We start from the raw sequence: 57,007 nt of genomic DNA on the forward strand, positions 1-57,007 counted from the left end.
CGCTCCCACGGCCCCGACTCCCGCATCGTCGTCTCGACCCGAGCCCCCCACGCCGCCGCCACCGCCTGCGCCCCCTCAGCCGCGTTGACCAGCCCCTGCAGCTCACCCGCGACCTCGAAGCACTCCTCCGCCGACAGCCCCCGACCCCCGTCGGCCAGCCCCCGACCCACCGCCGCGCACTCCACCCGCAGTGCCGCGATGCGGCTGCTCAGCTGCCCCCTGTCCATGCCTCATCCTACTCGAACACCCGTACGACGACAAGCACTTGTCCACAGGGATTCGGGTGCGGCAGAGCCGACTACGCCGGGATGCTCAGTCCTGGGCGGGGGGCTGCCAGAGCTGCCGACCGGCGACCGCGGCGAGAACCCCGCCACCGAGGCACATGATGATGCCGGGGCCCGGCATCCACCCCTCGAAGCCCACGAGCCCCGCGAGGTGCACGAGCTGCCAGATGGGGAGCGCGAGAGCGACGGCAGCGAGGACGGCTGCCTGGACGGCGGACACCCGGCGCATCGGCATGAGCGCACCCGCCACCCCGAAGACGGCGGCGTAGGCGACCCAGAGGCCGGCGCCGCGAGCGCCGTTGATGTTGCCCACTCCCGTGTAGAGCCACGGCAGGAAGGCCCCGACCAGTGCCATGAGCGCGGCGAGGAGCAGACGCTTGCGCGCGGGCTCCATCCGGCGGCGGACCCGCACGGGGGCGGCGGCTGACGTGCTCTGGCTCATGCCGGGGATCGTAGGTGCCCGCGGAACCGGCTGTCCGCATCCTGCCGTGGGGTGGGGGTCGAACGGCGGGGCAGGGCCGACGAGCGGTCGGATCGGACCGCCCACCCCCGGTGGTCGACCGCTCGTCGCCGCCCGCGCGCTGTCGGCCGCCCCGCCCCGACCGTTCACCGCACGATCGAGCCCCGGACCCCCCTGGGTGTTGAGAGAGCACCGAGGCCCCCTGTTTCATTGCCGACCAACCGGGCCGGTCGGGGACTCGGAGGATTCGCAAGGAGGCGAAGTCCGATGGACGACAACGCGCGCCGGGACTACTGGCGCAGAAACCTCAGACTCATGGCAGTGCTCCTCACGATCTGGGCCCTGGTGTCCTACGGAGCGGGGATCGTGTTCGTCGATGCGTTGAACTCCCTGACGTTCATCGGCTTCCCGCTCGGGTTCTGGTTCGCCCAGCAGGGCTCGATCATCGTGTTCGTCGTCCTCATCGCGGTCTACGTGTGGCGGATGGACAAGCTCGACGACGAGTTCGGGGTCGGCGAGACCGAGAGCGAGGTGCACCACCCGTGACCGACATCCAGCTCTGGACCCTCGTCTTCGCGGTCATCACGTTCAGCATCTACATCGGGATCGCCTACCGGAGCCGCGTCTCCGACACCGCCGGCTTCTACGTCGCCGGCGGCGGCATCCCCGCCTACGCCAACGGCGCCGCCATCGCCGCCGACTGGATGAGCGCCGCGTCGTTCATCTCGCTCGCCGGCATCGTCGCCTTCGCGGGCAACGGCTACGCCGGCTCGGTGTACCTCATGGGCTGGACCGGTGGGTACGTGCTCCTGGCCCTCCTGCTCGCCCCCTACCTGCGCAAGTTCGGCAAGTACACGATCCCGGACTTCGTCGGCGACCGGTACAACGAGACCGCCCGCCTCGTCGCGGTCGTCGCGGCGATCGTCGTCTCGTTCGTCTACGTCGCGGGGCAGATGGCCGGCGTGGGTCTCGTCTTCACCCGGTTCCTCAACGTCAACACGACGACCGGCGTCGTCATCGGCATGGCGATCGTCTTCTTCTACGCCGTCCTCGGCGGCATGAAGGGCATCACCTGGACCCAGGTGGCGCAGTACACCGTCCTCATCATCGCCTACCTGATCCCGGCGGTCGCGGTGTCGGCCAAGGTCACGGGGGTCCCGCTCCCGCAGATCGGGTTCGGGCGCATCCTCGACGAGCTCAACGGGCTCCAGCAGGACCTGGGCTTCGCGCAGTACACCGAGGCGTTCACCCAGACCTCCCGGATGAACATGGTGCTCATCACCGCGGCGCTGATGTTCGGCACCGCCGGCCTGCCCCACGTCATCGTCCGCTTCTACACGGCCAAGTCGGTGCGCGCGGCGCGGTTCTCGGCCCTCTGGGCGTTGTTCTTCATCTCGCTGCTCTACACGACGGCGCCGTCGGTGGCCGCGTTCTCGAAGCTGCAGATCATCAACGACGTCAGCGGCAAGTCCCTCGCGGACATGCCCGGGTGGTTCAACACCTGGGCCCAGGTGGGTCTCATCAGCGGGCCGAAGGCGGCCGACGGCAGCCTCCCGCCGGTGACCGACCTCAACGGTGACGGCGTCATCAACTTCACCGGCGCCACGTCGCAGACGGCCAACGAACTGTTCATCAACAACGACATCATCGTCCTCGCGAGCCCGGAGATCGGCGGCCTCCCGGCGCCCATCGTCGGACTCGTCGCGGCCGGTGCGCTCGCGGCGGCCCTCTCGACGGCCTCCGGGCTGCTGCTCGTCATCTCGTCCTCGGTGGCGAACGACGTGTACTACAAGAAGATCAACCCGGCGGCCAGCGAGAAGCAGCAGCTGCTCGTCGGCCGGATCGCGATGGGCGCGGCGATCGTCGTCGCCGGCTACCTCGGCATCAACCCTCCCGGGTTCGTCGCCCAGGTGGTGGCCCTGGCGTTCGGCCTGGCGGCCGCGAGCTTCTTCCCGGTCCTCGTGCTCGGCATCTTCTGGAAGAACTGCACGGCCAAGGGCGCGATGTGGGGCATGATCACCGGCCTCGTCGTGACGATGGCCTACATGGTCTGGACGATCGACATCTACGGGAACTCCGACGGCATCTGGGGCATCCCCGAGACCGGGTTCGGGACCGTCGGCATGATCATCAACTTCGTCGTGACGATCGCGGTGTCGCAGTTCACCGAGAAGCCGTCGCCGATCATGCAGGAGCTCGTCGAGGAGATCCGCTACCCCGGCCGCACCAAGCTGGTGGCGGCCCACCTCAAGGGCGAGGAGCTGCACTGATCCACCCCGCCCCGCACGGCGACGGGCCGGTGACCATCACGGTCACCGGCCCGTCGCCGTGTCGGCCCGCGGTCAGCCGTCGGCGGCCGGGACCTCGCCCGGTGCCAGCTCGGCCTCGAGGGCGGCGATGATGCGCGGCCGGATCTCCGCCGGGGCGATGACGGCGTCGACCGAGCCGACCTGGACCGCCCGGTGGATGTCGTGGACCCGGTCGAACTCGGACGCGACCTTGCCGAGCATCTCGGCCCGCACGGCCTGGCGCACCGCCGCCAGCTCGGTGGCGAGCAGGGCCCGCTGGGACGGGTCGGCCTCGCGCAGCGCGACCTCGAGGTCGGCGACCCGGGGGTCCGCCGCGGTGCGGGCGTCGACGTCGCGGGCGAAGACGACCGCGGCCGCCGGGGCCCCGCCGATGACCGACGCGTAGGACCCCTCGACCGCCAGCACCGTCATCCGCTCGTTCAGGGCCTTGGAGAAGACGACGAACGCGCCACCGTGGTACCGGGAGACGACGACGAAGACGATCGGGCCCTCGAAGTTGACGATGGCCCGGCCGATCTCGGCGCCGTACTCCAGCTGGAGGCTGCGCATCGAGTCCGGGGACCCGTCGAAGCCGGACAGGTTGGCGAGGACGACGAGCGGGCGGTTGCCGCTCGCGGCGTTGATGAACCGCGCAGCCTTCTTCGAGGACCGCGGGAAGAGCGTCCCCGCGGTGTAGACGTCCGGGCCGTCGGTGGGCGGGAACCCGCGCCGCGGGATGGACGTGGACTCGATGCCGAGCAGCGCAACGGGGATGCCGCCGATCCGCGCGTCGAGGACGACCGCCGTCTCGGCGTCGGCCATGCCGGCCCAGCGCTCGAGGGTGGCGTGGTCCTGGTCGGCGACGGCGCGCATCACCGTGCGGATGTCGAAGGCCTTCTTGCGGTCGGGGTTGGTGGCGACCGAGAAGATGTCGCCGACGGTCGTGAAGTCGCTGCCGTCGAGCCGGTGCGGGTAGGTCGTGACGTCGCGGTCGGCGGGGTCGGCCGTCGGCGCCCGCCGCGGTCCGGCCTCGCCGGGGGCCACCCAGGTCGACTCGTAGTGCGCCAGGAGGACGCCGTACGCGTCGACGAGGTCCTTGGCCCAGTACTGGGCCTGGCCGTTGGGCCCCATCACCCGGTCGTAGCCGCCGATGCCGAAGTTGTCCTCGGCCGAGACGCCGCCGGAGAAGTCCAGGGACTGCTTGCCGGTGAGGACCATCGCGGAGTCCGGGGTCATGACGAGGATGCCCTTGGTGTGCATGAGCATCGTCGCCTCGGCGTTCCAGTACGGCTGGGCGCCGACGTTGATCCCGGCGACGACGACGTTGATCTCGCCGCCGTCCTGGGTGAACTCGATGATCCGCTTCAGGGCCTTGGCGACCCAGTCCATGTTCTCGGTGCCCGAGTCCATCGAGATCCGGGCGCCGGCCGACAGCGCGAACCACTCGACGGGCAGCCCCAGCTCCTCCGCGAGGTCGAGAGCGGCGATGACCCGCCGGCACTCGGGCTCGGCGACCGCGCCCAGCGCGCGCAGCGGGTCCCCGCAGAGCAGCACGCGGGTGACGCCCTCGGGGTGCAGGGGCGTGGGGGTCGTGACGACACCGCAGATCATCCCCGCGGTGTTCTCGCCGTACGGCCGGTCGACGGGAGCCAGCCGACCAGACTCGTCGAGGTCGTACTCGACGGCCTTGCCGCCACCGCCGGAGATCATCGAGACCAGCTCGTAGGGGTAGACGAGGCCGCGGCGCCGGGCGCGGACGACCTTCTCGGCGTAGGCGTCCAGGGGACGCAGCCGCTCGGTCGGCGGCTGCTCCACGGTGAAGGTGACCCCGGAGCCGGGCTGGTAGGTGAAGCGGGCACAGATCGGGACGGTGTGGTCGTGGTCGCCGGCGATCGACCCTTCGATCCGCACCTCCTCGATCCCGGCTCCGGCCGTGATCGGCGCGACCTTGCCCTGGAGCGCGGTCAGCTGGTCGAGGTCGGCCTCGATCGGCGGCCAGATGTGCAGCCACACGTGGTTCATGTCGAGGCGGGCGCCCCCGCCGATCGCCGCCCGTGCCCGGCGGACGGCCTCGAGGCAGTTCGCCAGGGCCCGCTCGACGTGCGGCAGGGCGGTGACCCGCCCCTCGTCGTCGCGGACCACGACGAGCTGGCGCACCTGGGCGAGCGCGACGAGCCGCTGGTCCTGGGGGTTGCCCTTGGCGACCGCGTGGAGGATGAGCACGTCGTCGGGCGCGTCGAGCCGGGTCAGCTCGAAGTCGCGCAGACGCCACAGGTTCAGCCTCCGCCCGACCATCGGGTGCACGCCCCGCACCGGGGTGTCCTCGGCGAGCGTGCCGTCGCCCTGGGCGCGGAAGGTGAAGTACCCGACCTCCCGGCCGTCGTCGGGCACGACCCCGACGGCCACCCGGCGGCACTCGTGGGTGAACGCCATCGCCGTGAGCAGGTCCTGCAGCTGCGCCGACGCCACGTCCGGGTCGGTGGGCAGGTCGGGGTGGTGCACGTACAGGTCGACGACGGCGTCGTGGCCGTCGGGCCGGGCCGCGACGGCGTCTGCGAGCAGCCCCGCGAGCGGGCCGTCCGGCGTCAGCTCGTCGACCGTGCCGATCGTGCTGACGAGCCGGGTGGCGCGCGCGTCGAGGCGGTAGTCGGCCGTGGTCAACGACCGCCCGCCGACCGTCGCCTCGCGGAGGCCGTCGAGGTGGTACCCGCGGTAGTGCCGCTTGACGAGGACCTCGAGCATCGGCTCCCGCTCGGCGACGCCGCGGCGGAGCCGGTCGCCGAGGAAGCGGACGATGCGCTCCGGGATGGCGGCGAGGGCGTCGACCCGGGCCGTGCGGTCGGCACCGGGCGGCAGCGCGTCGATCTCGTCGAGCTCGGTGCCGACCGAGCCGAGCACCGCCGCCCGGTCGGCGTCGACGAGCGGCTGGTCGAACCACCGGAAGCGGACGCTGCGCGCGAGGTCGCCGACGATCGGGAAGCGCAGCTGGGTCGCGACGACGAGGCGGTCGAGGAGGTCACGGGCCTCGGCGTCGGCCGGCGGCCGGGGTGCCGGCTCGGCGAGCCAGCGCTGGAGGATCGAGGTGGCCATCGCGACCTCGGGGGTGGAGCGCTGCTGGGACAGGAACACCCGGAACACCGCGCCCTCGAGGGCGGGGGTGCGCTCGAACCCGGTGACCCCGTGGTGCACGAGCACCCGCTCGAGCCGGGCGACGAAGTCGGCCGGCAGGCCACCGCGCTCGGTGTCGAGGGTCTGGAGGTAGGTGCGGAAGTGCTCGCGGGGGCTGTGCACCCGGAGCTCGACGTGCGCCTCCTCCTCGACCGGCCGGTTGCGCGCGAGCTCGGCGAGGTCGGCGAAGACCGTGAGCAGTCCGATCTCGTCATGGACGGCGTCGAGCCCGCTGTCCACCAGGGCGTCCCGCGCCTCGAGGTAGTCCGCGAGCGCCCTGCCCTCGTCGGCAGGGTCGAGGTCGTAGCCGAGGATCATCGCCGACAGCTCGGCCCGCCCGCGGGCCGCCCGCTGCGCCGGGTCGCCGTCGACGGCGACGTCCGGCAGGTCGAGGTCGACCCCGTCGCCGGCGTCCTCGGCCACCTCGGTCGCGTCGCCGGTGGGCTCGAGGCGGACGAGGGCGGCGCCGGTCTCGACCTGGCTACCCGTCGCGACGAGCAGCTCCTTGACCCGGCCGGAGAACGGGGCGGGCAGCACCGTCTCCATCTTCATCGACTCCAGGACGAGGACGGGGGCACCGGCCGCGACCTCCTGGCCCACGGGGACCGGCGTCGCGACGACGAGCGCGGGGGCGGGTGACCGGAGCACGCCGCCTTCGTCGCGGCTGACCCGGTGGGTGACACCGTCGACCTCGACCAGCTGGGTGGGGCCGTGGGCGGCGGTGATCAGGCGGTGGTTGCGCTCCCCCACGCGCAGCCGGCTGGCGTACCCGGCCATCCGCTCGAGGTCGGCCTCGACGGTGTGTGCGGTGCCGCTCGGGTCGGCGACCGAGACCCGGAAGCGCGCCGGACCGGTGCGCAGGACGGTGACCTTGTAGGCCGTCCCGCGCAGCTTGAGGTCGACCGCCCGGCCGACGACGTGCTGGGCCTGGGGCCGGCCTCCGCGGGCCGTCTCGAGCAGGCGGGTCCGCTCGATGGCCTCGGCGTCGAGGTAGGACTCGATGCCGGCCGCGACGAGGGCGACCCCGGAGTGCTCGGTGGCGACGAGACGGCCCTCGCCGCGGACCCGGTCGATCCAGCCGGTGTCGGCCGAGCCGTCGATGACCTCGGGCTGGTCGAGAAGCTCGAGGATGAAGGACTTGTTCGTCGCCCCGCCCTCGATGACCACCGTCGTCTCGCGCATCGCCCGGCGCAGGCGGGCCAGCGCCTCCTCGCGGTCGCGGCCGGAGGCGATGATCTTGGCGATCATCGAGTCGAAGTCGGCGGGGATGGTGTCGCCCTCGGCCACCCCGGTGTCGACCCGGATGCCGGGTCCTGCGGGCAGCTCGAGGTGGGCGATGCGGCCCGGCGCCGGGGCGAAGTCCCGGTCCGGGTCCTCAGCGTTGAGCCGCGCCTCGACGGCGTGGCCGAGCTCCTCGGGACGCTCGCCCTCGAGGCGGCCGCCGGCGGCCACGTGGATCTGGAGCCGGACGAGGTCGGTGCGGGTCACGACCTCGGTGATGGGGTGCTCCACCTGGAGGCGGGTGTTGACCTCGAGGAACGCGAAGAGCCGGTCACCCGGGTGGTACAGGAACTCGACGGTGCCCGCGCCCGCGTAGCCGACGGCCACGGCGAGGCGCTCGGCGGAGGCCTTGACCTCGGCCGCCTGGGCGGCGTCGAGCACCGGCGAGGCGGACTCCTCGATGACCTTCTGGTTGCGGCGCTGCACCGAGCAGTCGCGCACCCCGATCGCCCACGCCGTGCCCTGGCCGTCGGCGATGACCTGCACCTCGACGTGACGCGCGCCGGTGACGAGCTTCTCGAGGAAGACGACGCCGGACCCGAAGGCCCGCTCGGCCTCCTCGCGGGTGCGCTGGTAGGCGTCGTCGAGGTCGGCGTCCGAGGTGACCTTGCGGATCCCGCGCCCGCCGCCACCGGCGGTGGCCTTGAGCATCAGCGGGTACCCGATGCGCGCGGCGGCGGCCTTGGCGTCCTCGAGGGTGTCCACCCCGCCCCGGCTCCACGGCGCGACGGGGACCCCGACCTCCTCGGCGATGAGCTTGGAGCCGATCTTGTCGCCGAGCTTGCGCATCGCCTCGGGGCTCGGGCCGATGAAGGTGACCCCGATGTCGCGGCACAGCTGCGCGAAGGCCGGGTCCTCGGCGACGAAGCCCCAGCCGACCCAGACCGCGTCGGCACCGGTCTCGCGCAGCGCCCGCTCCAGCTTCGCGTGGTCGAGGTACGGGCGCTCGGAGGCCGGCCCCAGGTCGTACGCGAGGTCGGACTCGCGCACGAACATGGCGTTGCGTTCGGCCTCGGTGTGCAGGGCGACGACCTCGGTGCGCGCCTCCCCCGGTGCGCGTTGGGCGTTGAGGTCGCGCACGGCGTGCACGAGCCGCATCGCGGCCTCTCCCCGGTTGACGACGGCGATCCGCGAGAACATGGCCCGAGCCTGCCACCGAACTCAGGTGACGCGCGAGTAATGCGACGCCGGTGGCGGGTCCGGGCCCGTCGTCAGGGCGCCTCGGCGCCCTCCGCGTGGTCGGTGTCGTCGACGTCGGGCTCCCCGTCGATGCGGGGGGCCACGAGCGCGGCGACCCGGGCCTCGGTCTCGGCGGTCACGTCGTGGCGCCGCTGGTAGATCTCGAACATCGCCATCGTCGACGCCGCGAACGGCACGCCCATGAGCGCGCCCGGGAGCCCGAACAGCTGCGCCCCGAGCAGCGCGGAGCCGAACGAGAAGGCCGGGTGCACGTCGACGGCGCGCGCCGAGATGCGCGGCTCGATGGTGATGTTCTCTACCTGCTGGTAGGCGATACCCCAGGCGAGCACCCACACCCCGAGCAGCGGGTCGCCCGAGGTGAGCCCGACGAGCACCGGCAGGGCGATCGAGATGTACGTGCCGACGTTGGGGATGAACTGGGCGACGAGCCCGGTCCACAGGGCCAGCGGCAGCCAGTAGGGGAGGTCGAGGAGGAAGAAGGCGACGCCGCTCGCGACCCCGTTGATCGTCGCGAGGACCACCCGGGCCGCGATGTAGCCGCCGACCTTGACCTTCGTGAGGTCCCACGCGGCGAGGAAGGGCACCTGGACGCGCGGGTGCATCCGCGAGGCCAGCCAGCCGCGCAGCGTGGGCATCCCCACGGACACGTAGAAGACGAAGAAGGCGACGACGAACAGGCCGAACGCGGCACCCAGGACCGCCGTGACCAGGCCCAGCACCCCGAACGCGACGTTCTGGGCGTACCCGGTGAGGTCCGCCGGCGACAGCCCGGCCTGGTCGAGCAGGTTGTCGACCGTGTACGACGAGCCGGTCGTGCTGTTGACCCGGTCGAGGACGTCCGCGGCGATGTCCGGGGCCGCGGTCACCAGCGCCGCCAGCTGGTCGACGAGGAGGCTGCCGAAGGCCCAGAGGAAGGCGGTGACGGCGAGGAGCAGCGAGACCATGACCGTCGCCGTCGCCGCGACCCGCGGCATCCACCGCGCCAGCCGGCCCACGGCCGGCTCCATCGCGAGCGCCACGAACCAGCTCAGGACGAGGTAGAGGACGAACGTGCTGCCCCGCCACAGGACGAACCCGAGGAGGGCGACGCCGAGCAGCACGCCGACGACCGCGATGGTGCGCCTGCGGTCGAGGCGCTGACCGGGGTCGAGCACCGCGGCGGGGGTCGGTGCAGGCGTCGTCGTCTCGCTCATGGGCCCTGATGCTAGGGGCGCGCCTCGGGGACGGCGCCCCGGCGCGCGCGGGGACGGCAGAGCCCCCCGGCCGACGTTTCCGCCGGCCCGGGGGGCTCTCGTGCATCGGTGGCAGGTGAAGGATTCGAACCTTCGAAGCTTTCGCGACGGATTTACAGTCCGCTCCCATTGGCCGCTCGGGCAACCTGCCTGGTGCGCATGGAAGGATAGCAAGCCGCATCCGACCCGCCGAATCGAGGAGGACCCGTGGCCGACAGCAGCTTCGACATCGCGAGCACGTACGACAAGCAGGAGGTCGCCAACGCCGTCAACACCGCGGCGAAGGAGATCGCCAACCGCTACGACTTCAAGGGCGTCGGCGCCCGCGTCGAGCTCGCCGGCGAGCTCATCAAGATGGAGGCCAGCACCGAGGAGCGCTGCAAGGCCGTCCTCGACGTCGTCCAGACCTGGCTCGTCAAGCGTGGGGTGTCGCTCAAGCACCTCGACGTCCCCGAGGCCGGCCCGCGCCTGTCCGGCAAGGAATACAAGCTCGACGTCCCCCTCAAGGAGGGCATCTCCTCCGAGAACGCGAAGAAGATCACGAAGATCATCCGGGACGAGGGACCCAAGAACGTCAAGACCCAGATCCAGGGTGACGAGGTGCGGGTGACGAGCAAGTCCCGCGACGACCTGCAGGCGGTGCAGCGGCTCCTCAAGGAGCAGGACCTCGACGTCGCGCTCACCTACACGAACTACCGCTGACCCCACCCTCGACGGACCCTCCCCACGCCGAGGTTCCTGACGTAGCGTGAACAGATGAGCGACCTCACGGTCCCCGCGGGCAGCACCGCGCGCACCGCACCCCCGGCCATCGCGACCGCCGGCGAGCTCCGCGCGGCCGGCTACCCGGCGCGGTCGGTCCGCGCCGAGATCCGCGCCAACCTGCTCGCGGCCCTGCGGGACGGGCGCGACCCCTGGCCGGGGCTGCACGGTTTCGGCCAGAGCGTCCTCCCCCAGCTCGAGCGGGCCCTGCTCGCCGGCCACGACATCGTCCTGCTCGGCGAGCGCGGGCAGGGCAAGACCCGGCTGCTGCGCAGCCTCGTCGGCCTGCTCGACGAGTGGACGCCGGTCATCGCGGGGTCCGAGCTCGGTGAGCACCCGGACGAGCCGATCACCACCGAGTCCCGGCGCCGCGCCGCGGAGCTCGGCGACGCCCTGCCCGTCGCGTGGCGGCACCGCGACGAGCGGTACAGCGAGAAGCTCGCGACCCCCGACACCAGCGTCGCCGACCTCATCGGCGACGTCGACCCGATGCGGGTCGCCGAGGGCCGCCGCCTCGGCGACCCCGAGACCATCCACTTCGGTCTCATCCCCCGCAGCCACCGCGGGGTCGTCGCGATCAACGAGCTGCCCGACCTCGCCGAGCGGATTCAGGTCGCGATGCTCAACGTCATGGAGGAGCGCGACATCCAGATCCGCGGGTACGTCCTGCGCCTGCCCCTCGACGTACTCGTCGTGGCCTCCGCGAACCCCGAGGACTACACGAACCGGGGCCGGATCATCACCCCGCTCAAGGACCGCTTCGGCGCCGAGATCCGCACGCACTACCCCCGCGAGCTCGACGACGAGGTCGCCGTCATCCGCCAGGAGGCCCACCTCGTCGCCACCGTGCCGGACGCCCTCGTCGAGATCGTCGCGCGGTTCACCCGCGGCCTGCGCGGGTCGAGCTCGGTCGACCAGCGCTCCGGGGTCTCGGCCCGGTTCGCCATCGCGGCCGCCGAGACGGTGGCCGCCGCCGCGCTGCACCGGGCGACCACCCAGGGCGAGGACGTCGCGGTGGCCCGGGTCGTCGACCTCGAGGCGGCCCTCGACGTGCTGCGCGGCAAGGTCGAGCTCGAGACGGGCGAGGAGGGCCGCGAGCGGGAGATCCTCGGGCACCTGCTGCGCACCGCCACGGCCGAGACGTGCCGGCGGCACCTCGGCGGCCTCGACCTCGCGCTGCTCGTCGAGGCGATCGAGGACGGCGCCCTCGTGACGACGGGCGAGCAGGTCGGGGCCCGCGCGTTCCTGGACTCGCTCCCGGTGCTCGGTGAGTCCGCCCTCTACGACGAGGTCGCCGCCCGGCTCGGCGCCTCGAACGAGGGCGAGCGGGCGGGCGCGGTCGAGCTGGCATTGGAGGGGCTCTACCTCGCCCGCCGGATCAGCAAGGACAGCGCCGACGGCCAGACGGTGTACGGGTGAGCGAGGCCCCGCGCCACCCCCGGCGGTCCCGCCGGTCGTCCTACGCGCGCTACACGGGCGGCCCCGACCCGCTGGCCCCGCCCGTCGACCTGCGCGAGGCGCTCGACGCCATCGGCGAGGACGTCATGGCGGGGTACTCCCCCGACCGGGCGATGCGCGAGCTGCTCCGCCAGGGCACCGCGGACCGCACGGGCCTCGACGAGCTCGCCCGCCGGGTGGCGGAGCGGCGCCGCGAGCTCCTCCGGGAGCACTCGCTCGACGGCACGCTCGAGGAGGTGCGGCGCCTGCTCGACGACGCCGTCCTCGCCGAGCGCAAGCAGCTGGCCCGCGACCTGGACGACGACGCCCGCTTCGCCGAGGTGCGCATCGAGAACCTCCCGCCCACCCCGGCGGCCGCGGTCACCGAGCTGGCCGACTACTCGTGGCGCAGCAGCGAGGGCCGCGAGAAGTACGAGCAGATCAAGGACCTCCTCGGGCGGGAGCTGCTCGACCAGCGCTTCGCCGGGATGAAGCAGGCGCTCGAGAGCGCCACCGAGGAGGACCGGGCCGCCGTCGAGGAGATGCTCCGCGACCTCGGGGACCTGCTCGCCGCCCACGCCCGGGGCGAGGACACCGCCGAGCAGTTCGCGCGGTTCATGGACCGGCACGGCGGCTTCTTCCCCGAGCGGCCGGAGACGGTCGAGGAGCTCATCGACGCCCTCGCCTCCCGCGCGGCGGCCGCCCAGCGGATGCTCCGCTCGATGACGCCCGAGCAGCGCCAGGAGCTGATGCAGCTCTCGCAGCAGGCCTTCGGGTCACCGAGCCTCATGGAGCAGCTCTCCCGCATCGACGACCTGCTGCAGGGGCTGCGCCCGGGCGAGGACTGGGACGGCTCGGAGGGGTTCGAGGGCGACCAGGGCCTCGGCCTCGGCGACGGGACCGGGGTGCTCCAGGACCTCGCCGACCTCGATGCGCTCGCCGACCAGCTCGCCCAGTCCCACCCCGGTGCACGGATGGACGACGTCGACCTCGACGCCCTCGCCCGCCAGCTCGGCGGTGAGGCGGCGGTCGACGCCCGGGCGCTCGCCGACCTCGAGAAGGCGCTGCGCGACAGCGGGATGCTGACCCGGGCGGCCGACGGCACGCTCCGGCTGTCCCCGAAGGCGATGCGCGAGCTCGGCAAGTCGCTGCTGCGCGACGTCGCCGGCCGCCTGTCGACCCGAGGCGGCCAGCGCGACGTCCGCCAGGCCGGAACCGCCGGCGAGCAGAGCGGCGCCACCCGGGCCTGGGAGTTCGGCGACACCGAGCCGTGGGACACGACGCGGACGATGACGAACGCCATCACCCGCACGGCCGCGGACGGCACGGACCCCCGCCTCGGGGTGCGGCTCGACATCCGCGACATCGAGGTCACCGAGACCGAGGCGCGCACCCAGGCGGCCGTGGCGCTGCTCGTCGACACCTCGTTCTCGATGGCGATGGACGGGCGCTGGGTGCCGATGAAGCGCACCGCGCTCGCCCTGCACCAGCTGATCTCGACCCGTTTCCGGGGCGACCACCTCGAGCTCGTCGCGTTCGCCCGGTACGCCCACCGGATGGACATCGAGACCCTCACCGCCCTCGACGCCGAGTGGGACAAGGGCACCAACCTCCACCACGCCCTGCTCCTCGCCAACCGGCACTTCCGCAAGCACCCGAACGCCCAGCCGGTGCTGCTCGTCGTCACCGACGGTGAGCCGACCTCGCACCTGGAGCCCGGGGGCAGCGTCTTCTTCGACTACCCGCCGCACCCCCGCACCCTGGCCCTGGCGGTCCGCGAGCTCGACGCGTCGGCCCGGCTCGGGGCGCAGGTCACGTTCTTCCGGCTCGGCGAGGACCCCGGGCTCGCCCGGTTCGTCGACTCGATGGCCCGGCGGGCCGGCGGCCGGGTCGTGGCGCCCGAGCTCGGCGACCTCGGGGCGGCCGTCGTCGGCTCCTACCTCGGCGACCGCACCGGCCCGGCGGGCCTCGGGTCCTACCGGGACCTCTTCGGCGACCGGGGCTTCTGGGCCGGCTGACCGAGCATCAGCCGAAGTGGGCGCGGCTGCGCAGGGCCTCCCGCAGGACGTGGTCCTCGTCGAGCAGGGCCCGGTGGACCCCCGGCGACAGGTCGTCGCGGGCGAGCATCGCCGTCGACGCCTCCAGGGTCGCCTCCTCGACGAGACTCTTCGGGTGCAGCCCGGCCGCGACCCGCGAGAGGGCGTCCTCGCCCATCCGGGACCCGAGGCGGGCCAGGAGCGCACCGACCTCGCCGACGTAGGGCCGCAGGACCGCGGGGTCGGCCGCGGCCCAGAAGGCCCGTGCCAGCTCGAGCGCCCCGTAGTTCGACAGGTCCGCGTCGTCGCGCAGCCGCTCCCAGGCCCACGCCTTGGCCTCGGCGCTCGGGCGGCCCGCCCGCACCCCCATCGCCGCCAGCCGGCCGGCGAGCGACGGGTCCGCGGCCTCGGCGTCCGCGAGCCCGGCGTCGGTCAGCGCGTCGAGCGCGGCGAGGCGACGCAGCACCAGCCAGCGGAAGTCGTCGTCGCCGGTGAGTGCCGCCGGCAGCCCGGTCCCCGCCACCCACGCGTCGAGGCGGTCGACGTCGGACCCCGACCGCGCCCACACCCGGGCGGCGGCGACGGCGAGCGCGTCCCCGGCCGGTCCCGGCACGGACTCCGCGCGTCGCCCGAGGGTGTCGGCGGCCGACGCCAGCCGCCGGAGCGCGTCGTCGTGGTCCTCCGGCGGCAGGAACAGCGGGACGAGCGAGGACGTGACGACGACGGCGACCCGCGACAGCAGCCGGGGGTCGTCCTCGTGCGGCCAGGCGCCGTCGACGACGTCGAGGACGAGGCGGGGGTCGACGTCGCCCCGGTGCATCCCGCCGAGCAGGGCGGTCCAGATGACCGAGCGTGCGACGGGGTCGGGCACCGCAGCGAGATGGGCGGGCAGCAGTGAGCGGGTCCGCTCGTCGAGGACCACCTCGGCCCAGGTGAGGTCGCCGGCGTTGGGCACCAGAAGGGTCTCGCCACCCAGGGCGGCCGCCTCGGGCACCTCGCCGCTGCCCGCCTCCAGCACGACGGGGCGGCGCAGCACCTCGCCGGTGGCGTCGAAGGCGGCCACGTCGAGGGTGTGCGGGCGGTCCGCCGGGTGCTCGGGCGGCGCCGTGCGGGTCAGGACGCCGTCGCGGCCGAGGGCGAGCCGGTCCGCGCCCGCGGTCCGCAGCCACGCCTCCGCCCAGCCCTCGAGGGGCCGGCCCGCCGCGCGGGACATCGCGTCGAGGAACTCCGCGAGGTCGCCGTTGCCGAAGGCATGCGCGCGCAGGTGGTCGCCGACGCCCGCGACGAACGCCTCGTCCCCGATGTGGGCGATGAGCTGGCGCAGCACCGCCGCACCCTTGGCGTACGAGATGCCGTCGAAGTTCTGCAGGGCCGACAGCGCGTCCGGGGCGGGCGACCCGGCGACCGGGTGGGTGCTCGGCGAGCGCTCGGCCGCGTACCCCCACATCTTGCGGACGATGCCGAAGTCGACCCATGTCTCGGGCGCCCCGAGGGCCTCGGCGCAGGCCCGGTACGCCATGTACTCGGCGAAGGACTCGTTGAGCCACAGGTCGTCCCACCACCGCATCGTCACGAGGTCGCCGAACCACATGTGCGCCATCTCGTGGGCGATCGTGTTGTCCCGCTCGAGGAGCTGGTCGGGGGTCGCCGCCCCACGGAAGACGTACTGGTCGCGCAGCGTCACACAGCCGGGGTTCTCCATCGCCCCCGCGTTGAACTCCGGGACGAACACCTGGTGGTACTCCCCGAAGGGGTAGCGGATGCCGAAGAGCCGGTGGTAGTGGTCGAAGCAGGTGCGGGTCGTCGTGAACATCCGCTCGGCCTGTTCGCGCAGCGGGCCCTCGAGCGAGCGCCGGGCGTGCAGCCCCAGCGGGATGCCGTCGTGCTCGGCGGTGACGGTGGCCCAGGGCCCGGCGCAGACGGTGACGAAGTACGTCGCGAGCGGCTGGGTCTGCGCGAGATCCCACCGGCCCGGCTCCACCTCGCGGGCGGCGCCGTTGCCGATGACGCTCCAGTGCCGCGGAGCGCGGACCCGCACCGTGTAGGGCGCCTTGAGGTCGGGCTGGTCGAAGCACGCGAAGACCTGCGGCGCGGCGTCGAGGAAGAGGTGCCCGTAGACGTAGTCCTCGTCGTCGGCGGGGTCGGTGGCCCGGTGCAGCCCCTGGCCGTCGTGCCCGTAGGCCATCGTCGCGTCCACCTCGAGGACGTTGTGCGCCTCGAGGCCGGGCAGCGGCAGTCGGCCGTCGGCGAGCGTCGCCGGGTCCAGGGGGCGGCCGTTGAGGACCGCGGAGTGCAGGGTCCTGGGCGCGACGTCGGCGAAACCGGCGAGCCCCGGTGTGCGGCACGAGAAGCGCACCACCGTGCGCGAGCCGAACGTCTCGTCCCCCTGGTCGAGGTCGAGGTCGACCTCCATGGCGTCGACGGTGAGCAGGGCGGCGCGGGCGACGGCCTCGTCGCGGGTCAGGGACGGCATGGCCACAGCCAACCAGACCGCCACCACCGATCGAGGATCCGGTGCTCGATCCCTACAGTGGGGGCCGTGACCGCGATGCCCGTGCCGCCCTCGCTCCCCCCGGTGTCCTGATGCAGGTCATCGTCGCCCCCTCGCCCGAGGCGTCGGCCGCCGACGCGGCGGACGCCGTGCTCGCCGGCCTGGCCCGCGCCGCGGGCCGCGACCCCGTGCTGGGCCTCGCCACCGGGTCCTCACCCCTCGGGCTCTACCGCGAGCTCGGGCGGGCCGTCGACGCGGGCCGGGCGGACTTCTCGCGGACCCACGGGGTCGCGCTCGACGAGTACGTCGGCCTGCCGGCGGGACACCCCGAGGGCTACCGCCAGGTGCTGCTGCGGGAGGTCTGCGACGTCATCGGGCTGGCCCCGGACCGGCTCGCCGTGCCAGACGGGTCGGCCACCGACGAGGAGTCCCTCGAGGCCGCCGCCGCCGCGTACGAGGCCCGGATCGCCGGCCTCGGCGGGGTCGACGTGCAGATCCTCGGGATCGGCGCCAATGGCCACCTCGGCTTCAACGAGCCGGGCTCGGCGCTCACGTCGCGGACCCGGGTCAAACGGCTCTCGGAGCGGACCCGGCGCGACAACGCCCGGTTCTTCACCGACGCCGACGACGTCCCCACGCACTGCCTCACCCAGGGGCTGGGCACGATCCTCCAGGCCCGCCGGCTCGTCCTCGTCGCGACCGGTGACGGGAAGGCCGACGCCGTCGCCGCGGCCCTCGAGGGGCCGCTCAGCGCCTCGGTGCCCGCCTCCGTGCTGCAGTGGCACGCCGACACCGTCGTGTGCCTCGACGAGGCGGCCGCCGCGGGGCTGCGCAACCGGCAGTACTACGACGACTCCGCGGCCGGGCTCCCCGCGCCCTGAGGTCTCACCCGACCTCCACGACCACCTTGCCGAGGGCGCGGCCGGCGCCGACGTGGGCCAGCGCCTCGGGCACCTCCTCCAGACCGACCGTCCGGTCGACGTGGATCGACACCTCGCCGGCCAGGCAGTGCGCGGCCATCGGGGTGAAGTGCGCGGGTCCTTCGCGGACGGCGAGCACCCCGAGGTGGCGGCCCGTGAGGCGGCCGAGCACGAACCCGGCGGTCGCGACCCGCACCAGCGTCCGGGTCGTGCCGCCGACGCACCGGTAGGTCCCGCCCGGGGCGAGAGCGCGCCGGTAGGAGGTCACCGGCCGGTCCGCCACGAGGTCCAGGACCAGGTCGTAGGGCCCGCTGCGGGTGAAGTCCGCGCGCGCGTGGTCCAGCACCTCGTCGGCCCCGAGCGCTCGCATGAAGTCGAGCTTGCCGGCGTTGTCGACCGCCGTGACGTGGGCCCCCGCCCGTGCGGCCAGCTGGATGGCGAACGCACCGGAGCCGCCACCGGCACCGTTGAGGCACACCCGCATCCCGGGCCGGACCCCCGCCGTGCCCTGGAGCGCGATGACGCCGGACTGGGGGATCGTGGACGCCTCGACGAAGGACAGGCCCTCCGGCTTGGGCGCCAGGGCCGACTCCGGCGCGACGCAGTACTCGGCGAAGCCGCCCTTGAGCGCCAGGTTGTCGCCGTACACCTCGTCCCCGGGGCGGAACGCGGTGACCTCGGCGCCGACCGCCACGACCCGCCCGGCGATGTCGGACCCGAGCACCCGCCGCGCGGGGCGGCGCAGCCCGCCCAGCCGCGCGTACGCCGGGCTGCCTGTGAGGCACTCCCAGTCCGAGAGGTTGACCGACGTCGCGGCGACCGCGACCAGCACCTCGCGGCCCCCGGGGACGGGGACCGGGACGTCGAGGACGCGGAGCACCTCCGGGCCTCCGTAGCGGTCGTACCCGACGGCTCTCACGCGTCGAGGCTAGCCCTCCCCCGGCCGCGGCACCGCGCGTGCCGGGCCCGCTCAGGGGTTGATGCGGTGCCCGTAGCCCATCTGCTCGAGACGGGCGATCCGCTCGGCCATCGGCGGGTGGGTGGACATGAGCCGCGAGATGTCCTGGGCCCGGAACGGGTTGGCGATCATCATGTGGCTCGCGTTGACGACCTGGCGCGTGGGGGCGAGCGGTGCCCGAGCCACCCCCAGCTCGAGCTTGCGCAGCGCGCTGGCGAGGGCGAGCGGGTCGCCGGTCAGCCGCGCCCCGTCCTCGTCGGCGTCGTACTCGCGGGTGCGCGAGATCGCCATCTGGACGAACATCGCCGCGATCGGGGCGAGGAGCGCGAGCGCGAGGCCGGCCATCGGGTTGCGGTCGTCGTCACGGCCGCCGCCGAAGAACATCCCGAACGACAGGAACTGCCCGACGGTGGAGATGACACCGGCGATCGCGGCCGCGACCGACCCGGTGAGGATGTCGCGGTTGTAGACGTGCATGAGCTCGTGCCCGAGCACCCCGCGCAGCTCGCGCTCGTCGAGGAGGGCGAGGATGCCCTCGGTGCAGCACACCGCCGCGTTCTCGGGGTTGCGGCCGGTCGCGAACGCGTTCGGGGCCTGGGTCGGCGACATGTACAGGCGCGGCATCGGCTTGCCGGCCCGGGTCGAGAGCTCACGCACGATCCGGTACATCGCCGGGGCCTGTGCCTCGGTGACCGGGTAGGCGTGCATCGCCTTGATGGCGAGCTTGTCGGAGTTCCAGTACCCGTAGGCGCTCGTGCCGAGCGCGATGAGGGCGAAGACGAGGATGAAGACGCTGTTGCCCGTGTACCCGGCGAGGAACCAGCCGAGGAGGAGCAGGAGAGCCCAGAGACCGCCGAACAGGGCGGCGGTCTTCACGCCGTTGAAATGGTTGTGCATGCCTCGTCCAACGCCGTCGGGCCGTCCCGCGTTCCGGCCGTCACGGCCCGTCAGGTGGGGGCCGCGGCACGCAGCGCGGCGGCCCGGGTCGGAGCGAAGCCGCTGGTCCCCAGCCAGGCCCAGACGCTGCGCACGTCACCGGGCGCCCCGTCGAGCCGGACCTCCCGCGTCAGCAGCACCTGCTCGGGGGTCCGGTCACCCGTCCACACCTCCGTGAGGGCGCGCAGGCTCGAGTGGACGACGACGTCGAGGTCGTGCCCGGGGTCGTCGCGGCAGAGGTCGGCCACCCCGTCCTCGACGACGAGCCACCACTCCCGCTCCCGGTCGGCGGCGTCCGGCAGCCGGAAGTGCACGACGACCCTGCGGTCGCGCGGGAACTCGGCGACCCGCGCGAAGCGGCGGATGTCCCACATGAGGAAGCCCGCGTCGAGGTGGTTCGGGCTCAGCCGGCTGCCGATCCAGCGCGCACCCCAGTGGCCGAGGGCGAGCACGACCGGCCGCAGCTCCTCCCCGGCCGCGGTCAGCTCGTACGAGGTGGCACGCCCCCGTTCGGTACGGCGCACGACGCCGAACTCCTCGAGGGTGCGCAGCCGTTTGGCGAGCAGGCTCGGCGACATCCGCGGCACGCCTCGCCGGATCTCGTTGAAATGCGTGCTCCCGCACAACAGCTCACGCAGGACCAGTGGTGTCCACCGGTCGCACAGCACCTCGGCACCCCGTGCCACCGTGCAGAACTGGCCGTAGTCGATCACGGTCCCCACGGTAGGGACCCGAACCCCCGGCGACTAGTACACAACGAGGACTAGTCGGGGGGTTCGCCCCGCTCCAGCATCGTCCTCAGCAGGCCATCCCGGCCGGCACGACGAGGAGGACACCATGACGACGACGACCTTCGACCCCGCGGCCTTCAAGACCACGACCCGCGAGCAGTGGCAGGACGCCGCCGACGCGTGGCACCGGTGGGGCGGCTTCGTGGGCGACTGGCTGCACGAGGCGACCGAGACGATGTTCGACCTCGCAGGGCTGGCGCCCGGCGGCCAGGTCCTCGACATCGCCGCCGGCGCCGGCGAGCAGAGCCTCCGGGCGGCTCGACGGGTCGGCCCCTCGGGGCGGGTCCTGGCCACCGACATCGCCCCCGAGCTGCTGCGGCGCTGTGCGCAGGACGCGGCCCGGGAGGGACTGGGGCAGGTGGAGGTCCTGGAGCTCGACGGGGAGGCGACCGACACCCTGCCGGCCGGCACCTTCGACGCGGCCCTCTCGCGGGTCGGGCTCATCTACTTCCCGGACCGCGCGGCGGCGCTGCGCGGGGCGCACCACGCGCTGCGTGACGGCGGGCGCTTCGCCGCGGTCGTGTACTCCACCCCGGAGGCGAACGAGTTCTTCTCGGTCCCGGTGCGCATCATCCGCGCCCGCGCCGGCCTGCCGGCACCCGGCCCCGGGCTGCCCGGCCCGTTCTCGCTCGGCGGCCCGGGGGTTCTCGCGGACGCGCTGGCGTCGGCCGGCTTCGAGGACGTCGAGGTCCGCACCGTGCCCTCGCCGGTGCGGCTCGCCTCGGCGCAGGAGTGCGTCCGGTTCCAGCAGGAGTCCTTCGGGGCGCTGCACCAGATGATGCGCGGGCTGGACGCCACCGAGCGCGACGACGTCTGGGGCGAGGTCACCCGGGCGCTGACGGCCTTCGAGGGGCCGGGCGGCTTCACCGGTCCGTGCGAGATGCTCGTCGGTGCCGGGACGGCGCGGCACTGACCACCCCGGCGGGTCGTCCTCAGGACAGCAGGTCGAGCAGGAGCGTCGGTAGGGCGCTCGCCAGGACCAGACCGGCGCTGCCCACCACGAGGACGACCCGCGTGGCGCGCTGCGAGACCACCGGACCGGCCGGGGAGGCTGCCGGCCGGTCGCCGGACCCGCTGAGCAGCACCGTGAACCAGCGCAGGTAGACCGCGATGCCGACGACGACCGCCACGACCCCCGCGGCGACGACGGGCCACACCCCCGCGTTCACCGGCGGGGCCAGGGCGAGCACCTTGACGACGAGGCCCACGACCCCGGGCGGCAGCCCTGCCAGGACGAGCAGCGCCAGCCCCAGCGCGCCCCCGGCGAGCGGGTCGCGGCGGAGCAGGCCGCGGTGGTCCTCGAGGGTGCGCGCGCCGGTGCGGGCGACCGCGGCGAAGGCGACGGTCGTCGCAGCCGCGTAGACGAGCGCGTAGGCGGCGGCGGCCCGCAGCGCCGGGGCGTCCAGGGCGGTCAGCGGCACGACGATCCAGCCGGCCTGGGCGATCGTCGACCACGCGAGCAGCCGGACCGGGTCGGTCTGCCGCAGCGCCACGACAGTGCCGAGGCCCAGCGAGGCGACCGCGGGCACCCCGAGCAGGACGACGAGGGCGGGAGCGTCGAGCCCGGCCCCGACGATCGCCGCGACCGGGACGAGCAGGGCCGCGACCGCGGCGAGCTTGGACGCCGCGGCGAGGAACACCGCCGTCCCGAGGTCGGTGGTCGCGTACGCCTGCGGGGTCCACGCGTGGAACGGCACGAGCGAGAGCTTGAACCCCAGGCCCGCGACGAGCAGCGTCACGGCGAGGACCAGCACGGCCCGCCGCTGCGGGTCCGCCCAGGCGAGGGCCACCGTGTCGGCCGAGAACGTCGCGTCGCCGGTGGCCGTGAGCCACAGCGCGGCGCCGAGGACGAGCAGGGCGAAGGAGACGAGGGAGGTGACGAGCAGGGTCAGCGCGCCGTGGGCCGCGGCCCTGCTGCCTCGCAGTGCGACGAGCGCGACGGCGGGGACGGTCGCCAGCTCCAGCGCCACGAGCCACGAGCCGAGGTCGGACGCGGCGGCGACGGCCACCCCTCCGGTCGTCGCCGCGAGGAGCAACGTCGCCGAGACGGCCCTGTCGCGAGGCCGGGGCCGACCGTCGTGGAGGAGCGCGAGAGCGGCCGCGGCGGCGAGCAGGATGCCGGCCTGGAGCGTCGAGGTGCGCGGCCCGGCGGTCCACAGACAGGCCCCGTCCGGTGCGGGAAGGCACAGCGTGCGCAGGGTTTGGGCACCGGCACCCACTGCGGCCGCGGCCGCGGCCAGCGCCCCCAGGAGCAGGACGACGGCGGCAACCGGCAGCGCCCACCGGCCACCGCCGCGGCGCGGCAGGGCGGCGTCGCCGACGAGGACGACGACGACCCCCGCGGCCGGGGCCAGGGCCGGGGCGAGGACCGGCCAGTCGATGGTCACGAGGTCGCTCACGGGCCACCCCCGATCCTGGCGACGGCGTCGGCCGTGGTCCCGAGCAGCACCATCGGGGCGACGCCGAGGCCGACGACCGCCACGGCGAGGACTCCGAGGACCACGCGCTCGACGCCCGAGGTGTCCGGGGTCGTCGCCACCTCGGGGTCGGGGCGGTCCCCGGCCCAGACGATCCCGGCCACCCGGAGGGCGTAGGCCGCCGCGAGGGCGGCGCCGACTGCGGCCGCGACCGCGCACGCGACGAACAGGGCCCGCGACCGCTCGGGCGCGGGGTCCCACGCCGCGTAGACGGCGAGGAACTCCCCCCAGAACCCGGCGAGCCCGGGCAGCCCGAGGCTCGCGGCGAGGCCGAGCAGGAGGACGAAGCCGAGCCGGGGCGAGGTCTCGCGCAGCGCGGGTCGCGGAACGGTGAGGTCGACGCTCCCCCACCGCTGCTTCAGCCCGCCGACGACGACGAAGAGCAGCGCCGAGACGGCTCCGTGGGCGACGTTGGCGTACAGCGCGGCCTGCAGCCCGGTCTCGGACCCGCTGGCGAGGGCGAGGACGACGAACCCCATGTGGGCCACCGACGAGTACGCGATGAGCCGCTTGAGGTCCCGCTCGACGAGACACACCAGAGCGCCCCAGACGATGCCGACCGTGCCGGCGACCGCGAGCACGGGAGCGAGCCGAGTGAACCCGTCCGGCACGGTCGCGACGGGCAGCCGGACGAGGCCGTAGGTCCCCATCTTGAGCAGCACCGCGGCGAGCAGCACCGACCCGGCGGTCGGCGCCGTCGTGTGGGCCGGCGGGAGCCAGGTGTGGAACGGGAAGACCGGCACCTTGACGGCGAGCCCCAGCACGAGCAGCGCCGCGACGGCCAGCTGGGTCCCGCCGCCCAGCGCCCCGCCCGCGCCGTCCGCGAGCGCGCGCAGGTCCGAGGTGCCGGCCCGGGCGAGGAGCAGGAGGATGCCGAGCAGCATCGTCGTGGAACCGACGGCGGTGTACAGGACGAAGCGATGCGCGGCGTCGGCGCGGGCCCGCGGGTCGTGGTCGTCCCCGTACCGGCCGACGAGCAGCCACATCGGGACGAGGACCACCTCGAAGGCGACGAAGAACAGCACCGCGTCCCGGGCCGCGAACGTCGCGAGCGCGCCGGCCTCGACGAGGAGCAGGCAGCCGAGGAAGGTCGCCGGCGACCCGCCGGTGGGCATCTCGGCCCATGCGTGGGCCGCCACGAGGAGCCCGATGGTGGCGGTGAGCAGGACGAGGGGCACCGAGATGCCGTCGAGGCCGAAGGACCACCGCATCCCCAGCTCGGGCAGCCATGGCCGGTCCACCGAGGATCCCAGGGCGACGACGACGACCGCCAGCACCAGCGTCGCCGCGGCGGTGGCGGCGGCCACCCAGCGGGCCGGGCGGACGGGCAGGCCGCGCCCGCCGGTGACGAGCCACAGCCCGACCGCCCCCGGCAGCGCGAGGAGCAGGCTCATGACCATGCGAGCACCCCCAGCGCGCCGAGGAGGACGACCCCGGTGAGGACGAGGCCGACGGCGGCGCTCGGACGCTCCGCCCGGTGCAGGCGGGCCCCGGCCCAGCCCGCGGCGCGGGTGGCGACCGCGCTCCCTCGGACGTAGGCGTCGACCACCTCGGTGTCGACGAACGCGACGAGCCGGGCGAGCCGCAGGACCGGGGTCGCGACGACGCGCCGGTACAGGAGGTCGACGCCGAGCCCGGCGTCGGCGACCGGGACGAACCGGCGGGCGAGCACCTGGGCCGGGTCGCGGTCGAACCCTCCGCGCAGCGCCACGGCGACACCGACGCCGATGACGAGCACGGACAGGAGCATCCACAGGGCGGACACCTGGTGGACGGCGAAGCTGCCGGTGAGCACGACGAGGCTGCCGAAGACGGTGAGCAGGACGAGCACCCAGAGCACGCCGTGCACGACCGCCGGGACCCCCGTCGCGGTGGGCTGCTGCCGCACGTGTGCCGTGAGCACGAGGTAGCCGCGGGTGCTGTACGCGGCGGTCACGGCGGCGGTGAGGACGAGGGCGACGAGGACGAGCACGCCGGGCCCGTCGGCCTGCACCGCTCCGTCCCAGGCCGTCACGAGGACGTGCTCCTTGGACAGGCCGCCGACGACGACGAGCGGCACCCCGGCCAGCGAGAGGAACCCGACGAGGAAGCCGGTGCGCAGCACCGGTGCGGCCGCGGCGGATCCGCGCAGCGCCATGGCCGCCGTGCCGCCCGCGGCGAGCGCCGCCCACCCGATCGCGAGGAAGAGCAGCGACTTGAAGAGCGCGTGCGACCACAGGTGGAGCAGGCCGGCGTCGGCGCCGTCCGCGGGTGGGGCCGCGGCGACGGCCGAGAGCATGACGGCGACCTGGCTGACCGTGGACCAGGCGAGCATCCGCTTGAGGTCGGTCTGCGCGAACGCCAGCAGCGCCGCGAGCAGCATCGTCACCGCGACGGCCACCCCGAGGAACCACCGCGCCGCCGGGCTGTCGGCGAACACCGGGAACAGCGCGGCGAGCACGACCGTGCCCGCCGCCACCATCGTCGCCGCGTGGATCAGCGCGCTGGCCGGGGTCGGGCCCTCCATCGCGTCGGCGAGCCAGTCCTGGAACGGGACCTGCGCGGACTTGCCGAGGATCCCGACGACGACGAGCACGAGGAGGGTGGCCCGCAGCGCCCCGTCGGGGGCCCCGCACGCGGTCAGCGCCTCACCGGCGAGGGCGCCGTCGGCGAGGGCGGCGTCGATGCACGCGGTCGGCCGGCGCCAGGGCGCCAGCACCGCCGACAGGGACGTCGAGCCGGCGCCGGCGGCGAGGCCGATGATGCCCAGCACGAACCCGATGTCCGCGACGCGGGTGACGAGGAAGGCCTTGAGCGCGGCCCGCCGCGCGGCGGCGCGGCGGGACCAGTGCCCGATGAGGAGGTAGGAGCACCAGCCCATGACCTCCCAGCCGACGACGGTGAGGAGGAGGTCTGCCGAGACGACGACGAGGAGCATCGCGCCGGTGAACAGCGAGACGGTCGCGGCGAACTGGCCGTAGCGGTCGTCGGTCTCGAGGTACCACGTCGAGTACACCTGGACGGCGAGCGCCACGAGCGCGACGACGGCCGCGAGCGCCCCGCGGGTCGGGTCGAGGACGAGGTCGAGCGGGACGGCGAGCTCCCCGGCACGCAGCCCCGGTCCGGCGCTGACGGCGGACCCGTCGGCCAGTGCCCAGGCGAGGACCGCGACGAGCAGCGTGGCGGCTCCCAGGCCCACGGCGACCGCCCGGGCGAGCAGGTCGTTGCGCCGCAGGGCCACCCCGAGGACCGCCGCGGCGACCGGCAGGCCGACGAGGAGCCAGGGCGTCACGACACGTCCTCGCGGGCGCTGGGGGCGTCGAGGTCGATGGTGCCGCGGAGCCGGAAGACGAGGAGGACGACGGCGAGGGCGACGACCACCTCGGCGGCGGCGATGGTGATGACGAAGAGCGGCAGCACGCTGCCGGCCGCCCACCGGTCGGCTCCGGCGGCCTGCGTGGCGACGAGGAGGACGAGCGACCCGCTGAGCACGAGCTCGATCCCGACGAGGAGGAGCACCGCGTTGCGGCGGGCCGCGATCCCGGCCACGCCCAGCCCGACGAGCGCGGACGCCAGGAGGTACGGCCCGAGGAGGTGGATCACGACGCGGTCCCGCCGGGGTCGGGGCGACGGGCCACGGTGAGCGCCCCGACGAGGGCGGCGAGGAGCAGCAGCGACAGCAGCTCGAAGGGCCAGACCCAGGTGCCGAACAGCTGCTCGGCGACCTGGTCGGTCGAGATCTCCGCCCTGCTCACCGACCCGTCGGCGAGCGGGACGAGGACGCTCGCGAGCAGCCCCGCGGTGGCGAGGCCGAGCAGCCCGGCGCCGACCGCGCGCCACGGGCCCACCGCGTGCGCGAGGTCGGGCCCGATCGGCGCACGGGTGAGCATGAGCGCGAACAGCACGAGGACGACGACCGCGCCGACGTACACGAGGACCAGGACGAGCGCGACGAGCTCGGCACCGAGCACGAGCAGCGACCCCGCGACCCCGAGGAGCGCGACGACGAGCCAGAGCGCGGCATGGACGACGTGGCGGGTCGTGACCGCGAGCAGCCCCCCGACGACCGCGAGCACCCCGGACGCGGCGAAGGCGGTGTCGAGGGCGGTCATGTGCCCTCCTCGCCCCGCACGACCCGGGGCCGGACGGTGCGCGGCGGCCGCGCGGCGGCCCCCGCGGCCCGGGCGCCGGCGCCTCGGGCGGGCCTGTTCACCGCGGCCACCTCGCCGGGCTCGGCCGCCTTCTCGTCCAGGGCCGGCGGCGGCGGCACGCTCGCCATCCACCCGCCGAGCCGGTCCTTCTCGTGGAGCAGGTCGCGGATGTCGGTCTCGGCGTACTCGAACTGGGGGCTCCAGAACAGGGCGTCGAAGGGGCACACCTCGATGCAGATGCCGCAGTACATGCACAGCGAGAAGTCGATGGCGAAGCGGTCGAGGACGTTGCGCTGCCGGTCGCGGCCACCCTCGGTGGTGGCCGGCACCGTCTCCTTGTGCGAGTCGATGTAGATGCACCAGTCGGGGCACTCGCGGGCGCAGAGCATGCACGAGGTGCAGTTCTCCTCGAGCAGCGCGATGACGCCACGGCTGCGCGGCGGCAGGGTCGGGGCGACGTCGGGGTACTCGGCGGTGTGGCTGGGCCGCAGCGCGGTCCGCGCGGTCGTGGCCAGGCCCTTGAGCACGCCGGGCACACCGCCGCGGCCGCGGGGGTCGTCGGGCGCCTCGTTCTCGCTCACCAGCCCATCACCACCCCGGCACCGGTGAGCACGAGCTGGAGCAGCGCGAGCGGCACGAGCCACAGCCACGCGAGCCGCTGCAGCTGGTCCTCGCGCAGCCTCGGCCACGCGACCCGCACCCAGATGACGACGAGGGCGACCCCGAAGCCCTTGACGGCGGTCCACAGCCAGCCGAGGGCGTCCTCGAACGGGCCGTGCCAGCCGCCGAGCCACAGGACGGCGAACAGCAGCGACATGACGACGATGCCCGCGTACTCGGCGAGGAGGAAGAAGGCGAAGCGCAGGCCGGTGTACTCGGTCCAGGCGCCCATGACGAGCTCGGCGTCGGCGATCGGCATGTCGAACGGGGGCCGCTGGAGCTCGGCGACGGCGGCGACGAGGAAGACCAGCCCGCCGGGCAGCTGCCAGAGCAGCCACCACGGCGACCAGGCGTCGGCCAGCCCGAGGAGCGAGAGCGACCCTCCGGCGAGCGCGACGGACGCGACGGCCAGGACGATCGGCAGCTCGTAGGACACGAGCTGGGCGGCCGCCCGGAGGCCGCCGATGAGCGAGTACTTGTTCGCGCTGGACCAGCCCGCCATCAGGGTGCCGAGGGCGCCGACCGAGGTGGCCGCGAGGACGAGCACGACCGACCCGGGCACGTCGACGGCCGCCAGGCCCGGGTGTACCGGGACGAGCGCGAGGGCGACGAGGTAGGGCACGAGCGCGACCGCGGGGGCGAGCCGGAAGACCCACCGGTCTGCGGCACGAGGGGTGATGTCCTCCTTCTGGAGGAACTTCACCCCGTCGGCGACGAGCTGGGCCCAGCCGTGGAAGCCCCCCGCGTACATCGGCCCGAGACGCCCCTGCATGTGCGCCATCACCTTGTGCTCGGCCTGGCCCACGAGCAGGGGCAGGACGAGGAAGGCGGCGAGCGCGGCGACGGCTCGCAGCGACGCCTCGAGGAGGGTCATCGGGGCCCCCACTCCGGAGGCGGCACCCCGGCCGCCTGGACCCGGCGCCGGCTGGGCGAACGGGCCGACTCGTGCCCCTCGCCCGGCTCCTTGCCCCCGGGCCAGGGCTTGGTGGCCCGGGCGGCGAGCTGGAAGGACTTGCGCAGCGGCGTCCCCTCGAACCCGTCGGGCAGGAGCAGGGGGCGCACGCCGAGACCGGTGCCGTCGTCGAACCCGGCGAACTCGACCCCGAACATCTCGTGCGTCTCGCGCTCGTGCCAGGCGGCCCCGGCGAACACGTCGGTGACCGAGGCCACCGGCTCCCCGTCGGCCACCCGTGTGGTGAGGAGCAGCCCGCGCAGCGCCCCCGGGGTGGCGATGTCGTAGAGGTGGCAGACGAGGTCGACACCCGGCGCGGCGGCGTCGTCCGCGCGGTCGACGGCGCTCAGCCAGTCGAAGAACGCGAAGCCCTCGTCACGGCCCGCGGCGACGGCATCGTGCCAGCCACCGGCCTGGACCGTCCGCGTCTCGTCCGCCACGCCCGGCAGCCTAGCGAGACGCTGCCGAGGATGCGGGTGGGCGAGGGTCAGGAGGCGGCATCGTCGGCGGGCGCGGGCCGGTGCAGCACGGTCTGGGCGGCGACGACGGCGAGCCCGGCGACCCCGACGACCCACGCCCACACGGTGTCGGTGCGGAGCAGCGCGAAGGCCACGGCGTAGACGAGCACGACGGCGGCGAGCGTGCGGGGGCCCTGGGCGAGCCGGAGCCGGGCCTTGGGGGCCATGAACAGCCCCCAGAGCAGCAGCGCGAGGAGGGTGGCCGTGACCGCGGCCCCCCAGCCCCGGGCGCCACCGCCCGCGACGTCGTGGGCCACGACCCCGACCCCGCCGAACAGCGCGATCTCGGTGAGGAACGCGACGAGCGCGAGCAGCGCCAGCGCCGGCGTCGACAGCGCCGCCGAGCTGTGCGCCGGGTCGCGGGGGCGCCGGCTCACGGCTTCGCCACGAGGCCGCGGCTGACGTCGGTGGCCGTCGCGGCCCGGTGCCCCGCGAACCGGCCGGCCCGCCGCGCGGCGATCGCGGCGCCCGAGACCCGCTCGGCGGCGATCTTCTCCTGGAGGGTGATGATCCCCTGGAGCAGCGCCTCGGGCCGCGGCGGGCAGCCCGGCACGTAGACGTCGACGGGGATGACCTGGTCGACGCCCTTGGTGACGGAGTAGCTGTCCCAGTAGGGGCCGCCGGAGTTGCTGCACGCGCCGAAGGAGATGACGTACTTCGGCTCGGGCATCTGGTCGTACAGGCGCCGGATGGCCGGTGCCATCTTGTCGGTGACCGTGCCCGAGACGACCATGAGGTCGGCCTGGCGCGGGCCCGGCGCGAACGGGATCACCCCGAGCCGGATGAAGTCGTGCCGGCCCATCGAGGTGGCGATGAACTCGATCGCGCAGCACGCGAGGCCGAAGTTGAACACCCAGAGCGAGTAGCGGCGGCCCCAGTTGAGGACCACCCGGATCGGCTTGGGCGCGTGCTCGGCGAGCGGGCCCACCCGCGGCGTCGGCAGGTCGACGGTCATCCGAGGTCCCACCGGAGCAGCCCGCGGCGGGCGGCGTGCACGAGGCCGAGCAGGACGATGCCGACGAACACGAGCACCTCGACGAGCGAGGCCACCCCGAGGTCGGCGTCGCGCAGCACCAGGGCCCACGGGAAGAGGTAGACGGCGTCGACGGCGAAGACGACGTAGAGGAACGCGAAGGACAGGTAGCGGACCTGCGACTGGGCCCACCCGGCCCCGACCGGGTCGACGCCCGACTCGTAGGTGGCCAGGCCGGTGGCGGTCGCCGCGCGCGGCGCGACGAGCCGGCGCGCGAGCATGGCCGCCGTGACGAGCAGCACCCCGGCCAGCACGACGGCCGCGACGGCGAGGTAGCCCTCCATGACCGTGAGCCTAGCCGCGGGCGACCCCGCGGGTCAGCCGCCGTCCTCGACGAGGAAGCAGGCGCCGTACAGCGTGAGGATCGTGTTGACGTTCGTCCCGAGCACGACCCGCGCCCCGGTCGCGGGGTCCCCGACCGAGATCTCGTGGGAGCCGGGCTCGTCCTGCAGCACCGTGACCTCGCCGAACCCCCGGTCGCGCAGCACGTCGGTGACCGACGCGACGACCTCCGGCCAGCGCTCGTCCGGGATGGCGCCGACGGCGTCCCCGGAGGTGTAGATGCCGGTCTTCGCGCCCTCGACCCGGTCGAAGGGCGCCCCGCAGACGCCCCGGTCACTGCGGCTCGCGGTGTCGTCCCGCCACTGCAGGCCCGGGCTGGCGGCGTCGACCGTCGCCCGGACGTCGCCGAGGAGGGCGAGATAGTCCCGCTCGGCCGCCTCGAAGCTCGGCCGCGTGCTCAGCTGGTCCCGCGCGTCCACCGTGTCTCCTGTCGTCGTACATCCCCCGAGGGCCAGCGCCGCCAGCGCCAGCGCGACCGTGCGGCGCCACCCGGCGCCCGCTCGTCTGCCACCCATGGGCGCAGCGTACGACCTCGCCGCGGCGCCGGGCGGCCGGTCACCCACCGAGCCACGACGGCCACCAGCTCCAGGCCCGGGGGTCGTCGGTCAGGCCGACGGTGTTGCCCTCGACGGCGTTCTCGGGGTGCCCGGCGACGACGGTCGCCATGTTGTACTGGCTCGTCGACTCCGCCTCCAGGTAGCTCGAGTGCCCCGACACCCCGGCGTAGTCCCGCCCGTCGACGGAGGCGTCCCCGGTCTGCAGGTGGCCGATCCCGTCGAGGGCCGAGGGGTCCCGGCCGAACCGGCCGAGGTCGCCGACCCCGTCCCATTTCGCCTCGGCGTACCAGGCGCGTTCGCTCGGGAGCCGCAGGTCGTCGACGTCGCTCGTGCCGAGGCCGGGCGACCCGAAGAACACCGCCCGGTCCACCCCGGTCCCCTCGTGCTGGAGGCCGTACCCCGTCGTCGTGGACCCGTAGGAGTGCCCGAGCGCGGTGAGGTCGGGGTCGGTCTCCCGGGAGGCGTTCAGGCCCCGGTAGAAGTCGGCGAGCGCCGCGCCCCCGTCGCGGGCCGACCCGGCGAGCGCGACGGAGTCCCCGGAGAACGTCGAGCTCCACTGGGGCGCCTGGTAGTCGAGCCAGACGACTGTGGCGACGGACCCGGTGTCACCGGTGCGGAAGAGCTCGTCCTCGGCGGCGGCGCGCAGCCGCGCCATGTCGGCGACGTACCCGCCCATCCCCTCGACGGTGCTCGTGAGGCCGGGGGTGAAGACCGCGACGTGGTCGGCGCTCGAGACGTCGCCGACCGCCACGACGGCCTGGGGCCGCTGGCCGGCGGTGAGGTCCAGGACGAGGAGGTGCCGGTCGTCGTCCTCGAGGATCGTCGAGAGGGCGTCGACCGCCGCCAGCTGCTGCTGGACGGTGCCGAGCTCTGCGGTGAGCGCGAGGTAGCGCCCGTCGTACGGCCCGCCCGGGGTGGCGGCCAGCGCGTCGAGGATCTCGTCCAGCCGGTCGCGCAGGCCGTCCCCGGCCTCCTCGAGCCGCGTGCGGTTCGCCACGTCGCGCACGTCCATCGGGATCCCGTCGAGGCCGCCCACCCAGTCCGGGTGTTCCTCGAGGATCCGCTCGCGGTCGGCGGGCGAGAGCGAGGCCCACCACCCGGCGTTGTCGGCGGGCCTGCCACCGGTCGGGGGCGGCAGCAGGGACAGGTGCCCGGCCGCGTCCCCGGTCCGTGCCGCGTCCGCGAGGGAGTCGTCGGACCCGTCGGCGACGCGGTGGTCGCGCACCGCGGTGAGCACGGCGACGAGGTCGGCGTCGACGTCGGCGGCCGTGCGCAGCGCCTGCTCCACCCTTGCCACACACTCGTCGACGAGGACCTGACGCCCCTCCCGGGCGACCTCCTCGTCGTGCGGGTCGGCGAAGCACATGCCGAGCCCGGCCTCGTCGGTGACCCGCCCGTCCCCGGCGATGACAAGACCGTGCATCGCGGCGAACTCGCGGGCCGCGTCGACCGCGTGCTCGACCCCGGCCACCGCGTCGCCGGCCTCGATGACCGCTCGCCGGGCCGCGCTGACCTCGGCGATGACGACCTCGAGGTCGTCGGTGACCCGGCGCAGGCGCCGCCCCGCCGTCACGGAGGCCGGGCCGGCCCACCGGGCGGGCCCCGCCATCGTGCGCAGCTCGTCGGCGCACCCGAGGAGCTCGGTGCGCGAGGCCGTCAGGGCGTCCTCGGCGGCGCGCAGCGGCGCGCCCGACCAGCGCGCGACCTGCCCCCAGGTGACGCTCATCGGGGACGGTGCGGGCCGCCCGGCCCCCCGGTGAACGCCTGGCGGGCGGCGGCGTCGTCGGCCTCGTACCGGTCGGCAGCGGTGTCGAGCCCACGGGCGTAGCGCCGCGCGGACCGGACCCACTCCTGGACGGCGTCCTCCCAGGAGTCGGCGACCGCCTCGACGAGCGGCACCGCGTCGGCCCCGGGCATCCCGGCCCGGGCCCCGCGCAGGGCCTCGGGCGCATCGGTGCCCCGCACGACCGCCGCCGCCTCCCGCGCCGCGTCCGCGGAGTCCCGCAGGTCCTGCACCTGCACCTCGAAGCCCACGTCGCCTCCCCCGTCGCCTGGCCCCACACTCTGGTCCACGCGCGCCGGGAGGGCAACGGGGAGCACTCCCCGGGGCAGGACGTTTCCGCGGGACGCGAGTGAGGCGACCCTCACTCGGGTCGTACGATGGGTGGTGGTGCGCCCACCAACGGGCGGGCCGTCCATCCCGCTCCCGAGCGCACAGGGAAAGCCCGTGACCAGCAGGACCGTCCAGACCCTCGATCGCGTCGTCATCCGCTTCGCCGGCGACTCCGGTGACGGGATGCAGCTGACGGGCGACCGGTTCACCTCCGAGACGGCCGCGATGGGCAACGACCTGTCGACCCTGCCCAACTTCCCGGCCGAGATCCGGGCCCCCCAGGGCACCCTCCCCGGCGTCTCGAGCTTCCAGCTCCACTTCGCCGACCACGACGTCCTCACCCCCGGTGACGCGCCCGACGTCCTCGTCGCGATGAACCCCGCCGCCCTCAAGGCGAACCTGCCCGACCTGCCGCGGGGCGCGACCCTCATCGCGAACACCGACGAGTTCAGCGCCCGCAACCTCGCGAAGGTCGGCTACCCGGCCAACCCGCTCGAGGACGGCAGCCTGGAGTCCTGGCACGTCCACCCCGTGGCCCTCACCTCGATCACGGTCGAGGCGCTCGCCGAGTTCGGCGGCCTCACCCGCAAGGAGAAGGAGCGGGCGAAGAACATGTTCGCCCTCGGCCTCCTGTCGTGGATGTACACCCGGCCGACGACCGGCACCGAGGCGTTCCTCGAGAAGAAGTTCGGCGGGCAGCCCGAGATCCTCGCCGCCAACCTCGCCGCCCTGCGGGCCGGGTGGAACTACGGCGAGACGACCGAGGACTTCGCCTCGACGTTCGTCGTGAACCCGGCTCCGATGCCGCCGGGTACGTACCGCAACGTGACCGGTAACACCGCCCTCGCCCTCGGGCTCGTCGCCGCCTCGCACCGCACCGGGCGCCCCCTGGTCCTCGGGTCGTACCCGATCACCCCCGCCTCCGACATCCTCCACGCCCTGTCCGGGATGAAGCGGCACGGCGTCACCACCATCCAGGCCGAGGACGAGATCGCCGGGATCGGGATCGCCCTCGGCGCCGCCTACGGCGGGTCCATCGGGGTGACGACCACGTCGGGGCCGGGCATCGCGCTGAAGTCCGAGACGATCGGGCTCGCCGTCTCGCTCGAGCTGCCGCTCGTCGTCGTCGACATCCAGCGCGGCGGCCCGTCCACCGGGCTGCCCACCAAGACCGAGCAGGCCGATCTGCTCCAGGTCATGTTCGGCCGCAACGGCGAGTCGCCGGTGCCGGTGCTCGCCGCCCAGACGCCGGCCGACTGTTTCGACATGGCGCTCGAGGCGGTGCGGGTCGCCACCGCCTACCGCACCCCGGTGGTCCTGCTGTCCGACGGGTACCTCGCGAACGGCTCCGAGCCGTGGGCGGTCCCCGAGACCGCCGACCTGCCCGCCATGGCGGTCGACCTCGCGGCCGAGCCGAACGCCACCGACGACGCCGGCGAGCCGGTCTTCCGCCCCTACCTGCGCGACCCCGCCACCCTCGCCCGCCCGTGGGCCGTCCCGGGCACCCCGGGCCTGGAGCACCGGATCGGCGGCATCGAGAAGGCCGACGTCACCGGCGACATCAGCTACGACCCCGACAACCACGACCGGATGGTCCGCCTGCGGCAGGCCAAGGTCGACGGCGTCGTCGTCCCCGACCTCGAGGTCGACGACCCGACCGGCGAGGCGAAGGTCCTGGTCCTCGGCTGGGGCTCCACGTACGGGCCGATCGCCGCCGCGGCCCGGGTCGTGCGCAACGCCGGCCACGCCGTGGCCCGGGCCCACCTGCGCCACCTCAACCCCTTCCCGGCGAACCTCGGTGCGGTCCTGGCCCGGTACGACCGGGTCGTCGTCCCCGAGATGAACACCGGCCAGCTCGCGATGCTCCTGCGCGCCCGGTACCTCGTCGACGTCCGCTCGTACACGTCGGTGCGCGGTCTGCCGTTCACGACCGTCGAGCTCGCCGACGCCGTCTCGACCACCCTCGAGGAGGTCTCGTGACCACCGCCGACCTCGGCATGCCAGTGAGCGGGCTCCAGAACGTGCCCCCGCTGCCCGACGACGCCCCGCGCCAGGCCAAGCGCGACTTCACCTCGGACCAGGAGGTGCGGTGGTGCCCCGGCTGCGGCGACTACGTCATCCTCGCCGCGGTCCAGTCCTTCCTCCCCGAGCTGGGGCTGCGCCGCGAGAACATCGTCTTCGTCTCCGGGATCGGCTGCTCGTCGCGCTTCCCGTACTACCTCGACACCTACGGGATGCACTCGATCCACGGCCGGGCGCCGGCCATCGCGACGGGGCTCGCGACGTCGCGCCCGGACCTGTCGGTGTGGGTCGTCACCGGTGACGGCGACGCGCTCTCGATCGGCGGCAACCACCTCATCCACGCCCTCCGCCGCAACGTCAACATGACGATCCTGCTGTTCAACAACCAGATCTACGGCCTCACCAAGGGCCAGTACTCCCCCACGTCGCGGCCCGGCACGGTGACGAAGTCGAGCCCGCTCGGGTCGGTCGACAGCCCGTTCAACCCGGTGTCGCTCGCCCTCGGGGCCGAGGCCACGTTCGTCGCGCGCGCGATGGAGTCCGACCGCGCGGAGCTCAAGGAGATCCTCAAGGCGGCGGCCGAGCACCGCGGTACGGCCCTGGTCGAGATCTACCAGAACTGCCCGATCTTCAACGACGGCGCGTTCGAGGTGCTCAAGGACCGCTCGCAGCAGGAGGCCCGGATCGTCCGGCTGCGCTCCGGCGAGGCGATCACGGTCGGAGCCGAGGACGACCGCAAGGTGCTCGTGCGCCAGGGCTCCGGGGTCATGAAGTTCATCGCCGAGGAGCAGGCCGAGACCGGCGAGAAGGGCGCGGTCGTCGTGCACGACCCCACCCTCGACGACCCCTCGCAGGCCTTCCAGCTCTCGCGGCTCGACACCCCGGACATGACGCACGTCCCGATGGGGATCTTCCGCCAGGTGGCGCGGCCGACGTACGACGACCTCGTCCGCTCGCAGGTCGACGGCGCCGTCACCGCCGCGGGCGGACCCGCCACCGACGAGGACCTCACCGCCCTGCTGCGCGGACGCGACACCTGGACCGTGGGGTGAACCCCGGCGCCGACGACGACGTCCGGCGCGGTACGGGGTACGGCTTTCTCGCCTACGGCATCTGGGGCCTGTTCCCGCTGTACTTCGCCTCGCTCGAGCCCTCGGGACCGTTCGAGATCCTCGCGCACCGCATCCTGTGGACGCTCGCCGTCTGTGCGCTCATCCTGCTGGTCCGCCGGGACCTCGGCTGGATCCGGGGCGTCCTCGGCCGGCCGCGGCTCCTCGCCGGCATCACCGTGGCAGGTCTGCTCATCGCCGCCAACTGGACCATCTACGTTCTCGCCGTCCTCACCGGCCGGACGTACGAGGCGGCCCTCGGCTACTTCCTCAACCCCATCGTCACGGTGGCCCTCGGAGTGCTCGTCCTGCGCGAGCGGCTACGGCCGCTGCAGTGGGTGGCCGTCGGCATCGGCGCGGTCGCGTCGGTGTGGCTGGCCGTCGCCGGAGGCGTCATCCCGTGGATCCCGCTGACCCTCGCGTTCTCCTTCGGGCTCTACGGGCTGACGAAGAAGAAGCTCGGGGCGAGCCTGACCGCGATGCGCTCGCTGGCGGCCGAGACGACGGTGCTCTCCCCGGTCGCCCTCGTCGTGCTGCTCGTGCTCTCGGCGCAGGGCGCGACGACGTTCACCACCGACGGGCCGGGGCACACCGCGCTGCTCGTGCTCGCCGGCGTCGTCACCGCGGGGCCGTTGCTGCTCTTCGCCGCAGCGGCGCGCCGGATCCCGCTCGTCACCGTCGGGCTCATCCAGTTCATCACCCCGGTGCTCCAGCTGCTCGTCGGCGTCACGCTGCTCGGGGAGCACGTGTCGGGCCGGTTGTGGATCGGGTTCGGCATCGTCTGGGTGGCCCTCGTCGTCCTCACGTACGACTCGCTGGCGACCGCGCACGCCTCGCGCCGGGCCCTGCGCGCGAGCCGCGTCGAGTGCCCCGAGCCCCCCGTCTGAGCGCCGCGGCCGTCATCACGTGCCAGACCGCTCCCCGATCCTGGTGATTTGCGGTACTCCTGGCGCCACCGCACCCGGAGTGGCGCATTTCGCCAGGAGTAGGGGAGGGCGGTCAGCCGACGCGCGTGACGACGCCCGTCGCGAGCGCGTGCAGGGCGTCCTTGGCCTCGCTCGGCGGCAGCGGCTCCAGGACCGCCTGGGCGCGGGAGGCGACGGCGAAGGTCTGGGCGCGGGCCCGCTCCATCGCGGGGTGCGCGCGCAGCAGGGTCAGCGCCTCCTCGAGGCGGGCGTCGTCGGTGAGGTCGCCACGCAGCAGCCCCTGGAGCCGGGCGTCCTGGGGGTCGGTCGAGGCCAGCACGTGGAGCACCGGCAGGGTGCGCTTGCCCTCGCGCAGGTCGGTGCCGGGCGTCTTGCCCGACTCGTCGGCGTCGGAGGCGATGTCGATGAGGTCGTCGGCGAGCTGGAACGCCATGCCCAGGCGCTCGCCGTACTCGCGCATCGTCTCGACCGTGGCGGGGTCGCCCCCGCCGAACATCGCTCCGTAGCGCGCGGCGGTCGCGATGAGCACGCCGGTCTTGTCCTCGAGCACGCGCAGGTAGTACTCGACCGGGTCCTGGCCGTCCGGGCAGGGCCGGTCGTCGCGGATCTGGCCGGAGCAGAGCCGTACGAAGGTCCGGGCCTGGATCTTCACGGCCTCCGGGCCGAGGTCGGCGACGATCTCGGAGGCCGTCCCGAAGAGCAGGTCGCCCACGAGGATCGCCGTCGAGTTGTCGTAGAGCGCGTTCGCGCTGGGGGCGCCGCGCCGCACCTCCGCGACGTCCATGACGTCGTCGTGGTAGAGCGAGGCGAGGTGGGTGAGCTCGACGCCGGCGGCCGCGGCCACCACGCGGTCGTCGATGCCGGTGCCCAGCTCGGCCGCGAGGAGGGTCAGGAGCGGACGAAACCGCTTGCCCCCGGCGAGGGTCAGGTGCGAGCTCGCCTCGGCGATGAACGGGTCGTCGTGGTCGACGCGCTCGGCGATGAGCGCCTCGACCGCCGCCAGTCCGGCGGCGAGCCGCTCGCGCAGCCCGTCGCTGGCACCCGGCAGGGACAGCACGGACGGCGTCCCCCGCTGCGCGGACGACACCGGCCCGGCCGCACTCACAGCAGGAACTGCGAGGCGTTGCCCGCGAGCTGGAGCACCCACGTCGGAGCCACCCCGGCGATGAGCGTGACCGCGAGACCGACCGTGATGGCGACCGTCGACGGGATCGACGGGGTGAGTGCGACGACGCCCTCGACGGGCTCGGTGAAGTACATGAGCACGATGAGCCGGACGTAGACGAAGGCGGTGACCGCCGAGGCGAGCACGCCGACGACGACCATGACGACCCCGGTGGTGCCGGACTCGACCGCCGGCGCGAAGGCGGCGAACTTGGCCGTGAAGCCCGACGTGAGCGGGATGCCGGCGAACGCGAGCAGCAGGAACGCGAACGAGCCGGCGACCACCGGGTGCCGGCGCCCCAGACCCGCCCACTGGGACAGGTGCGAGGCCTCGGACCCGTCCTGGCGGACCATCGTGACGATCGCGAAGGCGGCGATGGTCATCGCGCCGTACGCGAGGAGGTAGAACATCACGCCCCCGATGGCCGCCTGCGAGAAGGCGAGCACCCCGACGAGGATGAACCCGGCATGGGCGACGGAGGAGTAGGCGAGCAGCCGCTTGACGTCGGTCTGGGTCACCGACAGGACCGCCCCGACGACCATGGTGAGGATGGCGACGGCGACGACGCCGAGCTGCCAGTCCCAGCGGTTGGCGCCCACGCCCACGTACGTGAGCCGCAGGATCGCCCCGAACGCCGCGAGCTTCGTGCACGCCGCCATGAACCCGGTGACCGGGGTGGGGGCGCCCTGGTAGGCGTCCGGCGTCCACGAGTGGAACGGCACCGCGCCGACCTTGAAGAGCAGGCCGACGAGGACGAGGACGACCCCCGGCAGCAGCAGCGCGTCGAGGTCCCCCGTGCTCGTCGTGATCGCCCGGGACAGCTCCTTGAGGTCGGTGGACCCGGAGTAGCCGTAGAGGAGGGCGGCGCCGAAGAGGAAGAACGCGCTGGAGAACGCGCCGAGGAGGAAGTACTTCAGCGCCGCCTCCTGCGACAGCAGGCGCCGGCGCCGGGCGAGCCCGGTCATGATGTACAGCGGCAGCGAGAGGACCTCGAGCCCGACGAACATCGTGATGAGGTCGTTCGCGGAGACGAAGATCATCATGCCGACGACGGCGAAGAGCGTGAGCGGGAACACCTCGGACGTCGCGTAGCCCGCCCGGGTGGCGACGCTCTCCTGGGTGGACCCCGGGGTCGAGGCACCCATCGGCGTGAACGCGTCGGACCCGACCCCGCCGAAGCGCTCGGCCATGACGAGGACCCCGAGCACCGAGAGGGCGAGCAGGGTCCCCTGGAGGAACAGGGCGACCCCGTCGACGGCGATCGAGCCACCGAGGGTGACGGCCATGTGGTCACGGCTCCACACCGCGAGGACGGCGAGCGCGACGAGCAGGGTGGTCGTCGTCAGCCACACCTGCACGGTGTGCCGGCGCTCGCGCGGCGCGAACGCCTCGACGATCACGCCGATGAGGGCGCCCCCGACGACGATGAGCATCGGCGCGATCGCCAGGTAGTCGACCGTCACCGCCTGGAACTCGCTGGGCATGGCGGCGGGGATCACTTCGCACTCCCGGAGGCGGTGGCGGCCGGGTCGGAGACGCCGACGATCTGCATCGTCTTGTCCACGGCCGGGTTGATGACGTCGAGGACCGGCTTGGGGTAGAAGCCGAGCACGACGAAGGACAGGATGATCGGCGCGACGACCCAGCGCTCACGCAGCGACAGGTCGGCCGGGGCCGCGCCGTCGGCGAACACGGGCTTGGGGCCCGTCATCACCTTCTGGTACATGAGCAGGATGTAGAGCGCCGCGAGGACGATGCCGAACGCTGCGATGACCGCGGCCACCTTGTAGCGCATGAACGTCCCCTGGAGCACGAGGAACTCCGACACGAACGAGGACAGCCCCGGCAGCGCCAGCGAGGACAGCCCGGCGACGAGGAACGTGCCCGCGAGCACCGGGGTGACCCGCTGCCAGCCGCCGTAGTCGGGGATCCGCTTGCTGCCGTGCCGGGTCACGAGGAAGCCGGCGATGAGGAACAGCCCGGCGGTCGAGAAGCCATGGTTGACCATGTACAGAGTCGAGCCCGCCCCGCCGACGCTCGTCAGCGCGAAGATGCCGAGGACGATGAAGCCGAAGTGGCTGATCGAGGTGAACGCGATGAGCCGCATCATGTCGGTCTGCCCGATGGCGAGCAGCGCCCCGTAGACCACCGAGATGACCGCGAGCGTCAGGACGACCGGCGTCGCCCACTGCGAGGCCTCCGGGAACAGCTGGAGGCAGAACCGGATCATCCCGTAGGTGCCGACCTTGTCGAGCACTCCGACGAGCAGGACGGCCGTCGCCGGCCGGGCCTCGGTGGCGGCGTCCGGCAGCCAGGTGTGGACCGGCCACATCGGCGCCTTGACCGCGAAGGCGATGAAGAAGCCGACGAACATCCAGCGCAGCGCGCCCGTGGAGCCCTCGACGTTGCCGATGAGGTTCTCGACGAGGAACCCGTTCTCGCCGCCCGGGCCCGCGAAGTACACGGCGATGACCGAGACGAGCATGATGAGCCCGCCCGCGAGCGAGAACAGCAGGAACTTCATCGCGGCGTACTGCCGGCGCGGCCCGCCGTACATCCCGATGAGGAAGTACACCGGGATGAGCATGGCCTCGAAGAACACGTAGAACAGGAAGACGTCGGTGGCGGCGAAGACGCCGACCATGAACGCCTCGAGCACGAGCATGAGCGCGAAGTAGCGCTTGAGCCGGCCGCTCTCGGCCTCGGGGACGTCGTTCCACGCGGCGAGCAGGCACACCGGCGTGAGGATCGCGGCCATGACGATGAGCGCCAGCGCGATGCCGTCGACGCCCAGCGCGTACGAGACCCCGAACTGCGGGATCCACGCGTACGTCTCGGTGAGCTGGAAGAGCTCGGTGGAGCCGGAGTCGAAGCCGACCCACGCCAGGACCGCCAGCGCGAGGGTGACGAGCGAGACCCCGAGCGCGACGGGGCGCGCGAGCCGCGCGGACGCCGCGGGCAGGGCAGCGACGACGACGGCACCGACGACCGGCACCACGATCATCAGCGTGAGCAGGGGCAGGGAGGTCACTGGATCACCCACAGAACACCGAGGATGGCGACGACACCGGTGAGCATCGTCAGGGCATAGGAGCGGGCGTACCCGGTCTGGAGGTGGCGGAGCCTCGAGGACAGCCCGCCGACGAGGGCGGCCAGGCCTCCGGCGGCGCCGTCGACCCCCTTGGCGTCCGCAAACACCAGCGAGCGGGTCGCGTGGACGCCGGGGCGCATGAACAGCCCCTCGTTGACGGCGTCCTGGTAGAGGTCGACGCGCGCCGCCCGGGTGAGGACCGAGCCCCGCGGGGCGACCTCCGGGACGTCGTCACGCCAGTACATCCGCCAGGCGAGGAAGAGGCCGAGGGCGACGACGAGCAGCGTGAGGGTCAGGATGACCGGCACCGCGAGGACGGGGTGCTCCTCGCCGTGCTCGCCGACGACCGGCTCGAGCCACGAAGTGATGGCACCGGTCGGCCCGAGCGCCAGGCCCAGGAAGGCCGACCCGCCGGCGAGGACGATCATCGGGATCGTCATGACCTTCGGGGACTCGTGCGGGTGGACGTCGTCGGTCCAGCGCTTCTCGCCGTGGAAGGTCATGAAGAACAGGCGCGACATGTAGAAGGCGGTGATCCCGGCACCGACGAGCGCGGCGCCGCCGAGCACCCAGGGCTGCCAGCCCTCGCCGACGAACGCGGCCTCGATGACCTTGTCCTTGGACCAGAAGCCCGAGAACGGTGGGACCCCGAGGATGGCGAGCCAGCCGAGGGCGAAGGTGGCCCAGGTGACCTTCATGAAGCCGGACAACCCACCGAAGCGGCGCATGTTCACCTGGTCGTTCATGCCGTGCATGACCGACCCCGCGCCGAGGAACATCCCGGCCTTGAAGAAGCCGTGGGTGAGCAGGTGGAAGATCGCGAAGGCGTAGCCGACGGGGCCGAGCCCGGCGGCGAGCATCATGTAGCCGATCTGGCTCATCGTCGAGGCCGCGAGGGCCTTCTTGATGTCGTCCTTGGCGCAGCCGACGATCGCCCCGAAGATCAGCGTGATGGCGCCGACGAGGGCCACCGCGAGGGCGGCGTCCGGCGCGGCGTCGTAGACGACGTGCGAGCGGACGATGAGGTAGACGCCCGCGGTGACCATGGTCGCCGCGTGGATGAGCGCGGACACCGGCGTCGGGCCGGCCATCGCGTCGCCGAGCCAGGACTGGAGCGGGAACTGCGCGGACTTGCCGGCGGCCCCGACGAGCAGGAGCAGCCCGATCGCGGTGAGCGTCGACTGGTTCGCGTTCGCGACCCCCTCGTTGACGGTCTCGTAGTCGACGCCGCCGAAGGTGACGAACATCGTCATGATCCCGAGAGCGAGGCCGAGGTCGCCGACCCGGTTGACGAAGAACGCCTTGTTCGCGGCCGTCGCGTACGCCGGGTTCCAGTTCCAGAAGCCGATGAGCAGGTACGACGCGAGGCCGACACCCTCCCAGCCGACGAAGAGGAGCAGGTAGCTGTCGGCGAGGACGAGCAGGAGCATCGCCGCGACGAACAGGTTGAGGTAGGCGAAGAAGCGCCGCTTGTCGGGGTCGTGCTCCATGTACCCCAGCGAGTACACGTGGATGAGCGAGCCGACGAAGGTGATGAGCAGGACGAAGCTCACCGACAGCGGGTCGACGAGCAGGCCGATGTCGAGGTCGAAGGACCCCGCCGGCACCCAGCTCCAGAGAGCGAGGTGCTGGGCCCGCTCCTCGGCCGCCAGGCCGAGCAGCTGGAGGAGGATGACGAACCCGACGGCGAAGCTGGCCCAGGACAGGCCGGTCGCCAGGCCGGGGCCGACCCGGTCGGTCCGCCGCCCGCCGAGCAGCAGGGTCGCGGCACCGAGGAGGGGCAGCGCGATGAGGAGCCACGCGAGCGAGGACATGCCGCTCGCGGCGCTCGCGGTCATCGCGTCGCCCTCGGTGATGAGTGAGTGCACCAGTGCTCCTTACAGCTTCAGCAGGTTCGCGTCGTCGACCGAGGCCGACCGGCGGGACCGGAAGATCGCCATGATGATCGCGAGGCCGACCACCACCTCGGCGGCGGCGACGACCATGACGAAGAGGGCGATGACCTGGCCGTCGAGGTTGCCGTGCATCCGCGCGAAGGTGACGAAGACGAGGTTCGCGGCGTTGAGCATCAGCTCGACCCCCATGAAGACGATGATCGCGTTGCGCCGGGTCAGGACCGTGGCCCCGCCGATGACGAACAGGACGGTCGCCAGGTAGATGTAGTTGACGAGGCTCATCGCTCGCCTCCTTCCTGCACGTCGCGCTCGATCGTCCGTTCACCCGCGGTGTACTCCTCGGGTGCGAGGTTCTGGTCGCGGGCGGTGAGCACCCGCGAGACCGACAGCTCCGACGGCGTGCCGTCGGGGAGCAGGGCGGGGGTGTCGACGGCGTTGTGCCGGGCGTACACCCCGGGCGCCGGGAGGCCGGCGAGGTGCTCGCCCTCCTGGAACCGGCGCTTGCTCCACTCCTTCTGGTTGGGGCCCTTGCCGAGCCGCTCGCGGTGCGCGAGGACCATGGCGCCGAGGGCGGCCGTGATGAGCAGCGCGCTCGTGATCTCGAAGACCCACACGTAGCGGCCGAAGATGAGCTCGGCGACCCCGGAGACGTTGCCCGTCTGGGCGTTGACGGCGTCCAGGCCGACCGCGTCGTCGAGGGAGGCCCGGCCGATCTGTGCGCCGAGGATGCCCCCGAGGCCGAGCGAGAGGACCGCGGTGGCCCACCGCTGCCCGGTCAGGGTCTCGACGAGGCTGTCGCTGGAGTCGACGCCGACGAGCATGACGACGAAGAGGAACAGCATGATGACGGCGCCGGTGTACACGAAGATCTGGATGACCCCGAGGAAGTCGGCGTCCTGGGCGATGTAGAAGATGCCGAGGATGATCATCGTCAGGGCCATGCCGAGCGCCGCGTGGACGGCCTTCTTCGCGAAGACGAGCCCGAGTGCGCCGAGGACGGACAGGGGCCCGAGGATCCAGAACATCACCTCTTCACCGGTGCCGGTCACGAGGTCACCTCCGCGTCGTCGCTGCCGGAGCGGGCCGCCACGACCTCGCGCTGGGAGTCGGTGGCCTGGGTGACCTTGCCCAGGTAGTAGTCGCGCTCCTCCATGCCGTCGGCCATCGGGAACGGCGGCTGGAGCATGCCCTGCTGCAGCGGTGCCAGCAGCTGGTCCTTGGTGAAGATGAGGTCGGCCCGGTTGTTGTCGGCGAGCTCGTACTCGTTGGTCATCGTCAGGGCCCGGGTGGGGCACGCCTCGATGCACAGCCCGCAGAAGATGCAGCGCAGGTAGTTGATCTGGTAGACGCGCCCGTACCGCTCGCCCGGGCTGAACCGGCCCCGACCGTTGTCGGTGTCGTCGTTGTCGGCGCCCTCGACGAGGATCGCGTCGGCCGGGCAGGCCCAGGCGCACAGCTCGCACCCGATGCACTTCTCGAGCCCGTCGGGGTGCCGGTTCAGCTGGTGACGCCCGTGGAAGCGCGGCTGGGTCGGGCGCTTCTCCTCCGGGTACTCCTCGGTGATGACCTTGCGGAACATCGTCGAGAACGTGACGCCGAACCCGGCGACGGGGGCGAACAGGTCGGAGAAGAAGCCCGAGCTCCTCTGTTCGTCAGCCACGAGGGGCCTCCTCGGTATCGGGTGCAGAGGGCAGTGCCGGTGCGGTCAGCGAGGGCTCGCGCAGCCGCTGGCCGGGCATGGGGGGCACGGGGTGCCCGCCCGCGTAGGGGTCGATCTCGTCCGGGATCTCGGGGTGCGCGGCGGCCTCCTTGCGCTCGGTGCGGGTGTCCCACATCCAGCCGCCGACGAGCGCGAGGACCGCGATGACGCCGACGAGGACGAGCGAGACGACCGGGAAGCTGCGGCCGGCGACGTCCCAGGTGCCGCCGAGCCACCCGTTCTGGCCGGCCCGGAAGAAGGCGACGAGGACCACCCAGGCGAGCGTCGCCGGGATGAGGAACTTCCACCCGAAGCGCATGAACTGGTCGTAGCGGACGCGCGGCAGCGAGCCGCGGAGCCACACGAAGACGAACATGAACATCCACAGCTTCGCGGTGAACCAGAGCAGACCCCACCAGCCCTCGTTGAGGGCGCCGCCGAACACCGACGCGAGGCCGGGAGGCGCCTGGTAGCCACCGAGGAACATCGTCGTCGCGAGCGCGGAGACGGTGAACATGTTGATGTACTCGCCGAGGAAGAACATCGCGAACCGCATCGACCCGTACTCGGTGTGGAAGCCACCGGTGAGCTCGCCCTCGCCCTCGGCGAGGTCGAACGGGAGCCGGTTGGTCTCGCCGACCATCGTGATGACGTAGACGAAGAAGCTGAAGAAGGCCGGCACGACGAACCAGAGGTCGCTCTGGGCGCTGACGATCTGCGAGGTCGACATCGAGCCCGCGTACAGGAAGACGGCGACGAGCGAGAGACCCATGGCGATCTCGTAGGAGATCATCTGCGCCGACGACCGCAGGCCGCCCATGAGGGGGTACGTCGACCCCGAGGACCAGCCGGCGAGGACGACGCCGTAGATGCCCACGCCGGCGACGGCGAGGACGAGGAGCACGGCGACGGGGGTGTCGGTGAGCTGGAACGGCGTCGTGTGGCCGAACATCGAGACCTCGCCTGCCATCGGCATGATCGCGAACGCGACGAAGGCCATCGACGCGGTGATGATCGGGGCGAGGGTGAAGACGAAGGCGTCGGCGGCCTTGGGGCGCACGTCCTCCTTGAGCATCGCCTTCATGCCGTCGGCAAGGGTCTGGAGCAGACCGAACGGGCCGTTGCGGTTGGGGCCGGGCCGCTGCTGCATCCGGCCGATGACCCGGCGCTCGAACCAGATGACGAGCAGCGTGGAGACGAGCAGGTAGACGAAGACGATGAGCGCCTTGACGACCGTGAGCCAGAGCGGGGTGTCGCTGAAGTCGGCGCGCGGGTTGTCGGTGCCCTCGGCGACGAGGGACACCACCTCCGGGAGTGCCGCGATGATGCTCATGCCTGACCCTCCTTCGTGACGGAGACGAGCGTGCCGGGCGCTCCGGCGAGCGTGGCCCGCAGGTCGCAGCCCCGCGAGTTGGTGGGCAGCCACACGACGTGGTCGGCCATCTCGGTGACGAGCACCGGAGCGGTGACGGTGGCCTGCGCCGCCCGCACCGTCAGGGCGTCACCGTCGGCGACGCCGAGCGCGGCGGCCGTGGCCTGCGAGACCCGGGCCACCGGGGCCGGTGCGGTGCCCGCGAGGAACGGCTCGCCGTCCTGGAGCGAGCCCCGGTCGAGCAGGTGGCGCCAGGTCGCGAGCACGAGGGTGCCCTCGGCGAACTCCGGCACGGCGCCGGGCTCGTCGGTGGGCACCGCGGGGCGCGCGCCGACCCAGGGGCCGAGCTGCTGCATCTCGGCCCGCGCCTCGCGCAGCGTGCGGGTCCCGAGGAACTCGCCCATCTCGTCGGCGAGCATCGCGAGCGCGCGGTAGTCGCTGACGTGGGTCGAGTCGAGGGCCGTCCCGAAGGCCCGCACCCGGCCCTCCCAGTCGACGAACGTCCCGTCCTTCTCGGCGTGCGCCGCGACGGGGAGGACGACGTCGGCCACCTCGGTGACCGCCGAGCGGCGGATCTCGAGGGAGACGACGAACGGGCGGGCGATGGCCTCCAGCGCGTCGGCGATGCCGAGGTCGGCCGGGTCGACCCCGGCGACGACGAGCGCACCGAGGTCACCGGAGGCGGCGGCGGCGACGATGCCGGCGGTGTCGCGGCCCGGGGTCTCGGGGAGCCCGTCGACCTGCCACGCGGACGCGACCTCGGCACGGGCCGCGGCGTCGGCGACCGGGCGGCCGCCGGGGAGCAGGGTCGGGAACGCCCCGGCCTCCAGGGCTCCACGCTCACCGGCCCGGCGCGGCACCCATGCGAGACGGGCGCCGGTGGACTCGGCGAGGGCCGCGGCGGCGCTCAGCGCACCGGGGACCATCGCGAGACGTTCGCCGACGAGGATGATGCCGCCGTCGGCGAGGGCCTCACGGGCCGCGGTGACCTCGTCGCTGACCGCGCCGCGGGTGCCGCCGCCGAGCGCGCGCAGGACCTCGGGCTCGGTGCCGGGAGCGGTGGGGATGAGGGTGCCGCCCATCTTCGCCAGCCCGCGGGTGGCGACGGCGGAGACGCCGAAGACGCGGGTGCGGTTCTTGCGGTACGCCTTGCGCAGGCGCAGGAAGACGATGGGGCTCTCGTCCTCGGGCTCGAAGCCGACGAGGACGACGGCCGGGGCTGCCTCGAGGTCGGCGTAGGTGACGCCCCCGTCGGTCGGCGCGGTGCCGACGACGAGGGAGCCGAGGAACCCGGCCTCCTCGGCCGAGTGCGGCCGGGCGCGGAAGTCGACGTCGTTGGTCTTCAGGACCGTGCGCGCGAACTTGCCGTACGCGTAGGCGTCCTCTGCGCTGACCCGGCCGCCGACGAGCACCCCGGCCGCGGAGGCGGCGCGCAGGCCGGCCGCGGCACGCTCGAGCGCCTCGCGCCAGGACGCGACCCGCAGCTCGCCGTCCTCGCCACGGACCATCGGCAGCTCGATGCGGTCGCCGACGCCGGTGTACGCGAAGGCCCAGCGGCCCTTGTCGCAGTTCCACTCCTCGTTGACGGCGGGGTCGGCCTGCGCCATCCGGCGCAGCACGGAGCCGCGGCGGTGGTCGGTGCGCTGCGCGCAGCCGCTGGCGCAGTGCTCGCAGACGCTCGGCGTCGACACGAGGTCGAACGGCCGGGACCGGAACCGGTAGGCGGCCCCGGTGAGGGCGCCGACCGGGCAGATCTGGACGGTGTTGCCGGAGAAGTACGACTCGAACGGCTTCTCCTCGTAGATGCCGACCTGCTGCAGCGCGCCACGCTCGACGAGGGCGATGAACGGGTCGCCGGCGATCTGGTCCGAGAAGCGGGTGCACCGGGCACACAGGACGCAGCGCTCGCGGTCCAGGAGCACCTGGCTGCTGATGTTGACCGGCTTGGGGTAGGTGCGCTTGACGTCCTCGAAGCGGGACGTGCCGCGACCGTTGCTCATCGCCTGGTTCTGCAGGGGGCACTCGCCGCCCTTGTCGCAGACCGGGCAGTCGAGCGGGTGGTTGATGAGCAGCAGCTCCATGACGCCCTTCTGCGCCTTGTCGGCGCCCTCGGACGTGTACTGCGTCTTGACGATCATGCCCGGCGCGACCGTCATCGTGCACGAGGCCTGGGGCTTCATCCGCCCGGGCGGGCCCTGCATCTGGGTGGGCTCGCCGGGGGTGCCGTCGGGGCCGGGGCGCCCGGGCATCCAGACCTCGACGAGGCACTGCCGGCACGCACCCACCGGGTCGAGCCCGGGGTGGTCGCAGAACCGGGGGATGTCGATGCCGGCCGTCTCGGCGGCGCGGATGATGAGGGTGCCCTTGGGCACCGACACCTCGAGTCCGTCGATGGTGAGCGTGACGGCTTCGGCCGGGGCCTGGGTCTCGGTCGTGGCGGTCATGCGGAGACGGTCTCCTTGGTGCTCGCGGTGCCGTCCTTGGCCCACAGCGTGGAGTCCGCCGGGTCGAACGGACAGCCACCGTGGGTCAGGTGGGCGACGTACTCGTCGCGGAAGTACTCGATCGAGCTCGTGATCGGGCTCGTCGCGCCGTCCCCGAGGGCGCAGAAGCTGCGGCCGAGGATGTTGTCGCAGATGTCGAGGAGCTTGTCGAAGTCCTCCTCCGACCCCTGGCCGTGCTCGATCCGGCCGAGGATCTGCTTGAGCCACCAGGTGCCCTCACGGCACGGGGTGCACTTGCCGCAGGACTCGTGCTTGTAGAAGTCGGTCCAGCGGTCGACCGCCCGGACGACGCACACCGTCTCGTCGAACACCTGCAGGGCCCGCGTGCCGAGCATCGAGCCGGCCGCGGCGACCGACTCGAAGTCGAGCGGCACGTCGAGGTGCTCGGCGGTGAAGAGCGGGGTCGAGGACCCGCCCGGCGTCCAGAACTTCAGCGCCTTGTCGGGGTCGCGCATCCCCCCGGCGAGGTCGATGAGCTCGCGCATCGTGATGCCGAGCGGGGCCTCGAACTGGCCGGGGTTCTTCACGTGCCCGGAGAGCGAGAAGATGCCGAACCCGGTGGACTTCTCGGTGCCCATCCCGGTGAACCAGTCGACGCCCTCGAGGATGATCCCGGGGACCGAGGCGATGGACTCGACGTTGTTGACCGAGGTGGGGCGGGCGTACAGGCCGGCGGCGCCGGGGAACGGCGGCTTGCTGCGCGGCTGGCCGCGGCGGCCCTCGAGGCTGTCGAGGAGCGCGGTCTCCTCACCGCAGATGTAGGCACCCGCGCCGGCGTGGACGGTGATGTCGACGTCGATCCCGGTGCCGTTGATGTTCTTGCCCAGCAGCCCGGCCGCGTAGGCCTCCTCGACCGCGCGCATCAGCCGGCGGTAGACGTGGACCACCTCGCCCCGGATGTAGATGAACGCGTGGGTGCACCCGATGGCGTAGCTGGAGATGGCCACCCCCTCGATGAGCACGTGCGGGTTCGCCATCATGAGCGGGATGTCCTTGCACGTGCCCGGCTCGGACTCGTCGGCGTTGACGACGAGGTAGCGGGGGCCGCCGTCCGGCGGAGCCATGAACGACCACTTCATGCCGGTCGGGAAGCCCGCCCCGCCGCGACCGCGCAGCGAGGAGTCCTTGACGGCGCCGAGGATGTCGGCCGGTTCCATCGCGAACGCCTTGTCGAGGGCGCGGTAGCCGCCGTGCTCACGGTAGGTCTTCAGCGTCCAGGACTCGGGGTGGTCCCAGAACGCGCTGAGGATGGGGGTCAGCGTGCTGGCCATCACTCGCCCTTCCCGTCGCGGGTGTCGGTGTCGTCCTCGTCGGCGTCGAACAGGGTCGCCGTCGGTGAGGCGTCGTGGTCCTCGGGGACCGAGGCGCTCTGCGCGGAGACGTTGGCCGCGCGGTCCTGGGCGTCGTCGAGGTCGGCGCCCTGTGCGGGGGCGATGTCGACGTCGTCCGCGGGCGACCCGGCCGAGCGGGCGACCCCGGCGACACCGTCGCCGGTGGAGACCACGCCGGCCCCGGTGGACTCCCGCTTGCCCTTCTTGCCGCCCTTGGCCGGGGCCTTGTCCTCGGCGTCGCCCTCGTGCTTCTCGCCGGGGGTGTCGTCGGTCTCGTCCCGCTCGGCGGCGGGCTCGGCCTTCTCGGCCTGGGCGTCGTCACTGGCCGGCGTCACCTCGGTGCTGCCGGGGGCCGAGCCGCTCGTGCCGCCGGAGGTGGCCGACGCGCCCTCGGGGGCGGTCCAGCCGTTGCGCTTGGCGATCTCGAGCCCGACGAGCGAGGCGGGGCCGGCGCCGACACCCTCGTCGGCGAGGCCGTCGCTGAAGCCCGCGAGGGTGCGGCTCATCTGGGTGAAGGTGCACACCCGGTTCGGGCCGCGGGTGGGCTTGACGTCCTTGCCGGCGCGCAGGTCGTCGACGAGCGCCTTGGTGGAGGCGGGCGTCTGGTTGTCGAAGAACTCCCAGTTCGCCATGACGACGGGGGCGTAGTCGCACGCGGCGTTGCACTCGACCCGCTCGAGGGTGATCTTGCCGTCCTCGGTCGTCTCGTCGTGGCCGACGCCGAGGTGCTTGGACACGGCCTCCCAGATCTCGTCGCCGCCCATGACGGCGCACAGCGTGTTCGTGCAGACGCCGACGGTGTACTCGCCGTTGGGGTGGCGCTTGTACTGCGTGTAGAACGTCGCGACGCCCGAGACCTCGGCGGTCGACAGGTCGAGCAGCTCGGCGCACAGGTCGATGCCGCGACCCGTGACGTAGCCGTCGACCGACTGGACGAGGTGGAGCAGCGGGAGCAGCGCGGACCGCTTCTGCGGGTACCGCGCGATGACCTGCGCGGCGTCGGCGCGGAACTGCGCCTCGACGTCGGCGGGGTAGGGCTCCTTGGACTCCTCGGGCACCGTGAGGTGCCCGGAAGCGGTCTGCAGACCGAAGTCACCGGCCATCAGCGGTCGACACCTCCCATGACGGGGTCGATGGAGGCCACGGCGACGATGACGTCGGCGACCTGCGAGCCTTCGCACATGGCCGCCACGGCCTGGAGGTTGTTGAAGCTCGGGTCGCGGAAGTGCGCCCGGTAGGGGCGGGTGCCGCCGTCGGAGACGGTGTGGCACCCCAGCTCGCCCTTGGCCGACTCGACGGCGACGTAGGCCTGGCCCGGCGGGACGCGGAAGCCTTCGGTGACGAGCTTGAAGTGGTGGATCAGCGCCTCCATCGAGGAGCCCATGATCTCGCGGATGTGGTCGAGGCTGTTGCCCTGGCCGTCGGACCCGATGGCCAGCTGGGCCGGCCACGCGATCTTCTTGTCCTCGACCATGACGGGCTGGCCCTCGGTGCGCTGGAGGCGCTCGAGGCACTGCTCGACGATCTTCAGCGACTCGTACATCTCGTCGAGCCGGATCCGGAGCCGGTCGTAGGAGTCCGCGCCCGTGCGGGTCATGACCTCGAAGTCGTAGGTCTCGTACCCGCAGTACGGGTCGGACTTGCGCAGGTCGTGCGGCAGCCCCGTGGACCGCAGCACCGGCCCGGTGACGCCGAGGGCGATGCAGCCGGTGAGGTCGAGGTAGCCGACGCCGACGGTGCGGCCCTTGAGCAGCGGGTTCTCGTTGAGCAGCTTCTCGAGCTCGCCGATGCCCCGGCGCAGCTCGGCGATGACCCCGCGCACCATGTCGACGGCGCCGTGCGGGACGTCCTGGGCCACGCCGCCCGGACGGATGTAGGCGTTGTTCATGCGCAGACCGGTGATGGCCTCGAACACCCGCAGGATGCGCTCGCGCTCACGGAACCCGATGGTCATGACCGTCGTCGCGCCCATCTCCATCCCCCCGGTGCCGATGGCGACGAGGTGGGAGTTGATGCGGGTCAGCTCCATCATCATCACCCGGATGACCGAGGCACGCTCGGGGATCCGGTCGGTGATGCCGAGCAGCTTCTCGATGGAGAGGCAGTACGCCGCCTCCTGGAACATCGGGGTCAGGTAGTCCATCCGGGTGCAGAACGTCACGCCCTGCGTCCAGGTCCGGAACTCCATGTTCTTCTCGATGCCCGTGTGCAGGTAGCCGATACCGGCGCGGGCCTCGGTGACGGTCTCGCCGTCGAGCTCGAGGATGAGCCGGAGCACGCCGTGGGTGGACGGGTGCTGGGGGCCCATGTTGACGACGATGCGCTCCTCGTGCAGCGCGGTGGCCTCGTCGACGAGGTCGTTCCAGTCGCCGCCGGAGACGGTGAAGACGGTCGCGCCCGCGGTGTCGTCGTCGACGGAGGCGCCGTAGGGGTCGGCGCCGGGCAGCGACGGGTCGAGGCCCGGGCTCGGGGCCGTGTCGTCGTAGATCGTCGTGTCGTCGTGGGTCGTCATCAGCTGTACGCCCTCCGCTCGTCGGGCGGCGGGACGACGCCGCCCTTGTACTCGACGGGGATGCCGCCGAGCGGGTAGTCCTTGCGCTGGGGGTGGCCGGGCCAGTCGTCCGGCATGAGGATGCGGGTCAGGGCGGGGTGGCCGTCGAAGACGATGCCGAACATGTCCCACGTCTCGCGCTCGTGCCAGTCGTTGCCCGGCCAGACCTCGACGACCGACGGGATGTGCGGGTCGCTGTCGGGGCAGGTGACCTCGACGCGGAGGCGCCGGCTGCCGTGGGTGATCGAGAGCAGGGGGTACACGGCGTGCAGCTCGCGGCCCTCTTCGCCGGGGAAGTGCGTCCCGGAGACCCCCATGCACATCTCGAACCGCAGGTCGGGGTGATCGCGCAGGACCTTCGCGACGGCCAGGAGGTGCTCGCGGTGGACGAAGAGCGTCATCTCGCCGCGGTCGACGACCACGCGCTCGACGGCGGTGTCGTAGCCGACGGAGTCGCCCAGCGCCCGCTCGAGGGTGTCGGCCACGACGTCGAAGTCGCCGCCGTAGGGGCGCTCGCTGGCGCCCGGGAGGAGGGTGGGGGTGACGAGGCCGCCGTAGCCCGAGGTGTCCTGGCCGCGGGTGGCGCCGAACATGCCGCGCCGCTCGCCGATCTGCACGGGCTCGGTGTCGACGGGGTCCAGGTCGGGCCGGCGCCCGACGCCCACCGTGTGGGCGACGTCGAGGGAGCGCGGGTCGTCGTCGGTGCGGGTCTCGGCCGAGTCGATCTCCTTATCGGGGATCGGCTGGACCGGGGTGTCGTCGGCCTTCTTCTCGTCGCTCATGCGAGCAGGTTCTTCCCGGCGGGCGCCGCGAGGTGCGCGAGGTGGTCGTGGGTGGCAGGCATCTGCGAGGTGGGCGTGGCGCGCAGGGCGGCGGCCTCGGCCGCCCGGGCCGCGGCGATGCGGTTGACCCCGAGCTTGCTGTTCTGGATCTGGTCGTGCAGCTCGATGATGGCGTGGAGGAGCATCTCGGGCCGCGGCGGGCAGCCCGGCAGGTAGATGTCGACCGGGATGATGTGGTCGACGCCCTGGACGATCGCGTAGTTGTTGAACATGCCGCCGGAGCTGGCGCAGACCCCCATCGAGATGACCCACTTGGGGTTGGGCATCTGGTCGTACACCTGGCGGACCACCGGTGCCATCTTCTGGCTCACCCGGCCGGCGACGATCATGAGGTCGGCCTGGCGCGGGGTGGCGGAGAAGCGCTCCATCCCGAACCGGGCGATGTCGTAGTCGGGGGTGCCGACGGCCATCATCTCGATGGCGCAGCAGGCGAGGCCGAACGTCGCGGGCCAGATCGAGGCCTTGCGCATGTATCCGGCGACGTTCTCGAGCGTCGTGAGAACGAACCCGGCGGGCAGCTTCTCCTCGAGTCCCATCAGGCCTCCTTGGCGATCGGTACGGGTGCGGCGGCGGTGCTCAGTCCCACTCGAGACCGCCCCGCTTCCACACGTAGGCGTAGGCGACGAAGACGGTGAGGATGAAGAGCACCATCTCGACGAGGGCGAAGAGCCCGAGCTGGTCGAAGGCGACCGCGAACGGGTAGAGGAACACCGACTCGATGTCGAAGATGATGAAGAGCATCGCGGTGAGGAAGTACTTGATCGGCACGCGACCGCCGCCCTGGGCGCGCGGCGTGGGCTGGATCCCGCACTCGTAGGCCTCGAGCTTGGCCCGGTTGTAGCGCTTGGGCCCGACGACGAGGCTCGTCCCCACCGACAACAGCGCGAAGCCGAAGCCGAGCGCCAGGAGGATCAGGAGGGGGACGTAGGGGTTGCTCATCGCGGGAGAACTCCCCTTTCGCTGCTCGAGTTCGGCCGGGAGGTGCCGGGTGCAGGGACCGCGTGCGGCGCCCCAGCCATCCTAGGGGGCGTGACGTGGGTCGCATCCAGGGGCGTCTTGCCCCGGGGGTGCGTGCGCTGGGCGCGCTGGGTACGGGTCACCACTGCCTTCGCTTGTGAACGTCTTCACGAACTCGGGCAGTCTAGGACGGCCCGGGAACGCGCCGCACTCAGGTATGCCTAACCCTCGACGCCGGTCGCGGCGAGCGGCTTGGTGGCCCGGTGCAGCGCGACGATGCCGCCGGTCAGGTTGCGCCACTGCACGTCAGCCCAGCCCGCGGCCGCCACCTGCTCGGCGAGCCCCCGCTGGTCCGGCCAGGCCTGGATCGACTCGGCGAGGTACACGTAGGACTCGGGGTTGGAGCTGACCCGCCGCGCGATCGGCGGCAGCGAGCGCATGAGGTAGTTGGCGTAGACCGTGCGGAGCGGGCGGTTCGTGGGGGTGCTGAACTCGCAGACCACCAGTCGCCCACCGGGGGTGGTGACGCGGAGGAACTCGCGCAGCGCGGTGCCGGGGTCGGCGACGTTGCGCAGGCCGAAGCTCATCGTCACGACGTCGAAGGAGTCGTCGGCGAAGGGGAGGCGCATCGCGTCGGCCGCGGTGAAGCCGAGGTCGCTGCGGCGGCGGTGGCCGACGCGCAGCATCCCGAGGGAGAAGTCGGCGGGGACGACGTCGACGCCGGAGTCGGCGAAGGGCTCGCTGCTCGTGCCGGTGCCGGCGGCGATGTCGAGCACCCGCTGGCCGGGGCGCGCATCGCACGCCGCGACGACCGCCCGGCGCCACAGCCGGTCCTGGCCGAGCGACAGCACGTCGTTGGTCACGTCGTAGCGGCCGGCGACGTCGTCGAACATCGCGGCGACGTCGCGGGGGTCCTTCTCGAGGGAGGCGCGGGACATGCGCTCATCCTCCCACCCGTGACCGGGGCCTCCGGCACCGCGCCGTATCGTGGTGTTCCGATGACCACTTCGCCCGCGGACCGGCGTGAGCCCGCACCGGTCGCCCCGCTCGTCGCGCGCACCGTCCCGCTCGAGCCCGCTCTCGCCGAGGACCTCCTCGCCGTGCTGCCGGCCGGTGCCGCGACCGGGCCGTGCTCGTGGGTCCGCCGCGGCGAGGGGCTGGTCGGGTGGGGCCGGGCGGCCTCGCACACCGCGTCCGGGCCGCAGCGGTTCGTCGACCTCGAGCAGTGGTGGCAGGGGCTCGTCGGGTCCGCGGTCGTGCGCGACGAGCTCGACCTGCCGGGGACCGGGCCCGTCGCCTTCGGGTCGATCGCCTACTCCGCCGGCTCACCCGTCGGCGGGACCCTCGTCGTGCCGGAGGTCGTCGTCGGGCGGCGCGGCGGCCGGGCGTGGCTGACGACGGTCAGTGCCGAGCAGACCGTGGCCGCGGTCCCGGGGCCGGCCGACGTCGCCGTGCAGCCCGCGCCGGACCAGCCGCGGGGTGTCGCGTTCGCCGACGGCGCCCTCTCCCCCGGCGACTGGGCCCACGCCGTCGCCGAGGCGGTCGAGCGCATCACGGCCGGCGACCTCGACAAGGTCGTGCTCGCCCGCGACCTCGACGTCACGACGCACGCGCCGCTCGACGTCCGGTGGCTGCTGCGCCGGCTCGCGGAGCGCTACGACACGACGTGGGTGTTCGCCGTCGACGGGCTGGTCGGCGCGACCCCCGAGCTGCTGGTGCGCCGCGAGAAAGGGCTGGTCACCTCGCGCGTCCTGGCGGGCACGATCCGCCCGACCGGCGACGACGCCCATGACCTCGCGCTCGCGGCATCCCTGGCCCGGTCGAGCAAGGACCTCGAGGAGCACGAGTACGCGGTCCGGTCGGTGGCCGACGCGCTCGCGCCGCACTGCTCGTCGATGAACGTGCCCGAGACCCCGTTCGTGCTGCACCTGTCCAACGTCATGCACCTCGCCACCGACGTGACGGGGGTGCTCGCCGACGCGACCTCGTCGCTGGCGCTGGCCTCCGCGCTGCACCCGTCGGCCGCGGTGTGCGGGACGCCGCGTGCCGCCGCCGACGCCGTCATCGCCGAGCTGGAGCACCTCGACCGCGGGCGCTACGCCGGGCCCGTCGGGTGGATCGACGCGGCCGGGGACGGCGAGTGGGGCATCGCCCTGCGGTGCGGGGCGGTCGACACCGTCGACCCGTCCCGCATGCGGATCTTCGCGGGCTGCGGCATTGTCGCCGGCTCCGACCCGGACGACGAGCTCGCCGAGTCCTCCGCCAAGCTCGTGCCGATGCGCGACGCCCTCACCGCCGACCCCTGACCCACCCGTACCCGACCTGACCAATAGGCACGCGGGGTGCACCGGGCGCCGTACCTGGCGTGCCCTATTGGTCGATGTCGGTACACCGGGCGCCGTACCTGGCGTGCCCTATTGGTCGATGTCGGGACGGGCGGGCGGCGGGGAGGGTCGGTCAGGTGAAGGGCGGGCGGGCGTCGACGGTGACGGAGCGGCGGCCCGCCCAGCGCCACAC

Annotated in this window: 50 protein-coding genes and 1 tRNA gene (1 of these 51 cut by a window edge); 11 read left to right on the forward strand and 40 right to left on the reverse strand. The window is 73.2% G+C overall.

All coding sequences use genetic code 11. The features are described 5' to 3' along the window. Positions 1-227: hypothetical protein (locus tag Q0963_RS12645; RefSeq protein WP_299446366.1), on the reverse strand; the 227-nt coding region annotated here is incomplete at its 3' end. An 85-nt stretch (positions 228-312) separates the two neighbouring features. Continuing rightward, a complete protein-coding gene (locus Q0963_RS12650; protein ID WP_299446368.1) occupies positions 313-726 on the reverse strand; it encodes a hypothetical protein in 414 nt (137 codons plus the stop codon). A 285-nt stretch (positions 727-1,011) separates the two neighbouring features. On the opposite strand from Q0963_RS12650, the gene Q0963_RS12655 reads away from it, so the two are divergent. Further along, complete coding sequence (locus Q0963_RS12655) at positions 1,012-1,290, forward strand: DUF4212 domain-containing protein (RefSeq protein WP_299446370.1); 279 nt, start codon at positions 1,012-1,014, stop codon at positions 1,288-1,290. Beyond that, positions 1,287-3,014, forward strand: a complete 1,728-nt coding sequence (locus Q0963_RS12660) for a sodium:solute symporter family protein (protein ID WP_299446372.1) — start codon at positions 1,287-1,289, stop codon at positions 3,012-3,014. Before Q0963_RS12655 ends, Q0963_RS12660 begins: the two co-directional genes overlap by 4 nt. A gap of 72 nt (positions 3,015-3,086) precedes the next feature. Here the strand turns inward: Q0963_RS12660 and Q0963_RS12665 are convergent, their stop codons facing one another. The 3 genes from Q0963_RS12665 to Q0963_RS12675 all read right to left on the reverse strand — a co-directional run bounded on the left by Q0963_RS12665 (position 3,087) and on the right by Q0963_RS12675 (position 10,064). Next, positions 3,087-8,621 carry a carboxyl transferase domain-containing protein gene (locus tag Q0963_RS12665; protein WP_299446374.1) on the reverse strand — a complete coding sequence of 1,845 codons (5,535 nt, stop codon included), beginning with the start codon at positions 8,619-8,621 and terminating at the stop codon, positions 3,087-3,089. Positions 8,622-8,692: 71 nt separating this feature from the next. Continuing rightward, complete coding sequence (locus Q0963_RS12670) at positions 8,693-9,874, reverse strand: AI-2E family transporter (protein ID WP_299446376.1); 1,182 nt, start codon at positions 9,872-9,874, stop codon at positions 8,693-8,695. A 109-nt stretch (positions 9,875-9,983) separates the two neighbouring features. Next, a tRNA-Tyr gene (locus Q0963_RS12675) sits at positions 9,984-10,064 on the reverse strand. A 56-nt stretch (positions 10,065-10,120) separates the two neighbouring features. On the opposite strand from Q0963_RS12675, the gene Q0963_RS12680 reads away from it, so the two are divergent. From Q0963_RS12680 to Q0963_RS12690, 3 genes are read left to right on the forward strand one after another with little or no spacing between them, the layout of a single operon-like run. Further along, positions 10,121-10,615 (forward strand): YajQ family cyclic di-GMP-binding protein, encoded by a 495-nt coding sequence (locus Q0963_RS12680; protein ID WP_299446378.1) that lies wholly within the window; start codon positions 10,121-10,123, stop codon positions 10,613-10,615. Between the two features lie 54 nt (positions 10,616-10,669). Continuing rightward, entirely contained in the window at positions 10,670-12,094 is a 1,425-nt protein-coding gene (locus Q0963_RS12685; protein WP_299446380.1) for a magnesium chelatase, read from the forward strand. After that, positions 12,091-14,130, forward strand: coding sequence for a VWA domain-containing protein (locus Q0963_RS12690; RefSeq protein WP_299446382.1), 2,040 nt, complete (start codon positions 12,091-12,093; stop codon positions 14,128-14,130). The genes Q0963_RS12685 and Q0963_RS12690 overlap by 4 nt, the downstream gene beginning before the upstream one ends. Before the next feature lie 7 nt (positions 14,131-14,137). On the opposite strand, the gene pepN is transcribed toward Q0963_RS12690, so the two are convergent. Further along, positions 14,138-16,621 (reverse strand): aminopeptidase N, encoded by a 2,484-nt coding sequence (pepN, locus tag Q0963_RS12695; RefSeq protein WP_299446384.1) that lies wholly within the window; start codon positions 16,619-16,621, stop codon positions 14,138-14,140. A 110-nt stretch (positions 16,622-16,731) separates the two neighbouring features. Between pepN and Q0963_RS12700 the strand changes: the two genes are divergently transcribed. Next, positions 16,732-17,520, forward strand: a complete 789-nt coding sequence (locus Q0963_RS12700; protein ID WP_299446386.1) for a glucosamine-6-phosphate deaminase — start codon at positions 16,732-16,734, stop codon at positions 17,518-17,520. Between the two features lie 4 nt (positions 17,521-17,524). On the opposite strand, the gene Q0963_RS12705 is transcribed toward Q0963_RS12700, so the two are convergent. The 3 genes from Q0963_RS12705 to Q0963_RS12715 are packed head-to-tail and all read right to left on the reverse strand — an operon-like array spanning position 17,525 to position 20,166. After that, positions 17,525-18,478, reverse strand: a complete 954-nt coding sequence (locus Q0963_RS12705; RefSeq protein ID WP_299446388.1) for an NAD(P)-dependent alcohol dehydrogenase — start codon at positions 18,476-18,478, stop codon at positions 17,525-17,527. A gap of 51 nt (positions 18,479-18,529) precedes the next feature. Continuing rightward, on the reverse strand, positions 18,530-19,414 hold the full coding sequence (htpX, locus tag Q0963_RS12710; protein ID WP_299446390.1) for a zinc metalloprotease HtpX: 885 nt from the start codon (positions 19,412-19,414) through the stop codon (positions 18,530-18,532). Between the two features lie 50 nt (positions 19,415-19,464). Next, a complete protein-coding gene (locus Q0963_RS12715; protein ID WP_299446392.1) occupies positions 19,465-20,166 on the reverse strand; it encodes a helix-turn-helix domain-containing protein in 702 nt (233 codons plus the stop codon). A gap of 124 nt (positions 20,167-20,290) precedes the next feature. Here Q0963_RS12715 and Q0963_RS12720 point away from each other — a divergent pair, with 124 nt between their 5' ends. Continuing rightward, positions 20,291-21,157: a class I SAM-dependent methyltransferase gene (locus tag Q0963_RS12720; RefSeq protein WP_299446395.1), complete on the forward strand. Its 867-nt coding sequence runs from the start codon at positions 20,291-20,293 to the stop codon at positions 21,155-21,157. A gap of 19 nt (positions 21,158-21,176) precedes the next feature. Here Q0963_RS12720 and Q0963_RS12725 read toward each other — a convergent pair whose 3' ends face one another. Genes Q0963_RS12725 through Q0963_RS12790 form a run of 14 tightly spaced genes read right to left on the reverse strand, consistent with a single transcriptional unit; the run spans position 21,177 to position 32,947 of the window. Beyond that, positions 21,177-22,643 carry a proton-conducting transporter membrane subunit gene (locus Q0963_RS12725; protein WP_299446397.1) on the reverse strand — a complete coding sequence of 489 codons (1,467 nt, stop codon included), beginning with the start codon at positions 22,641-22,643 and terminating at the stop codon, positions 21,177-21,179. Continuing rightward, a complete protein-coding gene (locus Q0963_RS12730) occupies positions 22,640-24,115 on the reverse strand; it encodes a NuoM family protein (protein ID WP_299446399.1) in 1,476 nt (491 codons plus the stop codon). Before Q0963_RS12730 ends, Q0963_RS12725 begins: the two co-directional genes overlap by 4 nt. Continuing rightward, a complete protein-coding gene (locus Q0963_RS12735; protein ID WP_299446402.1) occupies positions 24,112-25,992 on the reverse strand; it encodes an NADH-quinone oxidoreductase subunit L in 1,881 nt (626 codons plus the stop codon). Before Q0963_RS12735 ends, Q0963_RS12730 begins: the two co-directional genes overlap by 4 nt. Continuing rightward, positions 25,989-26,303, reverse strand: coding sequence for an NADH-quinone oxidoreductase subunit NuoK (gene nuoK / locus Q0963_RS12740; protein WP_299446405.1), 315 nt, complete (start codon positions 26,301-26,303; stop codon positions 25,989-25,991). The genes Q0963_RS12735 and nuoK (Q0963_RS12740) overlap by 4 nt, the downstream gene beginning before the upstream one ends. Beyond that, entirely contained in the window at positions 26,300-26,812 is a 513-nt protein-coding gene (locus Q0963_RS12745) for an NADH-quinone oxidoreductase subunit J (RefSeq protein WP_299446408.1), read from the reverse strand. The genes nuoK (Q0963_RS12740) and Q0963_RS12745 overlap by 4 nt, the downstream gene beginning before the upstream one ends. Further along, complete coding sequence (locus Q0963_RS12750; protein WP_299446411.1) at positions 26,809-27,432, reverse strand: NADH-quinone oxidoreductase subunit I; 624 nt, start codon at positions 27,430-27,432, stop codon at positions 26,809-26,811. The genes Q0963_RS12745 and Q0963_RS12750 overlap by 4 nt, the downstream gene beginning before the upstream one ends. Beyond that, a complete protein-coding gene (locus tag Q0963_RS12755) occupies positions 27,429-28,385 on the reverse strand; it encodes a complex I subunit 1 family protein (protein ID WP_299446414.1) in 957 nt (318 codons plus the stop codon). The genes Q0963_RS12750 and Q0963_RS12755 overlap by 4 nt, the downstream gene beginning before the upstream one ends. After that, a complete protein-coding gene (locus Q0963_RS12760) occupies positions 28,382-28,903 on the reverse strand; it encodes an NADH-quinone oxidoreductase subunit C (protein WP_299446416.1) in 522 nt (173 codons plus the stop codon). Before Q0963_RS12760 ends, Q0963_RS12755 begins: the two co-directional genes overlap by 4 nt. A gap of 47 nt (positions 28,904-28,950) precedes the next feature. Then, positions 28,951-29,358 carry a DUF2568 domain-containing protein gene (locus tag Q0963_RS12765; protein WP_299446418.1) on the reverse strand — a complete coding sequence of 136 codons (408 nt, stop codon included), beginning with the start codon at positions 29,356-29,358 and terminating at the stop codon, positions 28,951-28,953. Next, entirely contained in the window at positions 29,355-29,936 is a 582-nt protein-coding gene (locus Q0963_RS12770; RefSeq protein ID WP_299446421.1) for an NADH-quinone oxidoreductase subunit B, read from the reverse strand. Before Q0963_RS12770 ends, Q0963_RS12765 begins: the two co-directional genes overlap by 4 nt. After that, positions 29,933-30,298 carry an NADH-quinone oxidoreductase subunit A gene (gene ndhC / locus Q0963_RS12775; RefSeq protein ID WP_299446423.1) on the reverse strand — a complete coding sequence of 122 codons (366 nt, stop codon included), beginning with the start codon at positions 30,296-30,298 and terminating at the stop codon, positions 29,933-29,935. Before ndhC ends, Q0963_RS12770 begins: the two co-directional genes overlap by 4 nt. Positions 30,299-30,331: 33 nt before the next feature. Next, on the reverse strand, positions 30,332-30,871 hold the full coding sequence (locus Q0963_RS12780; protein WP_299446426.1) for an LppA family lipoprotein: 540 nt from the start codon (positions 30,869-30,871) through the stop codon (positions 30,332-30,334). 40 nt (positions 30,872-30,911) lie between these two features. After that, complete coding sequence (locus tag Q0963_RS12785) at positions 30,912-32,639, reverse strand: alpha/beta hydrolase (protein WP_299446429.1); 1,728 nt, start codon at positions 32,637-32,639, stop codon at positions 30,912-30,914. Continuing rightward, positions 32,636-32,947, reverse strand: coding sequence for a hypothetical protein (locus tag Q0963_RS12790; protein ID WP_299446432.1), 312 nt, complete (start codon positions 32,945-32,947; stop codon positions 32,636-32,638). Before Q0963_RS12790 ends, Q0963_RS12785 begins: the two co-directional genes overlap by 4 nt. Before the next feature lie 193 nt (positions 32,948-33,140). On the opposite strand from Q0963_RS12790, the gene Q0963_RS12795 reads away from it, so the two are divergent. The 3 genes from Q0963_RS12795 to rarD are packed head-to-tail and all read left to right on the forward strand — an operon-like array spanning position 33,141 to position 37,044. Continuing rightward, positions 33,141-35,006 carry a 2-oxoacid:acceptor oxidoreductase subunit alpha gene (locus Q0963_RS12795; RefSeq protein ID WP_299446434.1) on the forward strand — a complete coding sequence of 622 codons (1,866 nt, stop codon included), beginning with the start codon at positions 33,141-33,143 and terminating at the stop codon, positions 35,004-35,006. A gap of 17 nt (positions 35,007-35,023) precedes the next feature. Next, entirely contained in the window at positions 35,024-36,100 is a 1,077-nt protein-coding gene (locus Q0963_RS12800; protein ID WP_299446755.1) for a 2-oxoacid:ferredoxin oxidoreductase subunit beta, read from the forward strand. Further along, complete coding sequence (gene rarD, locus Q0963_RS12805; RefSeq protein WP_299446436.1) at positions 36,097-37,044, forward strand: EamA family transporter RarD; 948 nt, start codon at positions 36,097-36,099, stop codon at positions 37,042-37,044. The genes Q0963_RS12800 and rarD overlap by 4 nt, the downstream gene beginning before the upstream one ends. A gap of 112 nt (positions 37,045-37,156) precedes the next feature. On the opposite strand, the gene Q0963_RS12810 is transcribed toward rarD, so the two are convergent. The 16 genes from Q0963_RS12810 to Q0963_RS12885 all read right to left on the reverse strand — a co-directional run bounded on the left by Q0963_RS12810 (position 37,157) and on the right by Q0963_RS12885 (position 55,428). Beyond that, a complete protein-coding gene (locus tag Q0963_RS12810) occupies positions 37,157-38,137 on the reverse strand; it encodes a polyprenyl synthetase family protein (RefSeq protein WP_299446758.1) in 981 nt (326 codons plus the stop codon). Between the two features lie 47 nt (positions 38,138-38,184). Next, positions 38,185-39,732 (reverse strand): NADH-quinone oxidoreductase subunit NuoN, encoded by a 1,548-nt coding sequence (gene nuoN / locus Q0963_RS12815; RefSeq protein ID WP_299446439.1) that lies wholly within the window; start codon positions 39,730-39,732, stop codon positions 38,185-38,187. Positions 39,733-39,743: 11 nt separating this feature from the next. Then, positions 39,744-41,279: an NADH-quinone oxidoreductase subunit M gene (locus Q0963_RS12820; protein ID WP_299446441.1), complete on the reverse strand. Its 1,536-nt coding sequence runs from the start codon at positions 41,277-41,279 to the stop codon at positions 39,744-39,746. Further along, positions 41,276-43,177: an NADH-quinone oxidoreductase subunit L gene (gene nuoL, locus Q0963_RS12825; RefSeq protein ID WP_299446761.1), complete on the reverse strand. Its 1,902-nt coding sequence runs from the start codon at positions 43,175-43,177 to the stop codon at positions 41,276-41,278. The genes Q0963_RS12820 and nuoL overlap by 4 nt, the downstream gene beginning before the upstream one ends. Positions 43,178-43,216: 39 nt before the next feature. Beyond that, entirely contained in the window at positions 43,217-43,516 is a 300-nt protein-coding gene (nuoK, locus tag Q0963_RS12830) for an NADH-quinone oxidoreductase subunit NuoK (RefSeq protein WP_299446443.1), read from the reverse strand. Further along, a complete protein-coding gene (locus Q0963_RS12835) occupies positions 43,513-44,283 on the reverse strand; it encodes an NADH-quinone oxidoreductase subunit J (protein WP_299446444.1) in 771 nt (256 codons plus the stop codon). The genes nuoK (Q0963_RS12830) and Q0963_RS12835 overlap by 4 nt, the downstream gene beginning before the upstream one ends. Beyond that, on the reverse strand, positions 44,280-44,894 hold the full coding sequence (gene nuoI, locus Q0963_RS12840) for an NADH-quinone oxidoreductase subunit NuoI (RefSeq protein ID WP_299446447.1): 615 nt from the start codon (positions 44,892-44,894) through the stop codon (positions 44,280-44,282). Before nuoI ends, Q0963_RS12835 begins: the two co-directional genes overlap by 4 nt. Next, positions 44,887-46,266 (reverse strand): NADH-quinone oxidoreductase subunit NuoH, encoded by a 1,380-nt coding sequence (nuoH, locus tag Q0963_RS12845; RefSeq protein WP_299446450.1) that lies wholly within the window; start codon positions 46,264-46,266, stop codon positions 44,887-44,889. The genes nuoI and nuoH overlap by 8 nt, the downstream gene beginning before the upstream one ends. Further along, entirely contained in the window at positions 46,263-48,749 is a 2,487-nt protein-coding gene (locus Q0963_RS12850; RefSeq protein WP_299446453.1) for an NADH-quinone oxidoreductase subunit G, read from the reverse strand. Before Q0963_RS12850 ends, nuoH begins: the two co-directional genes overlap by 4 nt. Continuing rightward, the gene (gene nuoF / locus Q0963_RS12855; RefSeq protein ID WP_299446456.1) at positions 48,746-50,080 is read right to left on the reverse strand and encodes an NADH-quinone oxidoreductase subunit NuoF; all 1,335 of its coding nucleotides are present in this window, start codon (positions 50,078-50,080) and stop codon (positions 48,746-48,748) included. The genes Q0963_RS12850 and nuoF overlap by 4 nt, the downstream gene beginning before the upstream one ends. Continuing rightward, positions 50,080-51,243, reverse strand: a complete 1,164-nt coding sequence (gene nuoE / locus Q0963_RS12860) for an NADH-quinone oxidoreductase subunit NuoE (protein WP_299446458.1) — start codon at positions 51,241-51,243, stop codon at positions 50,080-50,082. Before nuoE ends, nuoF begins: the two co-directional genes overlap by 1 nt. After that, positions 51,243-52,652, reverse strand: coding sequence for an NADH-quinone oxidoreductase subunit D (locus tag Q0963_RS12865; protein WP_299446461.1), 1,410 nt, complete (start codon positions 52,650-52,652; stop codon positions 51,243-51,245). The genes nuoE and Q0963_RS12865 overlap by 1 nt, the downstream gene beginning before the upstream one ends. Further along, the gene (locus Q0963_RS12870; protein ID WP_299446464.1) at positions 52,652-53,473 is read right to left on the reverse strand and encodes an NADH-quinone oxidoreductase subunit C; all 822 of its coding nucleotides are present in this window, start codon (positions 53,471-53,473) and stop codon (positions 52,652-52,654) included. Before Q0963_RS12870 ends, Q0963_RS12865 begins: the two co-directional genes overlap by 1 nt. After that, a complete protein-coding gene (locus Q0963_RS12875; protein WP_299446467.1) occupies positions 53,470-54,069 on the reverse strand; it encodes an NADH-quinone oxidoreductase subunit B family protein in 600 nt (199 codons plus the stop codon). Before Q0963_RS12875 ends, Q0963_RS12870 begins: the two co-directional genes overlap by 4 nt. A 40-nt stretch (positions 54,070-54,109) precedes the next feature. Further along, complete coding sequence (locus Q0963_RS12880) at positions 54,110-54,472, reverse strand: NADH-quinone oxidoreductase subunit A (protein WP_299446470.1); 363 nt, start codon at positions 54,470-54,472, stop codon at positions 54,110-54,112. Positions 54,473-54,711: 239 nt separating this feature from the next. Then, entirely contained in the window at positions 54,712-55,428 is a 717-nt protein-coding gene (locus tag Q0963_RS12885; RefSeq protein WP_299446473.1) for a demethylmenaquinone methyltransferase, read from the reverse strand. Between the two features lie 60 nt (positions 55,429-55,488). On the opposite strand from Q0963_RS12885, the gene Q0963_RS12890 reads away from it, so the two are divergent. Further along, on the forward strand, positions 55,489-56,796 hold the full coding sequence (locus Q0963_RS12890; RefSeq protein ID WP_299446476.1) for an isochorismate synthase MenF: 1,308 nt from the start codon (positions 55,489-55,491) through the stop codon (positions 56,794-56,796). A gap of 151 nt (positions 56,797-56,947) precedes the next feature. Here Q0963_RS12890 and Q0963_RS12895 read toward each other — a convergent pair whose 3' ends face one another. After that, positions 56,948-57,007, reverse strand: the 3' portion of a protein-coding gene (locus Q0963_RS12895) for a geranylgeranyl reductase family protein (protein WP_299446479.1). Its footprint extends 1,173 nt past the window's final position; the window shows 60 of its 1,233 coding nt (coding positions 1,174-1,233); the start codon falls outside the window, past its right edge; its stop codon occupies positions 56,948-56,950.

It is taken from the genome of uncultured Phycicoccus sp. (assembly GCF_947495705.1).
Classification (GTDB): domain Bacteria; phylum Actinomycetota; class Actinomycetes; order Actinomycetales; family Dermatophilaceae; genus Phycicoccus.

Excerpts from the sequence above, each read along its gene's own strand:
- Q0963_RS12650 (WP_299446368.1), bottom strand. The coding sequence starts at position 726 with ATGAGCCAGAGCACGTCAGCCGCCGCCCCCGTGCGGGTCCGCCGCCGG.
- Q0963_RS12655 (WP_299446370.1), top strand. The coding sequence starts at position 1,012 with ATGGACGACAACGCGCGCCGGGACTACTGGCGCAGAAACCTCAGACTC.
- Q0963_RS12665 (WP_299446374.1), bottom strand. The coding sequence starts at position 8,621 with ATGTTCTCGCGGATCGCCGTCGTCAACCGGGGAGAGGCCGCGATGCGG.
- Q0963_RS12670 (WP_299446376.1), bottom strand. The coding sequence starts at position 9,874 with ATGAGCGAGACGACGACGCCTGCACCGACCCCCGCCGCGGTGCTCGAC.
- Q0963_RS12685 (WP_299446380.1), top strand. The coding sequence starts at position 10,670 with ATGAGCGACCTCACGGTCCCCGCGGGCAGCACCGCGCGCACCGCACCC.
- pepN (WP_299446384.1), bottom strand. The coding sequence starts at position 16,621 with ATGCCGTCCCTGACCCGCGACGAGGCCGTCGCCCGCGCCGCCCTGCTC.
- Q0963_RS12700 (WP_299446386.1), top strand. The coding sequence starts at position 16,732 with ATGCAGGTCATCGTCGCCCCCTCGCCCGAGGCGTCGGCCGCCGACGCG.
- htpX (WP_299446390.1), bottom strand. The coding sequence starts at position 19,414 with ATGCACAACCATTTCAACGGCGTGAAGACCGCCGCCCTGTTCGGCGGT.
- Q0963_RS12720 (WP_299446395.1), top strand. The coding sequence starts at position 20,291 with ATGACGACGACGACCTTCGACCCCGCGGCCTTCAAGACCACGACCCGC.
- Q0963_RS12730 (WP_299446399.1), bottom strand. The coding sequence starts at position 24,115 with ATGAGCCTGCTCCTCGCGCTGCCGGGGGCGGTCGGGCTGTGGCTCGTC.
- Q0963_RS12745 (WP_299446408.1), bottom strand. The coding sequence starts at position 26,812 with ATGACCGCCCTCGACACCGCCTTCGCCGCGTCCGGGGTGCTCGCGGTC.
- Q0963_RS12755 (WP_299446414.1), bottom strand. The coding sequence starts at position 28,385 with ATGACCCTCCTCGAGGCGTCGCTGCGAGCCGTCGCCGCGCTCGCCGCC.
- Q0963_RS12770 (WP_299446421.1), bottom strand. The coding sequence starts at position 29,936 with ATGACCGTCGACCTGCCGACGCCGCGGGTGGGCCCGCTCGCCGAGCAC.
- ndhC (WP_299446423.1), bottom strand. The coding sequence starts at position 30,298 with ATGGAGGGCTACCTCGCCGTCGCGGCCGTCGTGCTGGCCGGGGTGCTG.
- Q0963_RS12780 (WP_299446426.1), bottom strand. The coding sequence starts at position 30,871 with ATGGGTGGCAGACGAGCGGGCGCCGGGTGGCGCCGCACGGTCGCGCTG.
- Q0963_RS12785 (WP_299446429.1), bottom strand. The coding sequence starts at position 32,639 with ATGAGCGTCACCTGGGGGCAGGTCGCGCGCTGGTCGGGCGCGCCGCTG.
- Q0963_RS12800 (WP_299446755.1), top strand. The coding sequence starts at position 35,024 with ATGCCAGTGAGCGGGCTCCAGAACGTGCCCCCGCTGCCCGACGACGCC.
- nuoN (WP_299446439.1), bottom strand. The coding sequence starts at position 39,732 with ATGCCCAGCGAGTTCCAGGCGGTGACGGTCGACTACCTGGCGATCGCG.
- nuoL (WP_299446761.1), bottom strand. The coding sequence starts at position 43,177 with ATGACCGCGAGCGCCGCGAGCGGCATGTCCTCGCTCGCGTGGCTCCTC.
- nuoK (WP_299446443.1), bottom strand. The coding sequence starts at position 43,516 with ATGAGCCTCGTCAACTACATCTACCTGGCGACCGTCCTGTTCGTCATC.
- nuoH (WP_299446450.1), bottom strand. The coding sequence starts at position 46,266 with ATGAGCATCATCGCGGCACTCCCGGAGGTGGTGTCCCTCGTCGCCGAG.
- Q0963_RS12850 (WP_299446453.1), bottom strand. The coding sequence starts at position 48,749 with ATGACCGCCACGACCGAGACCCAGGCCCCGGCCGAAGCCGTCACGCTC.
- nuoF (WP_299446456.1), bottom strand. The coding sequence starts at position 50,080 with ATGGCCAGCACGCTGACCCCCATCCTCAGCGCGTTCTGGGACCACCCC.
- nuoE (WP_299446458.1), bottom strand. The coding sequence starts at position 51,243 with ATGGCCGGTGACTTCGGTCTGCAGACCGCTTCCGGGCACCTCACGGTG.
- Q0963_RS12865 (WP_299446461.1), bottom strand. The coding sequence starts at position 52,652 with ATGACGACCCACGACGACACGACGATCTACGACGACACGGCCCCGAGC.
- Q0963_RS12870 (WP_299446464.1), bottom strand. The coding sequence starts at position 53,473 with ATGAGCGACGAGAAGAAGGCCGACGACACCCCGGTCCAGCCGATCCCC.
- Q0963_RS12875 (WP_299446467.1), bottom strand. The coding sequence starts at position 54,069 with ATGGGACTCGAGGAGAAGCTGCCCGCCGGGTTCGTTCTCACGACGCTC.
- Q0963_RS12880 (WP_299446470.1), bottom strand. The coding sequence starts at position 54,472 with ATGAGCAACCCCTACGTCCCCCTCCTGATCCTCCTGGCGCTCGGCTTC.
- Q0963_RS12885 (WP_299446473.1), bottom strand. The coding sequence starts at position 55,428 with ATGTCCCGCGCCTCCCTCGAGAAGGACCCCCGCGACGTCGCCGCGATG.
- Q0963_RS12890 (WP_299446476.1), top strand. The coding sequence starts at position 55,489 with ATGACCACTTCGCCCGCGGACCGGCGTGAGCCCGCACCGGTCGCCCCG.